Source organism: Streptomyces sp. SID12488, assembly GCF_010548275.1.
In the GTDB taxonomy this organism is placed as follows: Bacteria; Actinomycetota; Actinomycetes; order Streptomycetales; family Streptomycetaceae; genus Streptomyces.
This window is the reverse complement of record NZ_JAAGLT010000006.1, coordinates 287,644-345,314: the sequence shown is the minus strand read 5'-3', so window position 1 is coordinate 345,314 and position 57,671 is coordinate 287,644. Positions and strand designations below refer to the sequence as shown.

Sequence of the window (57,671 nt, the reverse complement as noted above, 5' to 3'; positions counted from 1 at the left end):
ATATCACTGATCGCAAGGGCACGGGCACGCGAGCGCTGGCACGGTTCGGTGGCGTGCTGCTGCTGCCGCTGCTCAACCGGGAGTTCGACCGCAGGGCCAGGGCGGTCGGCAGGGCGAGGAAACGGGCCTGAGGCGAGCGTCCGGACCGGGGTGTCCCGGGGCGCGATACCGGGGGTGCCGTATCGGCCGAGGTCTTACGGAGCTGTGACGACATGGGCGTGGGGCTGCCGTGCGGTGCGTCCCTGCTCCTAGCGTTCCGGTCATGCGAGTACTGGTCACCGGCGGAGCCGGGTTCATCGGGAGTCATGTCGTCGAGGCGCTGACCGCGCGGGGGCACGAGGCGGTCGTGTTCGACCTGCGTGACGGCCCGGACGTGCGCGACGCCGAGGCGGTCACCGCCGTACTGCCGGGTGTGGACGCCGTCTGCCATCAGGCCGCGATGGTGGGACTCGGGAAGGACTTCGGTGACGCGGCCGAGTACGTGTCGCACAACGACCTCGGTACAGCCGTGCTGCTCTCCGCCATGGCCGGCGCGGGGGTGCGGCACCTCGTGCTGGCCGGGTCGATGGTCGTGTACGGCGAGGGCTCGTACACCTGTGAGCGGCACGGAGCCGTACGACCCGGACCCCGGACCGTGACCGATCTGGACGCGGGGCGGTTCGAGCCACGGTGCCCGCGGTGCGAGGAAGGCCTGACACCGGGAACGGTCGGCGAGGACGCTCCGGTCGATCCCCGCAACGTGTACGCGACGACCAAGCTGACCCAGGAGCATCTGGCGGCGGCGTGGGCCCGGTCGACCGGCGGCACCGCGGTTTCGCTGCGCTACCACAACGTGTACGGGCCGGGCATGCCCCGCGACACCCCGTACGCCGGGGTCGCGTCCTTCTTCCGGTCCGCGCTCGCCCGGGGCGAGGCTCCGCGCGTCTTCGAGGACGGCGGGCAGCGGCGGGACTTCGTGCATGTGCGTGACGTGGCCGCGGCCAACGTGGCGGCGCTGGAGGCCGAGGCCCGGGCCGGGGCGCTGGTCGCGTACAACACCGGCAGCGGGGAGCCCCACACGGTGGGGGAGATGGCACAGGCGCTGGCCTCCGCGTACGGCGGGCCCGAGCCCGTGGTGACCGGGGAGTACCGGCTGGGGGACGTGCGCCACATCACGGCTGACTCGTCCCGCCTGCGGGCCGAGCTGGACTGGAAGGCCGAGGTCGCGTTCGCGGAGGGCATGCGGGAATTCGCGAGGGCAAAGCTGCGTGGGGAGTAGTGCCCGTCTCGCCTCGCGCGCCCCGCTCCCGAACCGACGTCCGCGTTTCGTAAGGAGCGCGAGTCCGCTATCTGCCTTTTGTCTTCGTAGGGTGAAAGTCGTGATGACCCCTCCTGAATCAGCATCAGCAGCAGAGCCGGAAGCGGTGACGGCCGCGGCGCCTGTCGACGTTGTCCTCCCCTGCCTGAACGAGGTCGAGGCCCTGCCCTGGGTGCTCGCCCGCATCCCGCCCACCTGGCGCGCGCTGGTGGTGGACAACGGATCCACGGACGGCTCGCCGGAGGTGGCCCGTGCCCTCGGCGCGACCGTCGTGCACGAGCCCCGACGTGGCTTCGGCGCCGCCTGCCACGCCGGGCTGACCGCGGCCACCGCGGACATCGTGTGCTTCTGCGACTGCGACGCCTCACTCGATCCGTCCCTGCTCGAACCCTTCGTGCGCGAGGTGAGCGAGGGTGAGGCCGACCTCGTGCTCGGGCGGCGCAGGCCGCAGGGCCGAGGCGCCTGGCCCGCGCATGCCCGGATGGGCAACCTCGTGCTCGCACGGATGCTGCGTCGTCGCACCGGGCTGCGCCTGCACGACCTCGGCCCGCTCCGCGCCGCCCGCCGCGAACAACTGCTCGACCTCGCGCTCACGGACCGCCGCAGCGGTTACCCGCTGCAGATGGTCGTCCGCGCCGCCGACTCCGGCTGGCGCGTCGTCGAGCACGACGTGCCGTACCTGCCGCGCACCGGTGCCTCCAAGGTCACCGGCACCTGGCGTGGCACCTGGCAGGCGGTACGGGACATGGGCCGGGTCCTGTCCGAACCACCGGCGCCCCGGGACGGTACCGCCGCCGGCTCGCTCTCCGTACTCCCTGGAGGAACCGCTCAGTGACCACACTTCTCGTCATCGCCAAGGAACCGAGGCCAGGCCGGGTCAAGACCCGGCTCACCCCGCCGTTCACGCCCCGGGAAGCGGCGGCGCTCGCCGAGGCGGCGCTCGTGGACACCCTTTGGACGGTGGCGGCCACCCCCGCCCGGCGTCGTGTGCTGGTGCTCGACGGCGCTCCGGGGCCCTGGCTGCCGCCCGGCTTCGACGTCGTCCCGCAGTGCGCGGGAGGTCTGGACGAGCGGCTGGCCGCCGCCTTCGCCGGCTGTGACGGACCCGCGCTGCTCATCGGCATGGACACCCCCCAGGTGACGCCCGCTCTGCTCACCGTGGACTTCGCCGACTGTGACGCGTATTTCGGCCCGGCCGAGGACGGCGGATTCTGGGCGTTGGGTCTCGCCCACCCCGACCCCGAGCTGTTGCGCGGTGTGCCGATGTCGACGCCCACGACGGGTGCCGCGCAGTATGAGCGGCTCGTCGGGGCGGGCCTGCGCGTGCGCGTGCTGCCGTGCCTACGGGACGTGGACACCGCCCACGACGCGACGGCGGTCGCCGCCTCGGCCCCCGGAAGCCGGTTCGCCGCTGAGCTCGGGCGTCTCGGAGCGGTCGCCGGTCGATGAGCACCGCACACGACATCACCTCGCCGAGGACGACCGGCTCGGACCGATCCACGTCCGTCGCGTCCCCCGGCCTTCCGCGTCCCTGGGCTGCCGACCCGTACTCCGAGGCCCTGGCCAACGGTGGCGGGCCGCTCTTCCTGCGTCGCGCCGACGGCTGGCTGCTGCCGCTGGAAGTGGAACGCTGGTGCGACGGGGCCGACGCGGCGGACATGAACGTCCTGGAGCACTGTGAAGGGGCCGTGCTCGATGTGGGATGCGGGCCTGGGCGGCTGGTCGCCGAACTCGCGTCCCGGGGCCTGCCCGCGCTCGGCATCGACGTCAGCGAAGCAGCCGTAGCCCGCACCGTGCGGCTCGGCGGCCAGGCGCTGCAACGCTCCGTCTTCGAACCGCTCCCCGCCGAAGGGCGCTGGGACACCGTCCTTCTCATCGACGGCAACATCGGCATCGGCGGCGACCCGAGCGCCCTCCTGCGGCGGATGTCCCAACTCCTCCGTCAGGGTGGCCTCCTGATCACCGAGACCGTCCCCGACAGTGAGGTCGACGAACGCGTCACCGTCCACGTCGTCCGCCTCCCCGCCGACGCTCACGGGTCCGCCGGCCCGCCCTTCCCCTGGGCCCGCCTCGGCACCCCGGCGCTGCTCCGGCTCGCGACGCACGCCGGCTGGAGCCCGGCGGGTCAGTGGACGACCGGCGGCCGGTCCTTCGTCGTCCTGCGCAACCGCGCCGACCGCAGCACGAGGGCCACCGCCGAGCCGCCGAACAGCACCGCCGTGATCAGCAGCCAGCGGGCCAGGAACCCGTCGCCCGACAGGGTGGTGGCGGATCGGTAGCGGTCCGCCACCTGCCCGCTGATCAGCGGAAACCAGATCAGCAGCAGAAGGCCGGAGAACGCCGCCGGGACCCGCACGAAGGCAGTCCACTCCCGGCGGCCGAGCCCGCCCAGCGCCCGGGTGACGATCCGGTCCGCGCCTGCGTACAGGGGCACCAGCACCAGGTCGTGCACCAGCGCCGCGCCCACGAACCACAGCGCGACCGAGAACCAGTCGTCCGCGAACAGCCGCACACCCGCATACCCGGCCAGCGCGAACGAACAGGCGAGAAGCAGGAGTTGGAAGGGGCTCCCCACGTATGGACTCCCCACGTACCGGCTCCCCAGGTACGGGCGTGCCGGAAGCCGTCGCATCACAGGTCGTCGCATCACAGGTCTCCGAACGTCATCCGTGCCACCCACTTGGTGTTGAGCACCCCGGGCGCCGCGGGGACGATGATCCGCGCCGGGTAGCCGTGGTCCGGGGTCAGGGGCGCGCCGTTGACGAAGAGGGCCAGCAGGGCACGCGGGTCGCGCACCTGGTTGTCGCGCAGGGCGGCCCGGCGGAACGCCCCGTGCCGCTGGAGCGATTCGACCAGTACGTCGGGCGGCGCGTCGCTCTCGTAGCCGACGAGCGCCGCCAGATCCCGTAGGCGTACGCCCCGCCACGACTGGTCGGACGTCGACCAGCCCTCCACGCAGGCGATGGGCAACGCGGCGCTGTGCAAAGGGAGTTGCAACAGTTCTGGTCGGCTCAGCCGGACCGTCCGTCCGGGCCCCTCGATGACCAGGCGCCATGCCTCGTCACTCGTCTCCGTCGTGCTGATCCCACGTGACGCGGCCGTCTTGTTGATCTGGAAGCCGCCGGGGCCCGAACCCGGCTCGGGGCCACCGTGCGGCGCGAGCAGAGCCGTTTCCCGCAGTGGCCCGTCGAAGCTCCGGCCCGCCGTCGTGACCAGCAGGAGCAGGGAACCGCCGCCGACGAATCCGAGGGCGCCGCGACGGGAGAAGGTGGGCGGGGCCGGGGTCGGGGAGACGAGTTCGCTCTCCTCGTCGCGCAGGTGGCGCAGATTGCGCAGCGCCGCCGGCACCCGCAGCACCGCATGCGCCACGAACGCGGCGAAGAACACCCAGGCCCCGTAGAAGTGCAACGGATAGAAGGACCCGGGGAAGAGGTAGTCCAGCTGGACGTTCAGCATGCCTGTGGTGAACTCGAACAGCGCGCCCCCGACCAGCAGGAGCAGCGAGATCCGCTCCAGCGCGTGTGCGAGCGACCGCACGGGCGGGAGGGTGAACAGCCGGGGCAGGACCGACCACAGTTTCGCCAGCAGTACGGGGATCAGCGCGATGCCGAGGGTGACGTGGACGCCTTGGGTGAGCCGGTAGAGCCAGGGCGGGTCGGTCGGCCAGGCGAAGAGGTAGAAGCCCAGCAGGCCCTTGTCCGGGGTCTTGTCGTTCACTGGCGACAGACCCGGGTTGTAGGCGGCGTACGACACCAGGCCCGTCACGAAGAGCACCGTGATCCCGGCGAGCAGCACGATGCCGAGCACGGACGTGAACCAGGGGCCGCGCAGCGGACTGCGCCAGAAACCGGGGGAGGTGGGGAGGAGTTGGTCGGGCATGGTCCGACCGTAGGCCGGGACGGGCGGGGTGCAGGGCCCGCGACTCATGACGAAACGCTGACGTCCTGGCTCGCCGGAGCCCTGTCCGGCCCTCCCCGGCCTAGCGTGCCGGTGTGAACCGCGATCATCTCCGCGACCTGTTCGCGGCCCTGGCCGCAGCGCTGCTCGTCACGACGGCCGCTGTGATCGGCACCGCCATCGAGCACCGTCACGGCACCCTTCATGTCAGCTGGCCGCCCCTGTACGGCCACTGGGAGCCGCACGTCGGTCCCGGCACCCCCGCCGCGATCGTCGTCGCCGTCACCGTCGTGGCGTACGGGCCGCTCCTCGCCGCCCGGCTGCCCTGGCGCGCGCTGCTGGTCACCGCTTGCGGCACCGCCACGGCGTGGACGTTCTCGCTCGCCCTGGTCGACGGATGGCAGCGCGGCATCGCCCGGCGGCTGACAACCAAGTACGAGTACCTCCAGGTCATCGACCCCGTCAACCGATTCCACGACATTCCCGCCGCCCTGCGGGATTTCACCAACCACATCCTGTACCACTCACCCGACGCCTGGCCCGCGCACATCGCCGGACATCCCCCCGCGGCCACCCTCACCTTCGTCCTCCTCGACCGGATCGGACTGGGCGGCGGGGCCTGGGCCGGCGTCTGGTGCATCACCGTCGGGGCGACAGCGGCGGTGGCGGTCCTCGTTACCGTACGAGTCCTGGCTGGTGAGTCGCTCGCCCGCCGTGCCGCGCCCTTCCTGGTCCTGGCCCCGGCCGCAGTGTGGATGGGCACCTCCGCGGACGGGTACTTCGCGGCGGTCGCCGCCTGGGCCGTCGCGTTCCTCGCCCTCGCCGTCACGGGACACCGGCCCCGGTCGACAGGTCTCGCCTCCGGGCTCCTCTTCGGCCTCACCATGTATCTCTCGTACGGGCTGACACTGTTCGCGGTGATCGCCGGCGGCGCCCTGCTGCTGGGCTCCCGACGCCTGCGCCCCCTGCCCTACGTCCTCGCCGGATTCGTCGTCGTCCCGGCCGCGTTCACGTTCGCGGGCTTCAACTGGTGGGAGGCGTACCACCTGCTGGTCACCCGCTACTACCAAGGGGCCGGCGGTATCCGCCCGTACGGCTACTGGGTGTGGGCGAACCTCGCGTGCACGGTCCTGCTGGTGGGTCCGGCGACGGTCGCGGGCCTGCGGCGGGCCGGCGCGGCTCCGGTCCGCCAGGGCCTCCGCGGTCGCCTGCGCACGATCGCCGACGCCCCCGAGCCCCGGCTCGCCCTGCTTGTGTTCGCCGCCCTGCTCGCCCTGCTCACCGCCGACCTCTCGGGCATGAGCAAGGCGGAGACAGAGCGCATCTGGCTGCCGTTCGCCCTGTGGCTGCTCCCGGCCTGCGCGTTCCTGACCCGGCCCCGCGCCTGGCTCACCGCACAGGCCGCTCTCGCCCTGCTCCTCAACCACCTGCTGCTGACGGGGTGGTGACGACGGACGACAGGGCTCCCCTTCGAGCCGCCACGGACGGACAGCGGTGCCAGGTTCTTACGAAACGCGGACGGCCGGGTTGGCCGTGCCGCACCGAAGTGAGGCTGGTGGGAAGCTGGGGTTCATGCAGCAGCCGCATGAATCCGCAGGTTCCGAGCTTGCTCCCCGTGGGCGGGGAGGCGCGATGCGCGTCCTCGTCGTGGACGACGACCCAACGGTCGCCGAGGTCGTCTCCGGCTATCTCGACCGAGCCGGGTACGACGTGGAACGAGCCGGTGACGGGCCCTCCGCACTTGTGCGGGCCGCCGCGAACCGGCCTGACCTGGTGGTGCTCGACCTGATGCTGCCCGGCATGGACGGACTGGAGGTGTGCCGCCGGATCCGGGCCCGTGGACCCGTGCCGGTCATCATGCTCACCGCCCGCGGCGACGAGGGCGACCGGATCCTGGGCCTCGAAGTGGGCGCCGACGACTATGTCACCAAGCCCTTCAGCCCCCGGGAGCTGGTGCTGCGGGTCGAGTCGGTACTGCGCCGGACCCGGCCCGCCGCGGCGACCCACCCGGTGCACGGGGCAGGCATCACCGTCGACCCGGCCGCCCGCCGCGCCACCAAGAACGGCGTCGAACTCAGTCTCACGCTCCGCGAGTTCGACCTCCTCGTCTTCCTCCTGCGCAACCACGGCCGCGCCTACAGCCGCGAAGAACTGATGCGTGAGGTGTGGGGCTGGGACTTCGGCGACCTGTCCACCGTCACCGTCCATGTACGCCGGCTGCGGGGCAAGGTGGAGGACGACCCGGCCAGGCCGCAGCTCATCCAGACGGTATGGGGAGTGGGCTACCGCTTCGATACCACGCCGTTCGAGGAGGCAGTGTGACCATGCGCGATTTCCTGCTGATCGCCCTGTTCGCCTTTCTCGGCGCCGTCGCGGCCGGGCTGCTCGGGGCCTGTGTGCTGTGGCTGATCCGGCGACGCTCGTTGACCACGTCCCTCGCCGTGGTCGCGGCCGTGGCCGTGACGGCCATGCTCGCGGGCACGCTGGCCGTGGCTAGGGCGATGTTCCTGTCCCGGCACGATCTGACCGTCGTCACCATGGTCGTCGCGATGGCGGCGGTCGTCTCCCTGGTCGTCGCGCTGCTGCTCGGCCGTTGGGTCGTCGCCGGCAGCAGGGCGCTCACCGCGGCCGCCCGTTCCTTCGGCGACGGCGGCCACTTCGCGGCTCCCGACGGCTCGATAAACGCCGAACTCGCCGCGCTGAGCCGGGAGTTGGCCAGCACCAGTGCGAAGCTCGCCACGTCCCGGGACCGTGAGCGCGCCCTGGAGACCTCGAGACGCGAGCTGGTCGCGTGGATCTCGCACGACCTGCGCACCCCACTCGCCGGGCTGCGCGCCATGTCCGAGGCCCTGGAGGACGGCGTCGCCGCCGAACCCGAGCGCTACCTCCGCCAGATGCGCACGGAGGTCGAACGCCTCAACGACATGGTGGGAGACCTCTTCGAGCTCTCCCGCATCCACGCCGGAGCACTCGCCCTGACTCCTTCGCGCATCTCCATGTACGACCTTGTCGGCGACGCCCTCGCGGGAGCGGACGCTCTCGCCCGGGAGCACGGTGTGTGGCTGATCGGCGATCGCATCGAACCGGTGCCGGTCGAGGTCGACGGCAAGGAGATGAGCAGGGTGCTGAGCAACCTGCTGGTCAACGCGATCCGCCGGACACCCTCGGACGGTACGGTCGCGGTCGCCGCCGAGCGTTCCCCCGACGGTGTCGTCGTGTCCGTCACCGACGGCTGCGGTGGCATCCCGGACGAAGACCTGCCGCGTGTCTTCGACACCGGCTGGCGCGGCACACATGCCCGCACCCCTCCGGCCGGGGCCGGCCTGGGTCTCGCCATCGTCCGCGGCATCGTCGAGGCACACCGCGGCCAGGCCGCCGTACGCAATGTGCCCGGTGGCTGTCGCTTCGAAGTGACTCTTCCCCTGGCCGAGGCCTGACCGAGGCCTGGCCGAGGACCCGTCACCTGTGGAAAGTACTGCCCGGCTGCTCCGATCAGCCGCAGTCGCTCCCGGAGTTGGCGCGGGAGACTGCCTGGCACATGACACGTTCGGCCACCGGTGCGTGGGGTCAGGTGCGAAGGGACGAACGCGAGGCAGGCGTGCCGACGGGTGCGGTCCTGCCCGTTCCCCCGATGAGCAGAGCGAAGCCCAGCGCGAATCCGAGCATCGTCCACACTCCGCGGGGCCAGAAGATGTGACTGTCCGTGAATGACCAGCCGGCCGCGAGGAGTACCACCGTGCCGGGGACAACCCGTGCGCCGTGCTTCGGGAAGAGCGCGACGGCAGTGGCCAGGACGGCGACGACAAGGGCGTACGCGCCGACCTGCCCGAGTGCCTCACCCATGTCGTAGAGCGGGTGCTTGATCACCCCAAGGTTCTCTGTCCCGGCGGAGTGTTCGACCGCGGTTCCGGCCGCGATGCCGGCCACCGCGTCGAGGCCCGTGTAGAAGGCCGCGTAGACGAAGGCACCCACCCAGGCCAGCACCGTGGCGACGCCCGCCAGGTCGCGGCGTGGTCGATGCCACAAGGGGACGAGGAGGCCGATCGTCAGTAGCGGGAAAATCGGCAACAGGATGACGTGCAGTTGTATCCAGTCCGCTGCTGTCGACCTGGAGAGACCGTGAGGGTGTGCGATACCCGCGGTGGCGAGAGCAAGGGGCGCGGCGGTGGCGAGGGCGATCTTTCGGAGGGTCGGCACGGTGCGATCGTAGGCACGTGACGACCCCCGGATCGGGGGCGAAAGCGGGGGCGTAAGGGGTTCGTAAGATGCTGCGCCGGACCGCCTGGGCACGCTGCCCCGAGGAGTCGGGCGCCGGATCCCCCGAGAGAGCGGGGCGCCGGTCCACCCGTCGCCGCTGTCGCGGCATCGGCCGACGCTCCCGCCCACCCACCCACCGCTACGCCCCCGGGTGCAGTCCGAGCACGCCGGGCGTCGGGTCGCCCTTGACCTCGCCGAAGTACAGGGCGAAGGTCTGCTTCCAGCGCTCGATCGCGGCGCGGTCCTCCATGAAGCGGGGGAAGCCGTCCACATGGGCGTCGGGGTACTCCCACATCGGCTTCAGACCCGCCGGGGGAGTGATGTCGGTGCGGACGGACCAGCCGTTGAAGGAGCCGTTCTGCATCTCCTTCGACAGCTGCCAGTTGATGAACAGCTTGGCGGCCGTGGAGTTCTTCGCCTGCTTGAGGATGGCCACGCGCTGGCCCCAGGCCATGAACGGATGTCCGGCGCCGATGGCGAACGTCACGGGAGATGTGCTGACCGCGGATCCCGCGGTGCCGACACCGATGACCTTCTGCCCGCCGAAGACGGCGTCGCCCGGGGTGTTGCTGCCGCGTGCGAACCGCACGTCCTGGGCGGCGAACTTGGCCACCCAGTCCCAGCCGTACTTCTGGGCGTACAGCGTGAAGAGGTAGAGGACCGCGTCGTCGTCGTGCGGGAAGGATGAGGCGATCTTGCCCTTCCACTTCGGGTCGACCAGATCGAGCGGGGTGAGCGGTGTCTGCGAACCGACCGCCGCCGTGTTGTACATGAAGCTGAAGGCGAGCGCGGTGGTGGCCACCCAGGCGCCCTGCGGGTCCTTGAACCTGTCGTAGACCTTGGAGAATCCGGCGGGCTTGTAGTGCAGCAGGCGGCCCTGTCCCTTCCAGCGGGTGAAGTCCTGGAGGGTCTGGAGCTGGACGAGGTCCGGGACGAGGGTGCCGGTGGCGAACTGGTTGTCGACGCGGACGTCCTGGTACTTGCTGTAGTCGACGATCAGTGTCAGGTCGATGTCCGGGAAGCGGGCCTTGAAGGACGCCTTGGTGAAGTCCTGCTGGGTGGGGGTGTCGCCGCCGGCGTAGACGACGAGCTTGCCGCCCTCCGCCAGAGCGGCCCGGTAGAGCTCGTCGAGGGTCCTGGTCTCCTCGCCCCGGGTGGTGCCACGGGAGGTGGCGGGGGAGGCGACGGCCTGGGTGGCGTTCGCGGCGACCGCGCCGACACCGAGGGCGGCGCCCGCTCCGGTGGCGAGGACATGTCGTCTGCTGAGGAAGCTGGACACGCTGAGGAAGCCTCTCTGACGGGGGGTGGCGTGGTGAAGCAACCCGGTACCTCGGAGATGAGCAGAGGTGTCGGGTGGCCTTCATCCTGCGCCGCCATCCCCCGATGGGCAACGTTTTCCACGGACGGAATCCCACATTCAATCGAACGATTGAATGCCCCGTGCAGCTCGGGCCGGCGCCCTACTCCGGTGGTCGGTCCGTGGTCCGGCGCGGCACCAGGGTGGGGGACAGGCGGACCTCGTCCGTGGGTTTCTGCCGGTCGGCGAGCCGTTCCAGGAGCAGGCGGGCGGCGTTCCCGCCGATCTTGTGGCCTGCCTGGTCGACGCTGGTCAGCGAGATCGGGCCGAGCGCGGCGAAGGTGGTGTTGTCGTAGCCGGCCACCGAGATGTCGCCGGGAACGGCGAGGCGCGCTTCGCTGATCGCCGCCAGCACGCCCATGGCCACGATGTCCGCGCCGGCGAACACGGCCGTGGGAACCCGGGGGCGGGCCAGCAGTTCCTGCGCGCCCCGGTAGCCGCCCTCCTGGGTGTAGCTGGTGGAGACCACGTCGATCCACTCCCCGAGCCCGAGCGACCGCATGGCCTGCCGGTATCCGTCGGCGCGGCGGGCGTTGGGCATTTCCACGAGGCGTGTCGGGTCGGTCTCGTGATGCTCGATGTGGGCGATGCGGCGATGCCCGAGGCCGGCCAGATGTCCGACGACCAGGGACGCGCCCTCGACATCGTCGTCGACCACCGTGTCGTACACCGGAGACGACCCGTGTCGGCCGACGACCACGGTCGGCACGGTGGAGGCGACCTGTTCGAGGTGGGTGCGGGGCGAGACGGGCGCGACCAGGATGAGGCCGTCCATGCCGCGGTCCAGCATCGCCTCGGTGACCCGCGCTTCTTCCTTCTCGCCGTTGCAGCCGGGGCCCAGAAGTACCTGGTACTCCGTGTCCCCCAGCCGGCCGGTGATGCCGTCGAGCACGTCGGGGAAGAAGGGATTCCGGATGTCGGGCAGCATCACGCCGATGGTGTACGTCTGCCCGCGGAGGCCTCTGGCTCCCGCGTGCGGCCGGTAGCCGAGCTCGTCCATCGCGCGGCGCACCTTCGCGCGCATCTCGGGGCTGGCGCCGTACGCGTTGCGCAGCACCTTGGACACCGCGGTGGTGGACACCTGGGCGTGGCGTGCGACATCGACGATGGTGACGCGACGGCGTCGTGCTGGCGGCTCCATTCGAGTCCTTTTCCCTGGGACGGCTGTCGCCGAGTCTACGGACGGGCCTGTGGCCCGGCGGACGCCTCGTGACGGCTACGCGGGGCCGCTGTGGTAACAATCGTGCAGCGTGCGCGGCATCTTGACGTCACGCGAGACGCTCTCTAGGGTCTGGCCACACCCGATGGGCAACGTTACCCATCGGGCTTACGGCGCCATCGACCCGGCGTCGGACCTCGCCGTCCCGCGCCGGGCGGCGACGGCCGCTCTCCATGCGCCCCGCTGGCCACGGCCTCTACCGGGCCACCGTATTGAATCGATTCAAGAAGGATTCGAGAAGGAATTCGAGAAGGGAGGTGTGCCGGTGACCACGGCCCCGCACGAGCAGCTTCCGGATCAGGCCCGGCTTCCGGACGCCGAACCGGTTTCACGCGTCCGGGGGCGGGCGCGAACCACTCCGCCCTGGTGGTTCGCGCTGCCCGCGGTGCTGCTGTTCGCCTTCGTCGTGCTGGTGCCGAGCGTTCGTGGTGTCTACTACGCCTTCACCGACTGGGACGGCCTGGATCCCCACTTCTCCTTCGTTGGCCTCGACAACTTCTCCGAACTGTTCCGCGATCCCGACGCGACGCAGGCCATCCGGCACACCCTGCTGATCGCCGTGTCGATCACGGTCATCCAGAACGCGCTGGGCCTGCTGCTCGCACTCGGGGTCAACTCGGCCCTCAAGTCCCGCAACCTGCTCAGGGTCCTGCTGTTCGCCCCGGCCGTGATCACCCCGATCGTCACCGCCTACCTCTGGCGCAACCTGCTCGGCCCCGACGGCGCGGTCAACAGCCTGCTCGGCGCGGTCGGTCTCGACAGGCTGCGGCAGGACTGGCTGGGCAGTCCGACGGTCGCCCTGTGGTCGGTCGTCGGAGTGATCGTCTGGCAGTTCGCGGGCTACTCGATGGTCATCTTCCTCGCAGGACTCCAGTCCGTGCCCAAGGAGGTCCACGAAGCCGCGTCCATCGACGGCGCGGGTCCTGTCCGGCGGTTCTGGTCGGTCACCCGGCCACTGCTCGCCCCGGCCCTCACCATCAACCTGATGCTGTCGATCATCGGCGGGATCAAACTCTTCGACCAGGTGTACGCGTTGACGGGCGGGGGGCCGGGGCACGCGACCGACACCCTCTCGACGCTGATCTACAAGGACGCCTTCACGCTGGGGGAGTTCGGCTACAGCATCGCGCTCGCGGTCGTCCTCACGATCATCGTGGCCGTGGTCTCGACCGGGCAGTACGCCGTGCTGTCCCGCAACGAGAGGGCCACGTCGTGAACCGCTACCGCGGACGCACGTTCGCGCTGGAACTGACGATGATCGCCATCGCGCTGGTCGTGGGCTTCCCGGTGTACGTCCTGGTCAACCTGGCCGTGCGATCGGCGTCGGACACCTCGTCGCCGATACGCCCGACCACCTCGCCCACGCTGCACAACTTCACCCAGGCCTGGCAACAGGGCGCGCTCGGCGGGGCGTTGCTCAACAGCGTGCTGGTGACGGCGTGCAGCGTCGCGATCGTGCTCGCCGTCTCCTCGCTCGCGGCGTTCCCACTGGCGCGTGCCACGGCCCGCTGGTCCCGGGGCACCTACCTGGGCTTCCTGCTGGGCCTCGTCCTGCCCTTCCAACTCGCCTCGCTTCCCCTCTACCAGACCATGCGCGACCTGGGCCTGCTCGGCACACCCTGGGCTCTGGTCCTCTTCTACTCCGGGCTGCAGGTGCCGTTCACCGTCTTCCTCTACGTCGGCTTCCTGCGCGCCCTGCCCCGCGACTTCGAGGACGCGGCACTGATCGACGGCTGCACACCGCTGCAGGGCTTCCGGTACGTGGTCCTGCCGATGCTCAAACCCATCACGGTCACCGCCCTGGTGCTCAACTCCGTGGCGGTGTGGAACGACTTCTTCACGCCGCTGCTGTACCTCAGCGGCAGCGCCCAGCAGACCATGCCGGTCGCGATCGCCGGCTTCGTCGGCCAGTACGTGACCGACTGGAACCTCATCTTCGCCGCACTGGTGATCAGCATCCTGCCCGTCCTGCTCGTCTACTTCGTGCTGCAGCGCAGCATCATCAACGGCTTCGCGGGAGGGCTGAAGGGATGACCCCCGACGCCCGACCGACCCTCACCCTCATGCCCGGTGGCTCTTCCCCGAGAAGGACATCATGAAGACACGCACACTCCCGCTCCTGATCGCCGCGGCGACCTCCATGGCTGTGCTGGCCGCGTGCAGTGGCGGCACCGAGGCCGGCTCCGGCGGCGACGGTTCGGGTGGCTCAAAAACCCTGACGCTCGCCTCCATCGACCAGGGCTCGGTCGAGGACGTCGTCAAGGCGTTCGAGAAGGCCAACCCGGGCGTCAAGGTCCGCTACACCACCAGCGGCGCCGACCAGTACCAGCAGCAGATCCGCACCCAGCTGTCCTCGGGCACCGCACCCGACGTGATGTCGGTCTGGCCCGGCAACGGCAACCCGGGTGCCACGTACGTCCTGGCCAAACCCGGCTATCTGCGCGACCTTTCGGACCGGCCCTGGGCGGCCAGGATGCCCGAGGCGATCAAGAGCGTCGCCCAGTACGAGGGGAAGACCTACACCGCGGTCTTCGGACAGAACGGTATCGGCGCCGTCTACAACGAGCAGGCCATGGCGAACGCAGGCCTCACCCCGCCGGACACCTGGACGAAGCTGCTCGACTTCTGCCGGGCGGCGAAGGCCAAGGGAACACCCGCCTTCGCGCTGGGCAACCAGGACAACTGGGTGACCCAGCTCGTCCAGTACGCACTGGTCGCCACGACCGTATACGGCGACGACCGTGACTTCGACAAGAAGATGCAGGCGGGACAGGCCACCTTCGCCAAGTCGCCATGGCTCACGGCCCTGGACAAGTACGTGACGATGGAGAAGACGGGCTGCTTCCAGAAGAACCCCCTGGGGACCAACTACGAGGCCAGCCAGGGCCTCGCCGCGACCGGCAGGACGCTCGGCATCATCCAGGGCAACTGGGTGATCGCCCTCCTGGAGGCGAAGAACCCGAAGGGCAAGTTCACGCTCCGGGCGCTGCCGGCCAACGACGACCCGTCGAAGACCCTCATACCGGCTGCGGCGGGCGCCGGTTACGGCGTCAACGCCAAGGCGAAGAACGAGGAACTCGCCCTGAAATTCGTGGACTTCGTGATGTCCCCCGAGGGCATGAACCTGTTCGTGAAGAAGCAGGGCGGCCTGCCCAGCCTGTCCGACACGGGCTTCGTAGCGAACCCGTCGCTGGCCGAGCTGTCCGAGTTCATCGGGGACGGCCGGACTGTGCCGTTCATGGACCAGCTCTGGCCCAATGCCAAGATCCAGCAGACGATGCTCAGCGGTCTCCAGGAGATCTTCAGCGACCAGTCCACCCCCAAGAAGCTTCTCGCCGAGATGGACGCCGACTACAAAGCCGGAAGCTGACATCACGCTGTCGGTCGACCGGAGGGCGGGCGCGACGACGTCCTGCGGGAGGTCCTCCAGGAGGACACCCGGCCGCGCCATGCCTATTTCACGGCACCCATCACTGCCGATCCCGCGAGCCTGATGGCCCTCTCTCCCCACGGGCGGCCGTACCCCCCCACACCGTCGGTTCGGGAAGGCACACGTTCACCGTGCGCGCGCCCTCGACCGACTCCCGTACAACCGAAAGAAGGACGACGACGTGAGCCAGGAAGCACGCAGTACGGACGGCGCCGACCGCGAGGCCGGTGCGGGGTCACCTCCCCGTGCGGACAGGACGGCAGTGCGTCGTCGCACCGTGCTCGCTGTGACAGCCGGCGCCGTGTCGCTGGGAGCCGGTGTCATCGGGGGTGGGACGAGCGCGGCTGCGCAGGCGTCCCGTGGTGAGGAGGCCGGCGCAGTGCTCGGACTGACAGTGGAACACCGCACGGAACCCCTGGGGGTCGACGCTCCCCGGCCGCGCTTCGGCTGGTGTATGCGGTCGGCGGCGCGCGGGCGGAGCCAGGGGGCGTACCGGATCCTCGTCGCGAGTTCCCCGGAGAAACTGAACGTCGCCCGGGCGGACCTCTGGAACAGCGGCCGGGTCCACACCTCCGATTCGGTGGCCGTCCGCTACGCGGGCAAGTCGCTGCGAGCGTCGACCCGCTATCACTGGACCGTCACCGTATGGGACGCCGAAGACCGGCTGGTGGGTACCGCATCTCCCTCGTTCTTCGAGACCGGCCTGATGAGCACCGACGGTGTCGGCGGATGGGAGGGCGCGCGGTGGATCGGGATGAAGGGCAAGACCCCCAACTCGCCCGGCGCGCCGATGCTGCGGAAGGAGGCAGCCCTCACGAGTGCTGGCCCCGGAACGCACCGCCCGCGCGTTCGTGAGGCGCGGCTGTACGTCTCGGCCCTCGGCGTGTACGACGCCTACGTCAACGGGCGACACGTGACCGTGCCGCAGGACGGCGGCACCACGGTCGAACTGCTGCCGCCGGGTTCGACGAACTACGACGCGCGGGTCAACTACATGACGTACGACGTCACCGACCTCGTGACGCGGGAGCCGGGCGTCACCCTCGCGGTCGTCCTGGGCAACGGCTGGTACAACGGCCGTATCTCCCAAGGCAGTACGTACTACTCGGCGGACGGCAACGCCCTCGCCGTCAAGGCGAAGCTGCTGATCCGGTACGCCGACGGGACCTCTCAGACGGTCGTCACCGCTCCGGGAGGCGACTGGAAGGCCACTGACGCGGGCCCCTACCGCGCCGACGACATCTACGACGGCCAGACCTACGACGCCCGCAAGGAGCTGCCGGGCTGGACGGCGCACGGATTCGACGACTCCGCCTGGTCGGACGTGGAACGAGTCGCCTTCGACGACAGGTTCCCGGACTCGCGCCTCCTCGCCTACCCGGGCGAGACGGCACGCTTCATGCACCGTTGGGACCGCCGACCGCAGTCGATCACCGTCGCCACCGGCGTGACCGGACAGGACGGCAGCCGTAACGGCCGGGGTCGGATCGTCGTGGACCCCGCGCGGACGGTGACCGACCCCGCCAAGGCGGACTCAGCCCCGGTCACGATCGGCGCGGGTGAGACCGTCGTCTTCGACCTCGGCCAGAACATGGTCGGTGTGGCCCGCTACAGCCTCCGCGGCCCCGCCGGAGCCAGGGCCGAGTTCAGGTTCGGCGAGATACTCAACGACGACAGCGCCGGAGCTGACGGCCCTGCGGGCTCCCTGTACCGGGCGAACCTCCGCAGCGCCAAGGCCACCAGCACGTATGTCCTGAAGGGTGACCGGCACGGCGAGACCCACCAGGACTCCCTGACCTTCTACGGCTTCCGCTACGTCTCCGTCACCGCGACGGGCACGATCACGATCACCGGCCTGACCGGCAAGGTCGCCACGTCCGCGATCCGTGAGACGGGCACCGTCACCACCAATGATCCCGACATCAACCAGCTGGCGAGCAACATCCGTTGGGGCCAGCGCGGCAACTACCTCTGGGTGCCCACCGACTGCCCCCAGCGCGACGAACGCCTCGGCTGGACCGGCGACACCCAGGTCTTCTCCGCGACCGGTCTGTACAACGTGGACGCCGGTGTCTTCCTCAGCCACTTCCAGGACACCGTCGTCGACTCCGCGCTCATCTACGGCATGGGCAAGGCGCAGTTCACCGGGGTCGCCCCGACGGGACGGTACAATTTCCCTGGTGGCGGCAGCGGTTGGGCGGACGCCGGGGTCATCGTGCCGTGGACCGTGTGGCAGATGACCGGCGACGCGACCGTCGTCGAGAACAACTGGCCCGCGATGACCCGCTACCTGGACTGGATCCAGCAGCAGACCGGCGACACCTACGCCGGGCAGGGGTCCCTCACCGGCGACTGGCTCGGGCCGCAGAAGACCAGCGCCCAGCTGATGAGCGACGTCTACTACGGCTACAGCACCCGGCTGATGGCACAGATGGCCCGCGCGACCAGCAGGACGGCGGAGGCGGCGGCGTACGACCGGCTCTTCGGACGCATAAGGCAGGCGTTCATCACCAAGTACCTGAGTACGGAGGGCGGCACGGTCACCGTCAGGTCCAGCCTCGGCGACGCCTCTCCGATCGAACCGGGCTCCGACCCCAACCAGAAGACGGAGGACAACAGCCAGACAGCGCTGCTCTGGGTCCTCAAGCTCGGCTTCTACGAGACGCAGGCCCAGCGGCGCACGCTCGTCGGCCATCTCGCCGACAACATAGGCAACGACGACGCCTACAAGGCCGCGCACCCCGGCAGCATCCGGGTCCGGTACGCCGAGAACACGCTGTCCGTCGGCTTCCTCGGCGTCAACGTCCTCGCTCCCGTCCTCAGCGACGAGGGCCGCGCCGACCTGGCGTACAAGCTGCTCCACCAGGACGCGCTGCCGTCCTGGCTGTTCTCGGTGAAGAACGGTGCCACCACGGTGTGGGAGCGCTGGAACTCGTACTCGAAGGAGGACGGGTTCGGGCCGGTCGGCATGAACTCCTTCAACCACTACGCCTACGGCGCGATCATGGAGTGGATGTACGCCTACATGGCCGGCATCGCCCGTGACCCGGAGAGCCCCGGGTTCAAGCACTTCCTGCTGCAACCCCACATCGATCCCACGGGCGGGATCAACCGGGTCTCGGGGAGGTACGAGTCGCCGTACGGGGAGATCCGGAGCGAGTGGCAGGTGACGGACGGCGGCAGGCGCCTGGTGTACGACGTGGTGGTGCCCGCGAACAGCGAGGCGACCCTGCGGCTTCCGGCGGTGTCGGCCGACTCGGTCCGCGAAGGACGTGCGCCACTGGCGGGTGCCGAGGGTGTGCGCTTCATCGGTTTCGGCGACGGGGTGTATGTCTGCCGGTTGGCGTCCGGCCGGTACCGGGTGAGCGCCCGGCTGCGCTGATGGGCTTGTGCTGACAGGACGGGGGAGAGACAACGTGTCTGCGGTGCCGGTCGGCGGCGCCGCAGACACGTCCGAGGCAGCAGACCACGAGCCACTGCTCGTTCGTGCCGGTGTTGCAGCTCGCCTGGTTCAGGGTGGCCCCGTTGGCCGTCGACCCTCCGGTGACCTGTATGCACAGGCCGCTGTTGACGGTTTTCCGTCGCGGCCGTTCATCGGGCCCCGGGCGTGGTGTGCTGCGATGTGCCTGTCGGCCGGCCTGTCGCGTCAGGCCTTTCGTGTAACGTGCCACAACGGGAACGTCCCATAGATCGAGGCGCATCGCCCGGAGCCGTCAAGCCATCTGCGAGTAACGTTCCGGAAACGCCGACGTGGGGCGTAAGTGGCGCGTGACGACGGAGGTGGGGACTCTCATGGGATCAACGGGCGGCGCGAAGAGAGCGACCATCGCCGATGTCGCGCGCAGTGCGGGCGTGTCGACCTCCGCGGTGTCGAAAGTGCTGACCAACGCCTACGGGGTGAGCCCCGGGATGCGCGAGCGGGTGCGGGCCGCGATGACCGAGCTGGGCTACCGTCCGCATGCCGCCGCGCGTGGGATGCGGGGTCGTACGTACACGATCGGCGTTCTGCTCGCGAGCATCCGCAACGCCTTCTACGCCGACCTCCTGGAGGGGGTCGACGCACTGCTGCGGGACAGCGAGTACGCGGTGTTCATCGGCTCCAGCGGCTCCGCCGAGATGGACGACCAGATGAAGCTCATCCACGCCATGGTGGACCGGCAGATGGACGGCCTGATCCTGATCGCCCCCGCCGTTCCCCGTGCGGAGGTGGTGCGCATCGCCGCCGACGTGCCGACGGTGGTGCTCGGCCACCACGACCCCTCACCGGCGTACGACTGTGTGGTCAACCAGGACGGCCTGGGCGTCGATCTCGTGGTGGACCACCTGGTCGGGCTGGGGCACCGGGACATCGCCCACCTGTCGCACCCGACGGTGCGCGGCACCCAGTGGCAGCAGCGGCCGGAACACCATGTCCGGGCCGCCTACGGCGAGGCGATGGCCCGGCACGGCCTGTCCGATCTGGCCCGGGTCGTGAACTCGGGGTACTCGGACGAGGGCGGCTACCGCGGCGCCATGGAACTGCTCACCTCCACACGCCCGCCCACCGCGATCTTCGCCGGCGCCGACGTCGCCGCGACCGGTGTCTTCCGGGCCGCCGCCGAACTCGGCCTGCGCATCCCCGAGGATCTCTCGCTCGCTGGTTACAACAACACCTCCGTGGCCGCCCTCGCTCCGGTGAACCTGACCAGCGTGGACCAGGCGGGCGCCATGATGGGCGAGACGGCGGCCAGGCTCCTGGTGGAGCGGATCGAGAACCGCCGTGACCGCGCCGTCGTCATGGCCTCGACACCGCACCTCGTGGTGCGCGGCAGCACCGCGCCCGCGCGCCTCTGAGCAGAGCGAACGCCCGGATCTCTTTGCCGTTCCCTCTTGACGCCCCGCCCTCCCCGGCTCATGGTTGAGTCGTTTCAAACGTGGAACGTTCCACACTTGAGGGAGGGGACGGGCATGATCCTGGAGCATCCGGAGCCCAGCACCACCGTTGTAGCGATCCGCTTCGAACACCGGGACGATCCGTTCGGTGTGGGGACCTCCACACCACGCCTCTCGTGGCAGGTGCGCACGGACGACCTCAGCTGGCGGCAGACGGCGTACGAGGTGGAACTGGACGGCACCACCGTCGTACGGATCGAGTCGGACGAGCAGATCCTCGTGCCCTGGCCCTTCGAGCCGCTGCCTTCCCGCACCCGGGCGACCGTCCGGATACGCGTGGCCTCTGAGGGAGAGTGCACCGAGTGGAGCACGCCCGCCACCGTGGAGACGGGACTGCTGCGTCCGCACGACTGGAGCGCCAGGTTCATCACCCCCCGCGACCACGGCGCCCTGGACGCGCCCGCCCCGGAGCTCGTCCGGACGGTCGTCCTGCGCCCCGGGATGGTGAGCGCGCGGCTGTACGCCACCGCCCACGGCGTCTACACCGCCTCCCTCAACGGCACCCGGATCGGTGACGAGGTGCTCGCGCCCGGCTGGACGAGCTACCGCCACCGGCTGCGCTACCAGACCCACGACGTCACCGCGCTGCTGGCAGAAGGCGAGAACACGCTCTCCGTACTGCTCGGCAACGGCTGGTACCGGGGCCACCTCGGCTGGTGGGGCGCCCGCGCCCTGTACGGTGACCGGCTCGCCCTGCTCGCCCAGCTGGAAGTCCGGTACGCCGACGGCTCGGTGGAGACGCTCGGCACCGACGAGGAGTGGCGGGCCCGGGACACCGGAGTCGTCGCCGACGACCTCTACAAGGGCCAACGCACCGATCTGCGCATCGCGCCCGGCGCGGCGACCGGCCCGGTGGAGGTACTGCCCGACGAGGACGCGGACCTGGCGCGACTCGTCGCCCCACAGGGCCCGCCCGTACGGGTCACCGAGGTGCTGCCCGCGCTGAGGGTCTGGCAGTCGCCGTCCGGCCGTACGCTCGCCGACTTCGGGCAGAACGTCGTCGGCTGGGTCCGGTTGCGGGTACGCGGTGCCACGGACGGCCGGGAGGTCACCGTCCGGCACGCCGAGATCCTGGAGAACGAGGAGCTGTGCACCAGGCCCCTGCGCACGGCCGACGCCACCGACACCTACCTCCTGGCGGAGGCCCAGGAGACCGTCCTCGAACCCTCGCTCACCTTCCACGGGTTCCGCTACGCCGAGATCAGCGGCGTGCCGGACCTGACGGCCGAGGACCTGCACGCCATGGTCGTGGGGACCGACCTGCGCCGCACCGGCTGGTTCTCCTGCTCCGACCCGGATCTCGAACAGTTCCACGAGAACGTCGTCCGGGGCACACGCGGCAACTTCCTCGACGTACCGACCGACTGCCCGCAGCGCGACGAACGCCTCGGCTGGACCGGGGACATCCAGGTCTTCTCACCCACCGCAGCCTTCCTCTTCGACTCCGCGGGCTTCCTCTCCTCGTGGCTCGCCGACCTCGCCGCCGAGCAGCACTCCGACGGCGCGGTGCCCTGGGTGGTCCCCGACGTCCTGGACATCGAGACGCCGACCGCGGCGGCCTGGGGCGACGCCGCCGTCGTGGTGCCCTGGGTGCTGCACGAGCGGTACGGCGACCTCGACGTCCTGCGGCGGCAGTTCGCCAGTGGGCGCGCCTGGGTCGACAAGACGGCCTCGCTGACCACCGACGGGGTGTGGGCGGGCGGCTTCCAGTTCGGTGACTGGCTCGACCCGGCCGCACCGCCGGACGACCCGTTCGCCGCCCGCACACCCCCGGACGTCGTCGCCACCGCGTGCCTGATCCACTGCGCGGACGTCGTCGCCCGCACCGCCGAGGTGCTGGGCCGGCTGGAGGAGGCGGGGGAGTACCGTGCGCTCGCCGCCCGGACCAGGGAGGCGTTCGCCCGCGCGTTCGTCACGCCGGCCGGCCGGATCGTGGGCGACTCACCGACCGCGTACGCCATGGCACTCCAGTGGGAGCTGCTGTCCCTTCCCGTGCAGCGCGAGACCGCCGGACGCAGGCTCGCCGACCTGGTCCGCACGAGCGGCTTCCGGATCGCCACCGGGTTCGTCGGCACCCCGCTGATGACCGACGCCCTCACCACCGCCGGCCGCCCCGACCTCGCCCACCGGCTGCTGCTGGAGAAGGGCTGCCCCTCCTGGCTGTATCCGGTGACGATGGGCGCCACCACCGTCTGGGAACGCTGGGACAGCATGCTGCCCGACGGCACCGTCAACCCCGGCCAGATGACGTCCTTCAACCACTACGCGCTCGGAGCGGTCGCCGACTGGATGCACCGCACGGTCGCCGGACTCGCCCCCGCGGCCCCCGGATACCGGGAGTTCACCGTACGGCCGCTGCCGGACCGGGCACTGACCCATGCCTCCGCCCGGCACATCACGCCGTACGGGGAGGCGTCGGTGAGCTGGCGGCGCGACAACGGGCGCTTCCATCTGGAGGTGACCGTCCCCGTGGGGACACGGGCCACCGTTCACCTGCCCGGCGAGGGCTGGCCGACCCTGACCGCGACCCACGGCAGACACGTCTGGACGACCGAGGATCCCTGCCTGCTGGCCCCGACCGCGGTGGCGACCGTACGGGACCTGATGGACGACCCCGGTCTGTGGGAGCGCACGGTCGGCGTCCTGGTCAGGCACGGCTTCGGCACGGATCCCGCCCGGCTGGCCCGGCGACTGGAACCGTATCTGGACGTGCCGGCGCGTGAGTTGCCCACGCTGGCCAACAAGGCCCTCTTCGAGGACGGCGGCGCCGGCGCCGCCGCCGACCTGGAGGCGCTGCTGGGCGGCGCACCGGGCTGACCTCCGCGACAGCCCTCCCTGCCGTGCCCGTACCGCTTCGAACCCGCACCCGCACTCGCACCCCCTTCATGAAACGGACCCCCCGATGCGACAGATGACCCGCAGGTCTGTCCTCCGCTCCGCCACAGCCGTGGCGCTCGCCCCCGTGCTGAGCTCCCTGGTGCTGCCCGCGCTCGCACCCACGGCAGCCGCCGCGGATCCCTGGACCGCCAAGTGGATCTGGGCGCCGTCCAGCACCACGAACCAATGGGTGGCCTTCCGCAGGTCGTTCACCCTGGGAGTCAAGCCGGGCAGTGCCGTGACGCGCATAGCCGCCGACTCCAAGTACTGGCTGTGGGTGAACGGCACCCTGGTCGTCTTCGAGGGCCAGCTCAAGCGCGGCCCGAACCGCACCGGCACCTACCACGACGTGATCGACCTCGCCCCCTACCTGACCAGCGGCAGCAACACCGTCGCGCTTCTGGTGTGGCACTTCGGCAAGCAGGGGTTCTCGCACAACAGCAGCGGCAAGGGCGGACTGCTCTTCCAGTCGGACGTCACGACCGGCTCGACGACCACCCGGATCGTCAGCGACACCGGCTGGAAGCACACCGTCCATGCCGGCTACTCGAACCAGACCGGCGGTACCCAGGTCAACTTCCGGTTGCCCGAGTCGAACATCTACTACGACGCCCGCAACGCCACCGCCATGGCCGACTGGCAGTCGCCCGGCTTCGACGACAGCGGCTGGACGGCGCCCACAGACTTCGGCGCCGCCGGAGCCGCGCCCTGGAACGACCTCGTGGAGCGGCCTGTGCCGCTGTTCCGCTACTCCGGCCTCAAGGCCTACACCAACGCCGCTTCGCTGCCGTCCACCGGACAGGGCGGCACCGCCATCTCCGCCACCCTGCCGTCCAACCTCCAGGTCACGCCGTATCTCAAGGTGGACGCCCCGGCCGGTGCGCTGATCGGCATCCAGACCGACCACTACGACGACGGCGCCAACCTGACGGGGATCGAACCCGGCACCGCCTACAACGTGCGCGCCACCTACGTCTGCACCGGCGGGGTGCAGGAGTTCGAGTCGCTGGCCTGGAAGAGCGGCACCGCCGTGCGCTACACCGTCCCGGCCGGTGTCACCGTCCTGGAACTGAAGTACCGCGAGTCCGGCTACGACACCGACTTCGCCGGTTCGTTCAGCAGCAGCGACGCCTTCTTCGACACCCTGTGGGGCAAGGCCGCCCGCACGATGTACGTCAACATGCGGGACAACTACATGGACTGCCCCACCCGGGAGCGCGCCCAGTGGTGGGGCGACGTGGTCAACCAGCTCAAGGAGGGCTTCTACACCTTCGATGCCCGCTCGCACGCGCTCGGCGCGAAGGCCATCTCCCAGCTCGCGGCCTGGCAGAAGGACAGCGGCGCGCTCTACTCCCCGGTGCCGTCGACCATCTGGACCGCCGAACTGCCCCTCCAGATGCTCGCCTCGACGTGGTCGTTGTGGACCTACTACCTCTACACCGGCAACGCCGACGCGGTCACCGACGCCTACCCGGCGGTGAAGAAGTACCTGAACCTGTGGGCCCTGGACAGCGACGGCCTGGTCAAGCACCGCGCCGGCGACTGGGACTGGGAGGACTGGGGCAGCAACATCGACGCCCGCGTCCTCGACAACTCCTGGTACTACCTGGCCCTGGACACCGCCGCCAAGCTCGCCGACCTCAGCGGCAACAGCGCCGACACGGCCGGGTGGAACGCCCAACGCGACAGCATCAAGGCCAACTTCGACCGCGTGCTGTGGAACTCGTCGAGGAACGAGTACCGCTCACCCGGCTACAACGGCGACACGGACGACCGTGGCAACGCCCTCGCCGTGGTCGCGGGCCTGGCCCCCGTCTCCCGACACCGGGGGATCGTCGAGGTGCTGCGCACCCACCTCAACGCCAGCCCGTACATGGAGTTCTACGTCCTGGAGGCGCTGTACCTGATGGGCGCGGCCGGGGTCGCCGAGGAGCGGATGCGCAACCGCTTCGCCGCCCAGGTCACCGACCCCGCCTCCTACACGCTGTGGGAGCTGTGGACCAAGGCCGAGGGCACCGACAACCACGCCTGGAACGGCGGCCCGTTGTACGCGTTGTCCGCCTACGCGGCCGGTGTGCGCCCCACCCGGCCAGGCTGGACGACGTACGACGTCGTCCCGCAGACCGGCACCCTCACGAAGATCAACGCCGTGACGCCCACCGCCAAGGGCGACATCCGCTTCGGCATCACCCGTGAGGGCACCCAGGTGACGCTGAACCTCACCTCGCCGAACGGCACCACCGCCCGCGTCGGTGTGCCCACCTATGGCGGCTCCCAGCCCGTCATCAAGGCGGGCGGCACCACGGTGTTCACCGGCGGCTCCGCCACCGCCGGCGTCAACGGCCTCACTTACGCGGGCAAGGACTCCTCGTACGTCTACTTCACCCTCCGGCCGGGCGCCTGGACGTTCACCGTCAGCGGCGCCGGCCGGCTCGACAACCTCGCCCTGGGCAGGCCCGTCTCCAGTAACAACAGTCTGGAGAACGGCAGTTGGGGGAGGAACCGGCTCACCGACGGCAAGCTCACCAGCGTGACCGGTGCCAGGGGCTACACCAGCAACGAGTTCACCTCCGCCGACGTCGGCGCGAACCCCGTGTGGGTGGAGATCGACCTCGGTGCGGACACCGACATCGACGCCGTACGCCTCTTCCCCCGCACCGACACCCCCGCCGCCGGGGGCGGTACGGCGGGCTTCCCGGTGGACTTCACTCTCCAGACCCGCGCGGACGGCGCCAACACCTACATGACCGTCCGTGCCGTCACCGCCGAGCCCAACCCCAACGGCCTTGTGCAGACCTACGGTTTCCGGACCACCACCGCCCGCCATGTCCGCCTGCAGGCCACCAGGCTAGGCACCCCGGCCGCCGACGAGACCTCCAAGTACAGGTTGCAGCTGGCCGAACTCACCGTCCCGACCGCGGCGACCTCGGTGACCAGCAACTGCACGCTGGAGAACGGCGACTGGGGCAAGACCCGGGTGCTCGACGGCACCACGGTCGGTGTCGCCGGTGCCAAGGGGTTCACCAGCATCGACTTCTCCTCCGCCGACGTCGGTGACACACCCGTCTGGATCGAGGTCGATCTGGGCGCCGATCGGGCCATCGGCTCCGTCACCCTCCATCCCCGTACCGACACCGGCGCGGTCGGCGGCGGTACGGCGGGTTTCCCCGTCGACTTCACCCTGCGGACCCGGGCGGAGGGCGCCACGTCCTACACCACGGTCCGCACGGTGACCGGCCAGGCGAACCCCAACGGCACCGCGCAGACCTACGCACTCACCGCCGCCACCGGCCGCTATGTGCGCCTGCAGGCCACCAGGCTGGGCGCACCGGCCTCCGACGAGAGCATGCTCCGCCGCCTCCAGTTGGCGGAGATCAGGATCAAGTAGCGGGGGAAGGAGATGGTAGGCGCATCGCCTGGACAACGTCCGGCCGGACGTTGTCCAGGCGGCGCGGCGGGTTGCCTCAGCCCAGGCGCGGGTCGACATGGAACTTCGGCCCGGGACCCGCGCCCGCCGGGCGTTCACCCGCGAGGACGGCTCCGACCTGGTCAAGGCCCACCGTCGCGGCGACCAGGGGGCGTGGATCCACTGAACCCTCGGCGTACGCCCGGATGGTGGCGTCGAGGCCGGGGGAGGCGGACAGGACTCCGACCGCTGTGACGTCCTTGAGGACGAGCGTGCGGGTGTCGACGCGGCTCGGGACACCGGCCAGGCCGATGTAGACGACATGGCCGGCCGGTTCGACCAACTCGAGCGCCAGTTCCGGGAGATGGGCCGCGTTGGAGGCGTCGACGACAGCGTCGTACGGCAGATCCGGGACGGAGTCCTCCCGCCAGGTGTGCTCGAAGCCCAGCTCGCGGGCGAAGGCGAGAGAGCCGTTGGTGGCGCCCATCAGGTGGACCTCCGCACCGGCGGCACGCGCGAACATCGCCACCAGGAGACCGATCGTCCCCGGGCCCAGCACCAACACCCGGTCCCCGGGCCGCAGTTCGGCCGCCCGGGCGGCGCGCAGGGCGTTGCCGCCGGGCTCGACCAGTGCGCCCAGCACCGCGTCCACGGAGTCGGGCAGGACGTGCAACGACGAGACCGGCACCGCGAGTTGCTCGGCCAGGGCGCCGGCCCGCTCCCCACGGATACCGACCTCCTGGCGCTTCTCGCACACATGCTGATGGCCCCGTCGGCAACGGCGGCAGGAGCCGCAGCCGAGCATGGTGTCACCCATCACCCGGCGGCCGATCCACCCGCGGTCGACACCGTCACCGACCGCCGCCACGCGCCCCGACCATTCGTGGCCCAGACGCATCGGGTAGGAGGAGTGGCCCTGGTGGAGGTAGGCCATCGCGCCGGTGTGGAACTCCATGTCGGTGCCGCACACGCCGACCCGCTCGACGTCGACGACGACCTCGCCGGAGGCCACCACCGGGGCGGGGACCTCCTGGACCTCGTACTTCCCGGGAGCCGTCAGGACGAACGCGCGCATGGGGCGGCGGGCGGTCACCGTGGGCCGAGCACGTGCTGGCGCTGGCTGCCGAGGCGGGTGATGCCCAGCTCCATCACGTCACCGGGCTGGAGCCACACCGGCGGAGTGAAGCCCATGCCGACGCCGGGCGGGGTGCCGGTGTTGATCAGGTCGCCGGGTTCCAGGACGAGGAACTGGCTGAGGTAGTGCACGATGAAGTACGGGTCGAAGACCATGGTCTTCGTGTTGCCGTTCTGGCGGCGGACACTGTTGACGTCGAGCCACATGTCGAGCGCGAGGACGTCGTCGATCTCGTCGGTGGTGGCCAGCCAGGGGCCCGCCGGGTTGAAGGTCTCGGCGGACTTGCCCTTCGACCACTGCCCGCCACGCTCCAGCTGGAAGCCGCGCTCGCTGACGTCGTTGACGACCACGTACCCGGCGATGGCGTCGCGTGCCTCCTCGACCGAGTCGAGGTAGCTGGTGCGACAGCCGATCACGATGCCGAGCTCCACCTCCCAGTCGGTCCTGGCGGACCCGCGCGGGATACGTACGTCGTCGTTCGGGCCGACAAGGGTGTTGGGCGACTTGGTGAACAGGATCGGCTCGTCCGGTACGGCCATCCCGCTCTCGGCCGCGTGGTCACGGTAGTTGAGCCCGATGCACAGGATCTGGTGCGGGCGGGCGATCGGCGCGCCGATCCGCTCCCCGGCGAAGCGGGACACCTGGCCGGCGGCCGTCCGCTCGGCCACGACGGGGCGGACGCGGTCGAGGCCGCCGGAGCCGAAGAACGCCTCGTCGAAGTCCGTGACGGTGTCGGAGAGGTCGACGTACGTCTCGTCGTCGACGCGGGCGACAGGCTTTTCGGCGCCTGCGGCACCGATGCGCATGAGGAACACGGGTCAGTCTCCAGTTCGAGCGGCGGGGTGGCGGGGGAGTGGGCCGGGACTCTGCCGACGGCTCATCGGTGGGTTATCGGTGGGCTATTGACGGCTCCGGCCCAGGGGACCGAGCAACTCCCGGATCTCGCCGACCGCCTCGACCAGGATGTGCAGCGGAGTGCGGTAGGTGAGCGCGCTGATGCTCACGGCGCCCGAGGGAGCTGTCGGCGAGGTCGCGTACACGGGCAGGGAGAGGCAGTTGACGCCGGACTCGTTCTCCTGGTCGTCCACGGCGTACCCCCGGTCGAGGGTGGCCCGCAGTTCGCGGTGCAGGTCTGCGGCCGTGCACAGGGTCCGGGGCGTGCGGCGTTCCAGGGGTGCGTCGCCGATCCACGCCTCGACCGCCGCCACGGTGTCCAACTGATGGGCGAGCAGCGTCTTTCCGACGCCGGTGGCGTGGGCGGGGTTCCGGCCGCCGACGGTCGACGTCAGTCGGACGGCGCCGCTCGGCGGGTCGACCTTGGCGCGGTAGACGACCTCTCGGCCGTCGAGGACCGCGTAGTGCGCCGTCTCGCCGAACCGGTCGGCCAGCGCCTCCAGTACGGGACGTACCCGGACGTGCTCGGGGCGGTCCTCGTGGTGCGCGAAGGCCATCCGCAGGAATTCGTCGCCGAGTACGTAGCGACCGCGTTCGCCCTGGTCGGCCAGCCCGGCCCGGCGCAGAGCCCCCAGGGCCCGGTGCACGGTCGGCTTGGGGCTGCCCATCACCCGGGTCAGCTCCTCCAGACCGACGCCGTCGGGATAGCGGGCGAGCTCCTTGAGTACGGCGAGCACCCGGTCGGATCCCACGAGACGCGTGGCGTCGCCGTCGCCTCCGGCGACTTCCTCGCTCACAGGGGCTGACGTGCCCTCGTACATCTGTCTATGCTCCATGGAGTTCCGAAGGGTAGACCACTGTACCGATTGTTGGAAAGGGTCGACGGTGACGCTTCGCAGTGCACAGTGGTACGAGGGGCAGGGGCGCAACGCCTACATCCATCGGGCCTGGATGCGCCGGGGCGCACCGGACGACGCCTTCGCCGGCCGGCCGCAGATCGCCATCGCCAACACTGCCTCCGACCTGACCCCCTGCAACGCCCATCTGAACGAGGTGGCGGCCTCGGTGCGCAACGGCGTGTACGAGGCCGGGGGCATCCCCCTGGACCTGCCCGTGGTGTCGCTCGGCGAGACACAGGTGCGGCCCACCGCCATGCTGTGGCGGAACATGGCGGCGATGGCCACGGAGGAGATGCTGCGGGCCAATCCGATCGACGGTGTCGTGCTGCTGGGCGGCTGTGACAAGACGATCCCCTCGCTGCTCATGGCCGCCGCCTCGGTGGACCTGCCCGCGGTCGTCGTGCCCGGCGGGCCGATGCTGAACGGGACCTTCCGGGGTACGCCGCTGGGCTGCGGCACCGACGTGTGGCGGCTGTCGGAGGAGGTACGGGCAGGCACGCTCTCCCAGGAGCAGTTCACTCGCTCCGAGTCGTCGATGATCCGCAGCCGCGGGCACTGCAACACGATGGGCACCGCCTCGACGATGGCCCTGGTGGCCGAGGCGCTGGGCACGATCGTGCCGGGGGTGGCCGGTATTCCGGCGCCCGACAGCCGACTGCTGGAGGCGGCCCACGGCACCGGCAGGCTGGCGGTGGACATGGTCGCCGCCGACCGCCGGCCGAGCACTTTCCTGACCAAGGCGTCCTTCCACAACGCGATCGTCGCCCTGGCCGCCATCGGCGGCTCGACCAACGCCGTCGTGCACCTGCTGGCGATCGCCGGACGCCTGGACATCCCCCTGACGCTCGACGACTTCGACCGGATCGGCTCCCGCGTCCCGGTCCTGGTGGACCTGCAGCCGGCCGGCCGCTTCCTCATGGAGGACTTCCACCGTGCCGGAGGCCTGTCCGCCGTACTGCGCGAGGTACTCGACCTGCTCGATCCCGACGCGCTCACGGTCACCGGAGAGCCGCTGGTGAGTCAGCTCGACGACGCGTCCGTCTGGGACCCGGAGGTCATTCGCAGCCGCGAGAAACCGCTGGTCGCCGAGGGCGGAATCGCCGTCCTGCGCGGCAACCTCGCCCCCGACGGAGCCCTCGTGAAGCCGGCGGCGGCCTCCCCGCACCTGCTGCGCCACCGGGGCCGTGCGGTCGTCTTCGACTCGATCGAGGACTTCCACGCCCGAATCGACGACCCGGACCTCGACGTGGACGCCGACTCCGTGCTCGTCCTGCGCGGCTGCGGCCCCAGGGGTTACCCGGGCATGCCCGAGGTGTCCAACATGCCGCTGCCGAAGAAGCTGCTGGAACAGGGCGTACGTGACATGGTCCGGGTCTGCGACGGCCGGATGAGCGGCACCGCCTACGGCACCGTCGTCCTGCACGTGGCCCCCGAGGCAGCGGCCGGAGGCCCCCTCGGGCTCGTCCGCACCGGCGACATCATCGACCTGGACGTGGCGGCCCGGCGCCTCGACGTCGACGTACCCGCCGAGGAACTTGCCCGCAGGACCCCCGACGAGGCCACCGTCAACGGCTTCGCCAACCCCCGGCGCGGCTGGGAACGCCTGTACGTCGACCACGTCCTGCAGGCCGACACGGGCGCCGACCTGGACTTCCTCATCGGCTCCAGCGGCTCCGAGGTGAGCCGTGAGTCGCACTGACGGACGCGTCCCTACGCTCTAGCCGGCATCGCCGGGAAGGACGGCAACGCCCAACTGTCGGTCCGCTCGGCATCCAAGGCCGCGGTGATCGCCCTGACCAAGTCGGCCGGCAAGGAGCCGGCGACCAGCGGCGCCCTGGGCAACGTCGTCGCACCCGGCGTCACCACCACGTCCATGAAAGAGAACACGGCCCCGAGGTGCTGGAGCGCCTTACCGGCCTCATCCCGATGGGCCGGACCGGCCGCCCGGAGGAGGTGGCCGAACCGGTCGCCTTCCTGGCCTCCGGCCGGGACAGCTTCTCCACCGGCGCGGTGTACGACATCAGCGGCGGACGCGCCACCTACTGACGGTCCCGGCAACGGCTTGTGCGGGCGCGGAAAAGTCGTCACACTGGTACCGAACGAATGGTCGGTAGGGAGCTGGTATCGATGACGACGACACACTCCGCCGCCTCGGACACCGGCGGCGCCGGGCAGGCTGCCGAGGGGCTGCTCGAGGAGCACTTCGAGGCGACGATCGCGCGGGACCGGCGGATCGAGCCGCGCGACTGGATGCCCGATGGCTACCGCAGGACGCTGATCCGGCAGATCGCCCAGCACGCGCACTCGGAGATCATCGGCATGCAGCCGGAGGGCGAGTGGATCACGCGCGCGCCCTCGCTGCGCCGCAAGGCCATCCTCTTCGCGAAGGTCCAGGACGAGGCCGGGCACGGGCTGTACCTGTACTCGGCCGCCGAGACACTGGGCGCCGACCGCGCGGACCTCACCGAGCGGCTCATCGAAGGCCGCCAGAAGTACTCGTCGATCTTCAACTATCCGACGCCGAGCTTCGCCGACGTCGGCGTGATCGGCTGGTTCGTGGACGGCGCGGCGATCTGCAACCAGGTCCCCCTGTGCCGGAGTTCGTACGGGCCGTACGCACGCGCGATGGTCCGTATCTGCAAGGAGGAGTCCTTCCACCAGCGGCAGGGGTACGAACTGCTGATGACGATGATGCGCGGTACGAAGGAACAGCGCGCCATGGTCCAGGACGCCGTCGACCGCTGGTGGTGGCCCTCGCTGATGATGTTCGGCCCGCCCGACGACGCCTCGCCCAACTCCGCGCAGTCCATGGCCTGGAAGATCAAGCGGCACACCAACGACGAACTGCGCCAGCGCTTCGTCGACATGACCGTCCCGCAGGCCGACAAGCTCGGCGTGACCCTGCCCGACCCGGAGCTGCGCTGGAACGAGGAGCGCGGCCACCACGACTTCGGCACCCCGGACTGGGACGAGCTGATGCGCGTCATCAAGGGCGGCGGCCCCTGCAACGCCGAACGGGTCGCACGGCGTCGGACAGCGCACGAGGACGGCGCCTGGGTGCGCGAGGCAGCCATGGCGCACGCCGCCAAGCAGCGGGCGCGGGACGCGAAGGAGGCAGCGGCATGAGTAGCAGTGACCTGTCCAACGAGTGGCCGCTGTACGAGGTGTTCGTGCGCGGCAAGCGCGGCCTGAACCACGTACACGTGGGCTCGCTGCACGCGGCCGACGACCGGATGGCGCTCACCCACGCACGCGACCTGTACACGCGGCGCAACGAGGGCGTGAGCATCTGGGTGGTGCGCTCCGAACACATCGCCGCCTCCTCGCGTGACGAGAAGGACCCCTTCTTCGCACCGAGCGCCGACAAGGTCTACCGGCACCCGACCTTCTACGACATCCCCGACGATGTCCCCCACATCTAGCGCGTTCACCCCCGGGAGAGGAGCAGCGGACATGAGCGGCAGCGACAGTGACAGCGGCCACGACGACGAGCACGTCTATCTCTCCCTCGCCGAGGGGCACGACGACGGCAGTGACGCCCGCTGGGCCTTCGGCACCGGATTCGAGGATCCGCTGTACGGCGTCGACACCACCGTGCCCGACGGCGTCGACGCCGGCGAACTGGCCGCGACCTGCGTCGAACTCGCCGACGACGCACTGGTGTCGGCCCAGCGGCTGGCCCAGTGGTGCACCCGCGCCCCCGAGCTGGAGGAGGAGGTCGCGCTCGCCAACATCGGCCTCGACCTGCTCGGCCAGGCCCGTCTGCTGTACGCGCGTGCGGGCCAGGTCGACGGCACCGGTCGCGACGACGACGCGTACGCCTACTTCCGGGACGCCGGCGACTTCCGCAACGTACGTCTGGCCGAACTGCCCATCGGGGACTTCGCGTTCTCGATCGTGCGCCTGCTGGTGCTGTCCAGCTGGCGCCTCGCGCACTTCGAGCGGCTCGCCGCCCACCGCGATCCGGTGCTCGCCGCGATTGCCGCGAAGGGCGTCAAGGAGCTGACGTACCACCGGCAGTACGCGGCCGAATGGGCGGTCCGGCTGGGCGACGGCACCGACGAGTCGCACCGCCGGATGCGCACAGCCCTGGACCAAGTCGCCCCGTATGTCGGTGAGTTGTTCACGACGTACGACGTCGAGGGTGCAGTCGTCGAGGTGTTGCGGCAGGTCACATCAGCCGCAGGGCTGCCCATGCCGGAGTTTCCGCCGGCGCACGACGCCGGCCGCGGCGGTCGGCACACCGAGCATCTCGCCCCGCTGCTGGCCGAGTTGCAGAGCGTGGCCCGAGCCCACCCGGAGGCGACATGGTGACCGGGACCGCGACCGGGATCGAGTACGTCCGGCGCGCTCGGAGCATCGCCGAGCGCGTGCCGGACCCCGAGCTGCCCATGCTGACCCTGGCCGACCTCGGCGTCCTGCGCGGAGTGGAGGTGACCGGGGACGGGACGGTGGTGGCGAGCCTGACCCCGACCTACTCGGGCTGCCCGGCCATGGCCGAGATGCGCGCCGCCGTCGCCGCCCGGCTGCGGGCGGCGGGATACCCGCGCGTGGAGATCCGTACGGTCCTCCATCCGCCCTGGACCAGCGACTGGATCACCCCGGCGGGCCGCCGCAAGCTCACCGAGCACGGTATCGCTCCGCCCGGCGCCGCACCGCGCGGCCCGGTCGCCCTCTCGCTGCTGCCCGTCCGGCGCACGGTGCCCTGCCCCCGCTGCGGCTCGGCGGACACCGAGGAGACCTCCCGCTTCGCCGCCACCTCCTGCAAGGCCCTGTGGCGCTGCCTCGCCTGCCGCGAGCCGTTCGAGTACGTCAAGGAGATCTGATGGCCGCGCCCACCGCCCTGCCCACGGCCCCCGTACGCCGCCGCCCGGTGTTCCACGCCCTGAAGGTCGCCGACGTACGACGACTGTGCTCGGACGCTGTCGCCGTCGGCTTCGAGGTGCCGGCGGACCTGGCTGCCGAGTACGCCTTCACGCCGGGGCAGTCGCTCACCCTGCGCCGGGAGTTCGAGGGGCACGAGGAGCGGAGGTCGTACTCGATCTGCGCCCCGGCGGGCGAACAACCCCGCATCGGTGTACGGGTGGTGCCCGGCGGCCTGTTCTCGTCCTGGCTGGTCGACGAGGTGCGCCCGGGCGACGAGCTCGACGTGATGACCCCGACCGGCGCCTTCACCCCCGACCTGACCGCGTCCGGCAGCCACGTCCTGATCGCCGCGGGCTCCGGCATCACCCCGATGATGTCGATCGCCGAGTCGGTCCTGGCCGCCGACGACCGCTCACAGGTCACCCTCCTGTACGGCAACCGGCGTACGGACACCGTGATGTTCGCCGACGAACTGGCGGACCTGAAGGACCTGTACCGTACGCGCTTCCAGCTCGGGCACGTACTGTCGCGTGAGCCGCGCGAGGCCGAGCTGCTGTCGGGCCGGCTGGACGCCGAACGGCTCGCCGCACTGCTCGCGGGCCTCGTCGACGTGCCGGGCACCGACCACTGGTGGCTGTGCGGACCGCACGGCATGGTCCGTGACGCCCAGCAGTTGCTGGCGGAGTTGGGCGTGCCCGCGGACCGCGTCCACCAGGAACTCTTCTACGCCGACGACCAGCCGGTCCGCCAGGTCCAGCACACGGACGCGGTGGCCGAGGGCCCGGTGAGCCGGGTCACCGTCACCCTCGACGGCCGCTCCACCACCACCGCACTGTCCCGGGAGGCGACCGTCCTGGACGGGGCCGCGCGCACCCGGCCGGACCTGCCGTTCGCCTGCAAGGGCGGCGTCTGTGGCACCTGCCGCGCACTGGTCACCTCGGGCGAGGTGGACATGCGCCGCAACTACGCCCTCGAACCCGCGGAGGTCGCCGCGGGCTACGTCCTGACCTGCCAGTCGTTCCCGGTCTCGGAGACACTGACGGTCGACTACGACAGCTGACGGCAAAGGGTTTGGCGGGCGCCGCTTCGGCAACTCGAACGGCGTGACCCCTACAACTACGCAACAGGAACTCTTCCGGTTCTTGGAGGACCGTTTCGTCTGTGCCCAGGCGTGCACGGAGTGCGCGCGGGCCTGCGCACTGCGCGCGAGTCTCGCGGACCCGGACGGGCCCGCCAAGGAAGCCCTCGCACGCCGCAAGGGCATCCTGTGCGCGGAGGTGTGCGACGCGACATGCCGCCTCCTCTCCGAACAGGCGGACCTGGACGAGGCCGCCCTCCGCGTCCAACTGGAGTGGTGCAGCACGGTCTGCCTGGAAACCGCCCAGGTCTTCGACGAATACCCCGGTGGCGAGGACGCGGCGAAGGCATGCCGCGAGTGCGCACAGGCGTGCACGGACTTCGCGTGGACGCTTCAGGCGCCGGACTCCGGGCGCGACGGCGGGTGAGACACGGCGTTCCGTGATCCGGCGGGTACGCGCCCGCCCCGCTCCCTAGTCGTTGTGCGGCGCCCCGGCCGACTGCTCGTGTGGCGCCCCGAGCTGCCCGCCCACCCGCACGTTCCAGCGTCCCGCCCGGCCGCTCAACTCCGTTGCCGTCAGCGGCGGAACGTCGATCCGCCAGAACGCAGACTCGGGCGCCCCCAGCGTCCGTACCACCACCGCGCGCACGATCTCCGGCTCGACGACCGCGATGGACGGGCCCGTGACCTGCGCCGCCGCTTCGTCCAGCCAACGGGCGACCCGGTCGCAGAGCGCCCGGACCGACTCACCGCCGTGCGGGGCCGACTGAGGGTCCGTCAGCCACTGGGCCAGCGCCTCAGGCTCCTTCTCCGTCACCTCGGCCAGGGTCGTGCCGCGCCAGCGGCCCACGGCCAGGCCGGCCGGGCCCGGCACCGGACCGGCGTCGAGGCCCAGCGCCAGAGCCGTCTCGCGGCAGCGTGCGGTGGGGGAGACCCAGACCCGGGAGACGGGCGGGAGCGCCCCCGCCGCCGCCCGGGCGAGCCGCAGGCCCGACGCGTCCAGCGGACAGCCGTCGTCGAAACGGGCCTCCCGCAGGGCCGCGCTGATCGCCGGTGAGATCAACATCACTCGGCTTGTCATCCGGTCGCTCCCGCGTTCATTCCGCCCCAATGTCGTTGTCATGTACGGCACTTGAGGCAAGTACGGCGCACCGGCGCGCCGTACGCCGTCACATGCGCCCTTGGCCGCACCCCAGCTTCGCGGTACCTTCTCGTCGATATTGACGACGGTTCGACGGAAGCCGGTGGGAATCCGGCACGGTCGCGCCACTGTAAGCCCCGTACGCACCCGCCTGGTGCGGTCCGGGGGCAAGTCAGACCCGTGACTGTCGTCCTCTGCACCACCGATACGGGACGCGAGTTCCCCCAGGAGGTCCTGTCATGGCCCAGTCCGCAGTCCAGCCGACCGCCGTTCCCACCGCCGTACCCGAGAAGCTGCCGATCGGTGCGATCGCCCCCTGGGCGGTCTTCTTCGGCGTGCTGATGCTGGTGCTGCTCTACTTCGTCGGCGCCGAACAGGGTGCCACCTCCGTGGTCTCCGGCGAGGGCGTGCACGAATGGGTGCACGACGCCCGCCACCTGCTCGGCTTCCCCTGCCACTGACGACGACAGGGAAACGCACGAGCTCATGAACTCCACCACCGTCAGGAACCTCTTGGTCCGCGGCATGGTCGCGGGCCTCGTCGCGGGCGTGCTCGTATGGGTCGTCGCGTACCTCTTCGCCGAGCCGCTCGTCGACGACGCGATCGCGTTCGAGGAGATGCACGAGGCCCACGGGCACGCCGCCGAACAGGCTCTCGTCTCCCGCGCGTTGCAGTCCACCGTCGGTCTGGGGACCGGTGTCCTCGTCTACGGCGTCGCGTTCGGCGGTATCGCGGCCCTCGCGTACTGCTTCGCGCTCGGCCGGATCGGCCGCTTCGGGCCGCGCGCGACCGCGCTGCTTCTCGCCGGGGCCGGCCTGCTTGCCGTATACGTCGTGCCGTTCCTCAAGTACCCGGCCAACCCGCCCGCCGTCGGGGACCCCGACACCCTCAACCAGCGCACCGCGCTGTTCTTCCTGATGGTCGCGCTGAGCGTGCTGCTGGCCGTCGGCGCGGTGATCGTGGGTAAGCGCCTCGCCCCGCGCCTGGGCAACTGGAACGCGACCCTCGCCGCGGTCGCCTTCTTCGTCCTGGTCGTCGGACTCGCGTACGCGTTCCTGCCGTCGTTCACCAACGAGGTCCCGCAGGGCTTCTCCGCGAGCCTGCTGTGGAAGTACCGGGTGGCCACGCTCGCCATCCAGGCGACCATGTGGACCGCGTTCGGCCTGGTCTTCGGCCTGCTGGCGGAACGGCTGCTGGTTCCGAGGGCGGCGGCGCCCGTCGGGGCGAGCGGTGCCGAGCCGCAGGCGACTCCTGTGGCGCACTGAGCGGTTCGCCGTACTGCCCTGAGGGGGTCCCGGATGTCCGGGGCCCCCTCAGGCATGTGCGCACCGGTACACGCACCGCCATTCCCAATTTCTGGAACACGTTCTACCGTGTGCGCCGACAGGTCCGGCCCTGGGGAGCCAGCAGGAGGCGCAGTGCATCTCGAATACACGCCCGAGCAGCAGCAGCTTCGCACCGAACTGCGCACCTACTTCGCCGAGTTGGTGCCGGACCGGGCCTACTCGCGGTTCAACGACCATGTCGCCCAGAAGCGCTTCTACCGCCGGACGATCCGCCGCCTCGGCGGCGACGGCTGGCTCGGTGTCGGCTGGCCTCAGGAGTACGGGGGGCGCGGACTGTCCCCGATGGAACAGTTCATCTTCTTCGACGAGGCCGCCCAGGCGGGCGTACCGCTGCCGCTGATGGCGCTCAACACCGTCGGCCCGACGATCATGCGGTACGGCAGCGAGGAGCAGAAGGCGTACTTCCTGCCGAAGATCCTCGCCGGCGAGATCGACTTCGCGATCGGCTACAGCGAGCCGGACGCGGGCACCGACCTGGCCGCCCTGAAGACGCGGGCGGTACGCGACGGCGACGAGTATGTGGTCAACGGGCAGAAGATCTGGACGACGAACGGTGACACGGCGGACTGGGTGTGGCTGGCCGTGCGCACGGACCCGGACGCCCCGCCGCACAAGGGCATCACCATGCTCCTCATGCCGACCACCGACCCCGGCTACTCCTGCACCCTCATCCGCACCCTTGCCTCGCACGACACCACGGCCAGCTACTACGAGAACGTCCGCGTCCCCGTCGCCCACCGGGTCGGCGAGGAGAACCAGGGCTGGCGGCTGATCACCAACCAGCTCAATCACGAGCGCGTCACCCTCGCAGCCCACGGCACGATGGCCATCCGCTCCCTGCACGACGTCCAGCGTTGGGCGATGGAGACAAAACTCGCCGACGGCCGCCGCGTCGTCGACCTCCCATGGGTCCGCCGCCGTCTGGCCCAGATCCACACCAAACTCGACGCGATGAAACTCCTCAACTGGCAGATGGTGAACGCCGTCCAGGAGGGCACCCTCACCCCCCAGGACGCCTCCGCGGTCAAGGTGTACGGCTCCGAGGCCCGCCGCGAGGCCTACGCCTGGCTCCTGGAGATCGTCGCCGCCCCGGGCGCGCTGAAGGAGGGCTCGGCCGGCGAGATACTCCACGGCGAACTCGAACGCGGCTACCGCTCAGCGGTGATCTTCACCTTCGGCGGCGGCAACAACGAGATCCAGCGGGAGATCATCTCGTGGATCGGGCTGGGGATGCCGAGGGTGCGGCGGTAGGACCTTTTGTGACGAGGATTTTTAGTTGGCACAAAAGAGGGATAGTTGGCACCAAGATCACGGGCGTTCTCAGAGGTGACGGCGCATCACCTCGATGCACGTGGCCCGGGCCGCGTTCGATCGGTCCCGGGGGTACGGGATTCCGAGGTTCATGCCGGTGTCGGTGGTGATCGGTGACTGCCGCCAAGCGAGGCTCATCTGTGCGCCGGCTTCCGCGCGGGCCGTGGCCACGAGGGTTGCGTAGGGGCCCGCGACCGTCGTGGCTTCGATCTGGAGCCATGCCTGGTGGAAGGCCATGCGTGCCAGCAGACCGCTGACCTCGTCGGTGAGTTGTTGTCGTACGGCGGGCGAGGACTCCGGCCGGCGCCGTATGCGGTACGGCATCTCCAGGTACTGCTCAACCGCCGTCAGGGCCTCTGCGCAGGTCTTGGCCCGGCGTTCCTGCCTCTTACGTCACCGGGTGAGTGTTCAAGAACGCGAGGGCGCGGATGCTGATGTCCGGGACAGGGCCGGGGCCAGCCAGCGGGTGAGGAAGGTGCGGAGCCGGGTTTCGTCCTGCGGTGGCTCGCTGGGGTGCTGCAGCAGCGATGTCAGGAGTCGCATGATGATCTCGGCGAGGCCGTTGAGGTCGTCCTCGTCGATGCCGACGGCGGCCCAGTCGACGGGGAAGCGCTGCAGCATCTTGGCGCCGTAGGCGACGGTGTCCCTGGTGGTGGCGCCGCGGCCGAAGGCGGTGGTGTCTCCGAGTTGCAGCAGAAGGCTCAGGCGTGGCTCGGTGGGGATGGTCCGTACGCAGAAGACCATGCCTTCGACCACGGCTTCGGCCGGGTCGGTGATCCCTTGCAGGTGCGCGATCATCAGGTCGACGAACGACTCGGCGCCCTGGGCCGCCACCTCGCCGATGATGTCGCTGATGCGGCCGAAGTGGCGGTAGACGGTCTGGCGGGTGACGCCGAGCTCGCCGGCGACGTCGGACAGGGTGGTCTTCGTGACGCCGTGCCTGTCGATGCAGCGGGCGGTCGCGTCGATGATGCGCTGCCGGGCCTCCGCGTCCGATGCGGGAGGCCGGCCTCCCCAGCCGTGATGCCCCATGGGCTTAGGATCGCACAGGCTCTGTGGTCCGTCGGGACATGGTCGCGCGGAGTACGGCCACGATGAGCCCGGTTGCGGCTACGGTGCACAGCACGGTGTACCACAGGCTGCCGATCGGCGTGCCCTGCTCGGTGATGCCATTGGCCGCCGCGAAGTAGGCCGGCAATGCGATCAGCCAGAGGACGATGTGGACGCCGAGGTACAGCGCCGGATAGATCCGCGCGAACAGCGGCGACGCCACCGGAGCCGGATCTGTTCGCCGCGCGCGCCAGGCGTCCGCGAGAAGGTAGAGGCCGACGATCCAGACCAGGGCGAGCTCGGCACCGAGGATGGCCTGCTGGATCCCAAGGTGGTCCCCACCGCGGAAGATGTTGCTGGGGACGCCGGCGACGGTCATCGCGAGCGGTGTCAAGGCGCCGGCGGCCACGGTGCGCAGGCTGGTCTGCCGGCCGGTGAGCGTGCCGCGGCCGTCCTTCGCGCCGACCAGCCGGACGACGAGATAGGTCATCGCGCCGAAGGACACCGAGGCGAACAGGAACATGCTGTTCATCGGGACCGAGGCGAGCGCCGGCTCGTTGATCATCTCGTTGCCGGGGTTCCAGGCCCACCACTTCAGCTGAGGTCCGAGCTGATCGAAGATCTCGTAGAACGCCTGGCAGGTGAACGCGACCGCCAGCGAACCGAGAAGGAGCCCACGTCGCGCGAAGACGCCGAGAGCGCGGACCACCTCGTAGGCGAGCTGCGACAGCGCCGGATAGAAGGCCACGATGTAGAGCGGCAGCCGGTCGTACATGAACTGCACGGTGAACACGTTGTGGGAGAAAATGAACCCGACGTGCTCCTCCAGGCCGAACCAGCCCGGGAAGTAGAGCGGCGGCTCGATCACCGCCAGGTAGACGAGCGAGGCGAACCACAGGGAGATGTTGACCGGGTCGCCGTCGCGCCGCCACCGCCGCCACGCATGGACGAGGGCGAACACCGCACCGCCGATGATGAGCAGCTCAAGGAACGGCATGGTGCCGTTCTCAAGACCGAACGGGTTGCGGAAGTCCACGATGGGATCGGCGTCATGGCAGGAGAAGCCGAGCTGTCCAGCGAGGCGCTCGGCCGCCGAGTCGCATGAATAGCTCATTCCTCGCTCCTCGGGTCAGTCATTGACGAGGTCGGTCTCGGCGTACGGCGAGCTGCCGGCGCGGGTCTGGCCGGTGAAGTCGGTGCCGGGCGGATCCTGCTGGTCGTCGAACCCGCCGGGCACGACCGTGCGTCCGAGCCGCTGACGCACCTTGTAGCGCGCGATGCCGAACCAGAACCGCACATCGGTGGTCATCTCCCTGAGTGACATGTCGAGGTTGAAGACCTGGGCGAACGTCCGCTCGACGTAGGCGTCCTCGCGGCTCGTGGCGTTGATGGCGTTGAAGACCGGCCAGCTGAGGCGCGCGGCCAGCCTGCGGCGCCAGGGAGCGACGACCTCACTCCCGGTCGCGAAGTCATATGCCTGGTCACGGGCCATCGCGAGCATCCAGGGCACGTCGAGTGACTTCTTCTGCCGGGTGAGGAACTCGCGGAAGAAGGCGAGGTCGAGGACGTCGTGGCCGTGCAGCATCTCGGCGAGGATGAGCGCGGAGCGGGCCGCCGAGCTCATCCCCTGGGCGTAGAACGGGTTGAACGCGCAGATCGAGTCACCGACGCAGACCAGCCCGAGCGGGGGCTGGTCGAGCAGGTCGAAGCGGCGCCACTTGTTGCCGGTCGAACGAGTGAGGTGCACCCCGGAGGTCGGAGTGCAGACACGCGTCGCCTGCCCGAAGGACCTGGCCCGCACGCGGTCCACCGCGGCCTCGAAGGTGTCGACCTCGCGCGGCATCCGGATGCCCCACGCGCCCATGCACACGATGGCGCGGTCCCCCTCGATCGGGAAGAAGTTACTGAGGAACTCGTGTTCCTCGGGATGGTCGCCGGTGTCCTGGGTCGGAGTGACGACCAGGTGCTTCCACCACCACGCCGGTGGACGCCGGTCGGCGGGGGGCAGGTCGTACCACCGCGACGTGTAGGTGACCTTGGCGTCGAGAGTCTTCTCCGGCGGCGTCGGCCATCCCGCCGTGCTCAGCCAGTCGGCGACGGAGGAGCCGCGCCCCAGCGCGTCGACGACCAGGTCGGCGGACAGGTGGCCCGAGTCGTCGCCCGCGCGGTACTCGACTCCCTCGACGCGCCCGCGCTCGGTGCCGCCCCCGGTGGAACGAAGTCCGGTGACGGTCACGCCCTCGCGGATCTCGATGGCCGGGAGCTCACGGACCTTGTCGCGCAGGACCCGCTCGATGAGCACGCGGGAGCTGTAGACCATCGTCATCGACCCGGCCTTGCGCGGGGCCCAGCCGGCGTGCTCGCAGTACGCCGCGTCCATCGCCGGCATCAGGCGCATCCCGCCCGCGGCGATCAGCGCCTCCTCGAACCCAGGAAAGATCTCGCCGATCGCGCGACGCCCGGAGTTGAGGAGGAAGTGCGGGTGCTTGCTCTGCGGCACGCCCCGCCGATGCTGCGCGTCCGGCGGGAGCCGGTCCCGCTCCAGGACGATCACCTCGTCGAAATGCCTCGCAAGCACTCCCGCGGCGCACAGCCCCGCCACGCTACCGCCGAGCACCACAGCCGTCTTTCCCCGCATGCCGCCTCTATTCATACATGTCATGGCTGAATGTATGAGCGGAGGGGAAGCTAACAGGTACGGCCTGAACATGCCACCCTTCCCGCGAGACGTCGGGTCCGGCGGAGTGACCTCCCACGGTCCAGCCGGGGCAACGGCCGGCTGGGACGCCCACGTGGCCTTTGGCGTAGGGAGTACCACCGCTCCGCTTCCGGTCGATGCCCATGACCGGTGTCAGTTCTCATCGAGCGTGTTTCAACCTGAAGTTGCACTTACTGATCTCTTCGGAGTGTTGTCGGGTGACGCGTGGTGATCCCTGCGAGCGGATCCGGTATGAGGCGGGTGAGCGGTTCGCTCGCGGCGAGAAGAACGCGGCGAGCGCGAAGGATCTGCGGGTCAGGGAGCGGTCGGCGGAGCGCTGGCGGCGGGCCTGGCGGCAGGGCGGGATGGATGCCCTGGCCTCCGCGGGGCCGCCGAAACTGCCGAAGCTGTCGGATGGCCAGTACGCCGAACTAGAGAAGGAGTTGGCGCTCGGGCCGGCCAAGCACGGCTGGGAAGACCAGCGGTGTACCGTGGCGCGGATCAGAGCGGTGATCGCCTGGAAGTTCCAGGTCGACTTCTCGATGGCGGCGGTGTGGCGGTTGCTGCACCGTCATGAATGGTCCTGGCAGCCTGTGTCGCGGGTGGCCAGCCCCCGCCATTCCTTGAACTTGTTGATGGCGCGCTCGACTGTGTTGCGGTCTTTGTAGAGCGTGGCGTCGTGGCTGACCGGGCGGCCGCCGGAGCGTCCTTTCTTCTTGCGGTTGGCGGCCTGGTCGGCCTTCTCCGGGATCACCGCCTTGATGTTGCGTCTGCGTAGATGGGCGCGGTTGGCGCGGGAGGAGTACGCCTTGTCTCCGGCGACCGCGTCCGGCCGGCTCATGGGGCGACCGACCGGGACACGCACCTTGATCTTGTTAAGGACCGGAATGAAGCGCGGGCTGTCCGCGGCCTGCCCGGGGGTGAGGATGATGGACAGCGGGCGGCAGCGCCGCTCGACGGCGAGGTGGACCTTGCTGGTGAGTCCGCCCTGGGAGCGGCCCAGTTCGGCGGCCTGCAGTCGGGCTCTGCGGCGTCGGCGCTCGGCGCGGCGCTGTTCCCGCTCGCGGTTCTCCCTGTCCGCGGCCCCCTCGCCTACGGGATCGTTTTGCCCCTTTGCTGCAGCCCCTTTTCCTCCGCCACGGCCTTCTCCAGGTCCTCAAGGAGCTCCGGTTCGACCACCATGCCCGCTGCGTGGTGATGCGCGCGGGCAACGGTCGAGTCCACACTGACCAGGCTCAGATCGACATCGTCGCGGGCCCCCGCCTCGGCGATCATCGCTTCCATGAGGGTTTGGAAGACTTCGTCACGCGCCCACATCCGGAACCGGTCGTAGATCGTCGACCAGGAGCCGTAGCTCTCCGGCACATCCCGACAGGGACTGCCGGTACGGAACCGCCACATCACCGCGTTGAAGTAGCTGCCCAGGTCAGTGATCGGTCCGAATGACCCCAGCGGGAGGTGCGGCTCGATCAACTCCCACTCGGCATCAGTCAGATCACCACGAGTCACGCCACCGGTCTACCGCAGCCAGCACCCTCCTGAAGCGGGAATGATCGATTCCGTGATCGCAACTCAGAACAGGCCCTAGTTGGATTGGATGCCCAAGTGCGGCGGCACCCCTTGTGACCTGCGCTGTACCAAAGTGCCAACTATCTCTCTGATTCCTGGCCTCCGGTTGCTGAAGCTGGTTGGCATCAGCGCAGGTTGCGAACGTGGCCTAGTGTCAACTACCGATCCTGGTCACAGACCTTTCTGACCGAGCGTTCCGGGCGCGGCATCAGGTTCAGCGGCCCGAACTCATCGACGCGGCCCCCCGGCCATCCGGAGGCGGATGGTCATACAGGTCGAGGACGCGCTGCGTCTTGGCGATGAAGTCCCGGTCGTTGGACGACTTCCACGGGGTGGTGGTCTGCCAGGACACCCCGGCTCTGGGCAGGATCCGGCGCTGGTGCTCGCGGCTCATCGAGGCGATGACCTTCCGATCGGCCAGGTGGGAGGCAGGGTTCTCCGGCCCCAGGTCGACCTGCCGGTGGTGCCCCCACTCGGCGGGGACCATCCGGGCGATCAGGCGGATCCGCTCACCCGTATCCTGGCTGATCGTCGGCGGACGGCCCCGTTCCATTTCAGGTCCAGCGCCTGGAACCCCCGCTCGTTGAACGAATGGATCACCGCACGCGCGTAGTCGTCCGTGACCTGCGTCGGCGAGGTGATGCTCGGGACCGGCCGGCCCTGGGCGGACATCGTCACCACGATCGCCCGCCGCAACTTCAGCGGATCTCTGGCGGTCCGGATGATCCGCTGCGGCCTGCGGCCTGCGGCCTGCGGCCTGCGGCCTGCGGCCTGCGGCCTGCGGCCTGCGGCCTGCGGCCTGCGGCCTGCGGCCTGCGGCCCTCTCCATCGACAACGACCGGACAACCACCTCGGGTCGACGAGCCACGACCCTCTCCAGGAATCAGCTCCAGGAGACAGGCTGCAGACCCGACCGTGCGAGACCAACTGTCCGCGGGACACGCTGCCGCCCTGGCTTGTCACCGGCCAGGACCGCTCGCCGGCCTCGCAGTGGTAGTAACGCGAGGTGGCGCCGTCGTGGTTGTACCACTCGTGCGCGCCGCAGTCGGCAGTGCCTTTCCCGGCGATCCCGCGACCGACCAGGAACCACGGCAGGCCGCGCCGTAGTCGGGTCCGCCACCGATACCTACCCTTGCGCGTCATGCCGCAAGGCTACGGAGTCATGCAACGTGTTTACGGGGTCAGCGTTGCGCGGCCGGCCACTGGTTGCGCCCGCTCCGTCACCGGCCACAGCAATTCGTGCAGAGCGGCGATCGCAAGCCCCGACTCAAGGCGAGTGCCCCCGCATCGCAAGACGGTGAGGTCCGCAGCCGCGGAGTCGGCCGCGTATTCGAGCGGGGCGGTCTTGCCGATGCCGGGGTGACCCCACGACGCCGGCCTTGCCCCAGCCTTGCCGAGCACGGCGAGGATCCGATCAAGGGCTGCCTGCTCCTGGCGCCAGTCATACAGGTCCACACCGACGACCGGCCGGGGGCCGGGCCGGGGCTGGTCGACCGGACCGTCAAGCCGCTCAGTAAGACCCGTAGGTGTGTACGGACCGTGTTCGCGAAGAGTGGAGGCTCTTGTCAGCGGCCGACGGCCGCCGTATTGTCGTACGAACGTAAGGCGTACGAATGTAATTCAAACGCAAGGGAGTCCGTGATGGCGACAACTCGGCCGGTGGCGCTCGTGACAGGTGCCTCATCGGGGATCGGCAAGGAGGCTGCGCGGGCGTTCGTCGCGGCAGGTTTCGAGGTGATCGGAACCGCTCGCAACGCAGCGCGAGTGACCGCGCCCGCCGGGGTGACCTACCTCGACCTCGACGTGACCAGCGACGAATCGGTCGCCTCCGTGGTCAATCAAGTGATCGACCGGTTCGGGCGAATCGACGTCCTGGTCAACAATGCCGGCGTCGGTGCCAACGGCGCCGCCGAGGAGTTCTCCGTCGTCCGGACGCAGGAGGTCTTCGACGTCAACGTCTACGGCATCATGCGGATGACCAAGGCGGTTCTGCCGCACATGCGCGCTCAGCGGCGCGGACGCGTCATCAACGTCTCCTCCCTCAGCGGGTTCGTCCCCAGCCCGTTCATGGCTATCTACACGTCGACCAAGCACGCCGTCGAGGGCTACTCCGGGTCGCTGGACCACGAGGTCCGCGAGTACGGCGTCCGGATCCTGCTCGTCGAGCCCGGCCCGATCAACACCCCGTTCGGGGACCACAGCGTGCAGGGCGACACCCCATTGCCGCTCTATGCGTCGGGACGGCGCACCTTCGACGAGGTGCTGGCGAAAAACACCAGCGGCGGCGACGATCCCGCCGTCGTGGCCAAGGTGATCGTCGCGGCGGCCACCGACCGGAACCCGAAACTGCGGCGCACCGCCGGCTCGACGGCCGCAAGCATCAACGTGCTCCACCGCGTCCTTCCGGCCCGGATCTTCGACCGCATCGTCCGCAGATTCAACCGCATGCCGAACTGACGCTCACTCTTCGCGTACCCGAGCCTGTCCGAGGTGGACCGGCTCGAAGCTGAAGCTGCGGTACGCCCGTCACCCGGCGCTGTCGCTTCAGCTGGTTCGCGCCTGGTAAAGCGACCTTGGTGTGATTGCCTGCCGCGGCGGGGCATGGATCGCCAGCGGCGGTTGTGAGTGGGGGAGCGGCCCAAGGGGCGCAGGGTGCGGCTGCCTCCTCCGTAGCCCCTCACGCGTCGGAACTCGGTGGACATGAACGGGTCGACGGCGTCCTGGGCGATGGGCGCGGGCTCGCCTGCGGCTTGATCGCTTGGTAGGTGAGCCTCGATGGGGCGGGCGACGCCATGAGGCTTGCGTACAAGCGAGTCCAGATGTTGGGTCCGCGTCTGCCCGCGCTCATGGAATCCCTTCGCTCGCCCGTTGTCCTTGCCGCTGAGGGCGGCTGGCGACGAGGCGTCTGGACACCTCGTCGCTGTGGACTCTTTGGATTACATTCGCAATACCATAGGTTGATGAAATCGGTGAAGGGCAACCGGCCCTTCCGTCCGGCGAAGAAAAGAGCGTGTGCTGTGGTGCGGTACGCCAAAGAGCACAAGTCGGAGACGAGGCGGCGGATCATCGAGACGGCGGGCCGCCGGTTCAAGCAGGACGGTATCGACGGCTCCGGGGTCTCGACGCTCATGAAGGACGCAGGGCTGACCAATGGGGCCTTCTATGCCCATTTCGCATCCAAGGACGACCTCGTCACCACGGCAATCGCCGACCAGTTGAAGGTGCAGGCCGAGAACGTCGTCGCGCGGGCTGCGCCTGGCCGGGCCGGACTCGAGCAGATCGTGCGCGCGTACCTGTCGCCCCTGCACCGCGACAACCTTGGTGACGGCTGCCCCAACGCCGCTCTGCTCGACGAGATCGGACGCTGCACCGACACAACCAGGCAGGCGTACACCGACGGCGTGCTGGTCCTTGTCGACGGCATTGCCGCCCGCATGGCGCCCGAGTCCCCCTCCTCCGCACGTGTGAAGGCGCTGAGCCTTCTCGGCCTGATGGCCGGGACGCTGCAGCTCTCCCGCGCCTTGACCGACAGGCAACTCGCCCACAAACTCCTCGATCAGGGGATAGGCAACGCCCTCGCCCTGGTGGATGCCGACCAGCACCTCTGACGCGCCATGCCGCTTGGACCTGTCCGGGCGATCACGCGTCTGGCCAAGGTGGCTCGGCGGACGGACCTGATGAGCCTGGTGAACGTCGCCGACGCGGGAGCGCCGGTACCCGGGTGGGCCGGGCGCCGGCAGGCTATTGCCGACACATGAGTTCGCCGATGCGCCGACTGTGCCCGCGCCCACTCAGCCGCCACCGACGGGGGCAGCGACGCCGTGGCCGCCGTCCTGCTCGTGGAGGCGCTCCACGCCCTGTGTCAGGATCTTGGGGTGCCCACCCCTCAAGCCCACGGCATCGGCAAGGACGACTGGTTCCGCCTGCCGCCCCTCATGGTCGAGCAGGCGTTCACGTCCGGATCCCCCGCTGACAACCCCGTGGTACCCACCATGGACGAGATCCACGATCTCTACGCGCAGATCTACGCCTGACCGGCGAGTGAGGAACGTGATGGTGACGTCAGCAGGTCCGCACGTATGGCGAGGTGGCGACCGATGACTGACACCGCGGCGGTCGAGATCCTCGCCGACGTCCACCGGGGCGTCGGCCGCATCCTGCTGAACCGGCCCAAGGCGCTCAACGCCCTGACCACAGGCATGGTCGCCGCCATCGACGGTGCTCTCGCCGCGTGGGAGCACACGGGGCTGTCCGCCGTGGTGATCGCCGGCGCCGGTACGAGGGCGTTCTGCGCGGGCGGAGACATCCGTACGATCCGCGAGTACAGCCTCGCGGGGGACGCCGAGGCCAGTGAGCGGTTCTTCGCCACCGAGTACCGGCTCAACGCCCGGATCGCCGAGTATCCCGTCCCGGTTGTGTCGCTCATCGACGGTCTGTGCATGGGCGGCGGCCTCGGTGTGTCCGTCCACGGCGGTTTCCGCGTCGTCACCGAGCGTGCGGTGCTGTCGATGCCCGAGACCGGGATCGGGTTCTTCCCGGATGTCGGAGCCAGCTACTTCCTGCCGAGGCTGCCCGGCGCGATCGGCATGTACCTGGGACTGACCGGTCACCGGCTCGACGCGGCCGACGCCCTGTACACGGGGCTGGCCACGCATTTCGTCCCCGTGGACGGGATCGACGCGGTCGGGGATGCCCTGGCCGACAACCCCGACGTCCCGGTGGACGTCGTCCTGAACCGCCTCGCCGGCCGTTCCCCGGTGGCGGAGAGCGGTCTTGCTGCGGTACGCGGAGACGTGGACCGGGCGTTCGGCGCGCCGACCCTCGGCGAGATCGAGAAACGCCTGCGCCACCTCGACACCCCCTGGGCGGCAGCCGCGCTGGCAGCCCTGGAGGCCGCCTCGCCGCAGAGCCTGGAGATCACTCACGCCCTGCTGGCCCGGGGCAGGCAGCGCACGTTGCGCGAGTGCCTCAACGCCGAGCTCGCCCTCACGCGCACGACCATCCGCACGCCCGACTTCCTGGAGGGCGTCCGTGCGGCCCTGGTCGACAAGGACCGCACCCCCAGCTGGCAACGTGCGTCGCTCGACGGACGGACGCCGCCGGCCTGAGCATGTCCAGCGAACCGGTGACCCCGGGTCCTCGGCCACGGTGTGCTGATCCCGCACGGCGAACGAGCCCGTAAGGCAGGGCAGGCCGAGGGAGCGGCCTCACCATGATCGGCCCGGCTTCGGAGCCGCCCCCTTTCGTCGGTCACGCTGCGCACCGCCCGCAAACCACGGCGCGATCGAGGGTGGACGGGGCGGTGTGCCGCCGGAGCCGGTGAGGTGTCAGGCTCGGGGGAATCCCTCACTGTCGAGGCGGAAGACGACTTCGGCCTCGTCGCGCCGGGTGGTGTGCAGGTCCCAGTACAGGGGGGGGCGATCTGTTCGGGCTGGGCCGCCTCGACGCCCGGGATGACGGAGGCGCCCGCCCGAGAGCCCCTGCCCCCCTCACCCGCACACGACGCCCTCTACAGGGCGATGCTCCGCAACGCCCCCGCCGAGGTCGCCGCACCGGAACCCGAGAAGGGCAGCTGAACCCGGGGCCGGTAGCATCACGGCCCGTTGCGTGAATGACCCGGAGGTGCCGGGGGGAGGATCCGGGGTACGTCGTGGTGGAGGGCGTGCCCCTTCAGGCAGCCCGACAAGGGAGACGTCCAGTGGACGGCACGCGCGTAGGTGAAGGTGACCCGGGACTGTTCGGCCCCCGGTCCGTGACGTGGCAGCTGCATGCCGACCCCATGATGTGGGTCGCCGGAGTCCGCGCGCTGTACTTTCAGGCGCTGCATCCGCGCGCGGTGCGCGGGGTCATGCAGAACTCGGACTTCCGGAAGGAAGCCGTGGGCCGGCTGATGCGCACCGAGAACTTCGTCGGCACGACGACCTACGGCACCACGGACGCGGCCGAGAAGGCGGGCGCCAGGGTCCGGAAGATCCACCGCATGCTGTCCGCCGTCGACCCGGACACCGGGGAGCGGTACGGCGTCGACGAACCCGAACTGCTGCTCTGGGTGCACTGCGCCGAGATCGACTCCTATCTGCACATCATGCGGCGCTCCGGATACCCGATCACCGACGCCCACGCCGACCGGTACATCCGCGAACACCTGGTCAGCGCCCGCCTGGTGGGCCTCGACCCCGACGCCGTACCGGCGAACCGGGCCGAGATGAGCGCCTACTTCGAGAAGGTCCGGCCCGAGCTGGCCGTCGGAGCCGAGGCGCGCGAAGTGGACGACTTCCTCCGCCGTCCACCGACGCATCCGCTGCTCGTCCCGGCGCGTGAGGTGCTGTGGCGGCGCGTGTCGAGGCTGGCGTACGCCTCCCTGCCGCCGTACGCCCACGAGTTGTACGGCAGAGCCGCAGCCGAACCGGCCACTGTCACCCGGCAGTTGCGTGCCTACGGCACCCTGCTGCGCCGCGTTCCCGCACGTCTTCGCTGGCAACTCCCGCCCAAACACGTTCTGCGGGCCATGTCACGGCTCGGCCCCGGCTCGCGCCCCGCGCCGTACAAACTCGGAGGATAGCTCGCCATACTGGACGGGCCAGGGGAGGGTGAACAGGACCGGGGGCGGCAGCACGAGATGGCGGACACCAGACTGATCCAGGGCCGGTACCGGCTGATCGATCAGATCGGGCGCGGCGGCATGGGGGAAGTGTGGCGTGCTCGCGACGAGTCGCTGGGGCGGCAGGTCGCCGTGAAGTGTCTGAAGCCGCTCGGGCCGCACCACGACCACTCCTTCACGCGTGTCCTGCGGGAGCGGTTCCGGCGTGAGGCGCGGGTGGCCGCCGCGTTGCAGCACCGCGGGGTGACCGTCGTGCACGACTTCGGCGAGGCCGACGGGGTGCTCTACCTCGTCATGGAGTTGCTGGACGGGCGCAATCTGAGCCAGCTCCTGGAGGACAACAAGCATCATCCGCTGCCCGTCCCGGACGTCGTCGACATCGCCGACCAGGTCGCCGCCGCCCTCGCCTACACCCACCAACAGGGCATCGTCCACCGTGACCTGAAGCCCGCGAACATCATGCGGCTGACCGACGGTACGGTGAAGATCTGTGACTTCGGCATAGCGCGCCTCGGCCATGACATCGGCTTCACCTCCCGGCTCACCGGCACCGGAATCGCGATGGGCACCCCGCACTACATGTCGCCGGAACAGATCAGCGGCGGCGAGGTCGACCAGCGCAGCGACCTGTACTCCTTCGGCTGCGTTCTCTACGAACTGTCCACCGGGGTACCGCCGTTCGACCTCGACGACGCCTGGGCGGTGCTCATCGGACACCGCGACACCGCGCCCGAGCCGCCGCGCAGCCACCGCTCCGAGATCCCCGAGTTCCTGGAACAGGTCATCCTCGCCCTCCTCGCCAAGCTTCCGGAGGAACGCCCGAACGACGCAAGGGAGTTGGCGCGCCGGATCAGCGCGGGCCGGGCCACCCCGCTGTACGTGCCGACGGTCGTCTCCCCGCAGCCCCAGTTCAGGGACCCCGAGCCCGCCGCCCGTGAAGCCCGGCTGCCGTCCTGGACCCGGGGCATGACCACCGGCCACAAGGCGACCGGCGCCGGCACGGGCACCGTACCCCCGGACCCGTCGGCCGGCCTCACCGGCGACTGGATCGCCCGCCCGGTCGCCGGCCGCCCAGCGGAACCCGTACCGCAACTGCCGCCCGCGCCTTCGCCGCAGGCGCTCAACGCGCTGGCCGGGCGGCACAACGCCGGCCTGAGCCTGGGGCGCCTCGGTCGCTGGGCCGAGGCCGGTGAGGTGCACCGCGCGGTCGCCGCCGAGCGTGAGCACATCCTCGGACCCGCCCACCCAGAGACCCTCGCCAGCCGCTACGAGATCGGCTTCACCCTCAGCCGCACCGGTCGCGCCGCCGACGCCCTGCGCGAGTACACCCACGTGGCCCGGGAACGGGAGCGGGTACTCGGCGCCGACCATTCGGACACACTGGCCGCCCGGCAGGAAATGGCATACGTCCTCGGGCAGTTGGGCCGTCACTTCGACGCGCACCAGGCCTACACGACCGTCCTGGCCGCCCGGGAGCGTACGATGGGCCCCGACCATCCGGACACCCTGCGCTGCCGCCACAACCTCGCCTTCAACCTGAGTCGCCTGGGACGCCTGGAGGACTCGTACCGCATGGCCTGCGAGGTGGCGACGGCACGTGCCCGGGTGCTCGGCGCCACCCATCCCGACACACTGGTCACGCGGTACGAAGTCGCCTACGCGCTCGGCCAGTTGGGGCGCTGGCCCGAGGCCCTTCAGACGTACCAGGAGGTCGCCGCGGCGCGTGCCGAGGCGCTCGGCCCCGATCATCCCGACACGCTCGCCGCCCGCTACGAGGTCGGCATCAGCCTTGGGCGGCTCGGCCGCAGCGCGGAGGCCCTCAGGCTGTACCGCGAGCTGATCGAGGACCGCACCCGTGTCAACGGCCCCGCACACCCCGAGACCCTGCGCGCCCGGCACGGTCTGGGCGTCAACCTGGGCCGCCTCGACCGCTGGGAGGAGGCGCTCGCCGAGTCGCGCGACGTGTGCGCGATCCGCGAACGGATCCTGGGCGCCGACCACCCGGACACGCTGGTCAGCCGCCGCGAGGTGGCCGTCGGCCTCGGCTGGCTCGGCCGCTGGCCCGACGCCCTGGCCGAGTACCGGCGGGTCGCCGCAGCCCGCGAGCAGGTGCTCGGCGCCGACCATCCCGACACCCTCGCCAGTCGCAACGACGAGGCCCACTGTCTGGAACAGCTCGGCCGGGGCGCAGAGGCGGTCGAGCTCTACCGGAGGGTGGCGGTACTGCGGCAGCAAAGGGCCTCCGGCCACTGAGCGATGGGCTGGAGGTGCCGCGCGGTGTTGTCGGTTCGCCGCGGCGCCGTTGTGGCTGGTCGCGCAGTTCCCCGCGCCCCTTTGGGGCCCTGCCGAGCCGTAGTGGACTTTGCCGCCCCTCAGCCCTCCAGCTCTGGCCCGGGTGGATCATCACGTGTTACGAAGAACCATGCCCGCACACGAGCGCCCCGACCGATCCGGCCGACCCGACCGGCACGCCCGATACGACGCGGTGATCGTCGGCGGTGGCCACAACGGCCTCGTCGCCGCCGCCTACCTGGCCCGCGCCGGGAAGTCCGTGCTGGTCCTGGAACGGCTGGCAGCAACCGGCGGCGCTGCCGTGTCGACCCGCCCGTTCGCCGGGGTCGACGCCCGGCTGTCGCGCTACTCCTACCTGGTCAGCCTGCTGCCCCGGAAGATCGTCCGCGATCTCGACCTGGACTTCCGGGTGCGCGGGCGCACCGTCTCCTCGTACACCCCCGTGGAGCGGGACGGCCGGCCCACCGGACTGCTCGTCGGAGGCGGTGAGCGCCGCACCCGCGAGGCCTTCGCGCGCCTCACCGGAGGGGAACGCGAGTACGAGTCCTGGCGGCGTTTCTACGCCATGACCGGCCGCGTCGCGGAAAGGGTGTTCCCCACGCTCACCGGACCTCTGCCCACCCGCGACGAACTCCATCACCGAATCGACGACGAGGACGCCTGGCGCACCCTCTTCGAGGAGCCGATCGGCGCCGCCGTCGAGGCGAACTTCACGGACGACCTCGTACGCGGTGTCGTCCTCACCGACGCGCTGATCGGCACCTTCGCCGATGCCCACGACCCCTCCCTGCGGCAGAACCGCTGCTTCCTCTACCACGTCATCGGCGGCGGCACCGGCGCCTGGGACGTGCCCGTGGGCGGCATGGGTGCCCTCACGGACGCGCTGGCCGGCGCTGCCCGGAACGCGGGCGCCGTGCTCGCCACCGGCCACGAGGTCGTACGGGTGGACACGGACGGCCGCGCCGCCGAGGTGACCTACCGGACAGCCGACGCAGAGGGCACGGTCGGCGCCCGGCACGTCCTGGTGAACGCCTCGCCGCAGGAACTGGCCGCACTGACGGGGGAGGCCACGCCGAGCCCCGCCGAGGGCGCCCAGCTCAAGGTGAACATGCTGCTCACCCGGCTGCCGAGGCTCAAGGACACGTCCGTCGACCCGCGCGAGGCGTTCGCCGGGACCTTCCACATCGCCGAGGGGTACGAGCAGCTGGCCGCCGCTCATGCCCAGGCGACGGCCGGTGAACTGCCCGCCGCGCCACCGTCCGAGATCTACTGCCACTCGCTCACCGACCCGACGATCCTCGGCCCCGACCTCGTCGAGCAGGGCTACCAGACGCTGACCCTGTTCGGCCTGCACACACCCGCACGACTGTTCGCCCGCGACAACGACGCCGTACGGGACGAGCTCCTGAAATCGACCATCGCCCAGCTCGACGCCCACCTCGCCGAACCCCTCGCGGACTGCCTGGCAACCGACGCCGACGGACTCCCCTGCATCGAGGCGAAGACCCCGCTCGACCTGGAACGCGACCTGCGCCTGCCCGGCGGCAACATCTTCCACCGCGACCTGACCTGGCCGTACGCCCAGGAGGACAGCGGGCGCTGGGGCGTGGAGACCGGGCACGCGAACGTCCTGCTGTGCGGGGCGGGCGCGGTGCGCGGGGGCGGGGTGAGCGGGGTGCCGGGGCACAACGCCGCCATGGCCGTGCTGGAGGCGGACGAGGGCTGAGCGCCGGCCCCGCCGGCTCGCCGGGTCAGGTCGCGGACGCCGTCCAGCCCACCGCCTCGATGCGTGCCGCGTCCGCCGGGCGCGACTCGTCGAAGGGGGTGCTGCCATCACCACGTACGGTCAGGCCGTCCACGTACGCTCCACGGCCGACGTACAGCCGGTCGGTCGTGTACCGCCAGCGCAGGACGAGGGCCGGTGCGGCCGGAAGGTCCGCCGAGAGGCGGTGCCAGACGCGCCCCGACCAGCCGGTGACCGAACCCGTCGGATGCTCCTGAGAGGTGCCGGCGGCGGGGGCGGTCGTGAACGGGACCGGCTGCCAGGTCGTCCCGCCGTCGGCCGAGGACTCCAGGAACAGGGCATCCGACTGCGGCTCGGTGTCCCACCACAGGGCGCAGCGCAGGCGGGAGCCGGCGGTGGTGGTGAGGGGCGGGAGGGTGAGCGTCGCCGTCGTCGCGCTCGCCATGCCGGAGAACCAGGCTGTACGTCCGTGGCGTGGGCGGACTCGTACCGCGCGGGCCAGGTTGTTCGCGGCGGCGACCCGGGGTGCGGAGCCTGAGCGCCAGTTGCGCACTGGGTGCACGGAGTTGCCGAGGACGACGAGGAAGGAGTCGGTCGTCGGGTCGAGGACGATCGAGGTTCCGGTGAAACCGGTGTGCCCTGCGGTGCGGGGCGTGGCCATCGCGCCCATGTACCAGTGCTGGTAGAGCTCGAAGCCGAGACCGTGCTCGTCCCCGGGGAAGGCGGTGTTGAAGTCGGTGAACATCAGGTCGACCGAGGCGGGCGACAGGATGCGCGCCCTGCCGTAGGCGCCGCCGTTGAGCAGCGTACGGCCGAGAACGGCGAGGTCCCAGGCCGACGAGAAGACGCCTGCGTGGCCGGCCACTCCGCCGAGACTGAAGGCGTTCTCGTCGTGCACCTCGCCCCACACCAGGCCCCGTTCGAGCCCTGACCAGGGCGCTCGGGCGTCCTCGGTTGCGGCGATCGTCGGTTTCCAGGAGGCGGGAGGGTTGTAGCGCGTGCGGTGCATGCCGAGCGGAGCGGTGATCTCGTCGTGGAGCAGGGTGTCCAGCGGGAGACCGGTGATCCTCTCCAGGACCAGCTGGAGCGAGATCAGATTGAGGTCCGAGTAGAGGTACTTGGTGCCCGGCGGGTTCAGGGGCGCCTGGTTCCAGATGAGTTCGAGCTTCTGTTCATGGGTCGGGGCGTTGTAGAGCGGGATCCAGGCGCGGAATCCTGAAGTGTGGGTCAGGAGTTGACGGATGGTCACGTCCTGCTTGCCGGCCCGCGCGAACTCCGGCAGATACGCGGCGACCTTTCCCTCCAGCTCCAGCGCGCCCCGCTCCAGTTGCTGCACGGCCAGGATCGATGTGAACAGCTTGGAGACCGAGGCAAGGTCGAACACCGTGTCCTCGGCCATCGGGATCTGCTCCGAGGCAGGGAACTCGACGCCGGTGTCCGTCTTCTCGTCGTACGCCGCATAGCGCACCGCCATGCCGATCGGCCGATGCAGTGCCACGGTGGAGCCACGCCCGGCGAGCAGCACCGCGCCCGCGTACCAGGGGTGGTTGGGGGAGGGGCGGAGGAACGCCTCGGCGTCCGTGACCAGTTGGTCCAGGTGCTGGGGGAGGAGCCCGGCTCGTTCGGGTGAGCCGTGGCGCAGGGCCGGGCGGTGGCCCGTTGTCCTGGGGGTGGCCTGGGCCGGGCCCGCGGGGAAGGAGGCGAAGGTCAGGGCGCCTCCCAATGCCAGGGTGCGTCTGACCAGCTGACGTCGCGTCAATTCGTCGCCTGCCGTGTCTTCCGTCATCGAGGAGCCTCCCACCACACTGCCTGAAAGTACTGTCCGGGGACCGCCCTGCGGGGTGAAGCCTTCGTGTCACCTGAGGTGGGTGTCAACCACGTTGTCGGCCACACGGGTTCATGGCGAAGAATCTGACGGTGTATCAGAAAAGGTCTTCCCTCGTCCGGAGGACTGCGGCATCCTGCGGCCATGCAGACGGAGCTGAGCAAGAAACTGGGAATCGAGCACGCCGTCTTCGGCTTCACGCCGTTCCCCGCCGTCGCCGCGGCCATCAGCCGGGCCGGGGGCTTCGGGGTGCTCGGCGCGGTCCGGTACACGGCGCCGGACGACCTCAAACGCGATCTGGACTGGATCGAGGCACATGTCGACGGCCGGCCGTACGGGCTGGACGTCGTCATGCCGGCCCGGAAGGTCGAGGGGGTGACCGAGGCCGAGGTCGAGGCGATGATCCCCGAGGGGCACCGCCAGTTCGTCCGGGACACCCTGGCCAAGTACGGCGTGCCCGAGCTGGCCGAGGGCGAGGCGTCCGGATGGCGCATCACGGGGTGGATGGAGCAGGTCGCCCGTAACCAGCTCGACGTGGCCTTCGACTAT

General features: G+C 70.2%; 52 protein-coding genes, 1 pseudogene and 1 riboswitch (2 of these 54 only partly in view). Of the genes and pseudogenes, 35 read left to right on the top strand and 18 right to left on the bottom strand.

All coding sequences use genetic code 11. From position 1 onward, the window contains the following. The 5 genes from G3I56_RS44700 to G3I56_RS13255 form a co-directional block, all read left to right on the top strand. A protein-coding gene (locus tag G3I56_RS44700; RefSeq protein ID WP_343239934.1) for an SDR family NAD(P)-dependent oxidoreductase crosses the window boundary here: on the top strand, positions 1-252 show its 3' portion. The gene continues 231 nt to the left of window position 1, outside the view; 252 of the gene's 483 nt are visible here — the last part of the coding sequence; its start codon lies off the left edge, out of view; its stop codon occupies positions 250-252. 10 nt (positions 253-262) lie between these two features. After that, positions 263-1,258 carry an NAD-dependent epimerase/dehydratase family protein gene (locus tag G3I56_RS13270; RefSeq protein WP_164409122.1) on the top strand — a complete coding sequence of 332 codons (996 nt, stop codon included), beginning with the start codon at positions 263-265 and terminating at the stop codon, positions 1,256-1,258. A gap of 103 nt (positions 1,259-1,361) precedes the next feature. Beyond that, positions 1,362-2,132, top strand: coding sequence for a glycosyltransferase family 2 protein (locus G3I56_RS13265; protein ID WP_164409175.1), 771 nt, complete (start codon positions 1,362-1,364; stop codon positions 2,130-2,132). After that, positions 2,129-2,746 (top strand): DUF2064 domain-containing protein, encoded by a 618-nt coding sequence (locus G3I56_RS13260; RefSeq protein ID WP_164409121.1) that lies wholly within the window; start codon positions 2,129-2,131, stop codon positions 2,744-2,746. The genes G3I56_RS13265 and G3I56_RS13260 overlap by 4 nt, the downstream gene beginning before the upstream one ends. Then, entirely contained in the window at positions 2,743-3,576 is an 834-nt protein-coding gene (locus tag G3I56_RS13255) for a class I SAM-dependent methyltransferase (protein WP_164409120.1), read from the top strand. Before G3I56_RS13260 ends, G3I56_RS13255 begins: the two co-directional genes overlap by 4 nt. A 367-nt stretch (positions 3,577-3,943) precedes the next feature. On the opposite strand, the gene G3I56_RS13250 is transcribed toward G3I56_RS13255, so the two are convergent. Then, a complete protein-coding gene (locus G3I56_RS13250) occupies positions 3,944-5,176 on the bottom strand; it encodes a molybdopterin-dependent oxidoreductase (protein WP_164409119.1) in 1,233 nt (410 codons plus the stop codon). Between the two features lie 113 nt (positions 5,177-5,289). Between G3I56_RS13250 and G3I56_RS13245 the strand changes: the two genes are divergently transcribed. The 3 genes from G3I56_RS13245 (at position 5,290) to G3I56_RS13235 (ending at position 8,631) form a co-directional block, all read left to right on the top strand. Then, complete coding sequence (locus G3I56_RS13245) at positions 5,290-6,642, top strand: hypothetical protein (protein WP_164409118.1); 1,353 nt, start codon at positions 5,290-5,292, stop codon at positions 6,640-6,642. A gap of 184 nt (positions 6,643-6,826) precedes the next feature. Next, complete coding sequence (locus tag G3I56_RS13240) at positions 6,827-7,516, top strand: response regulator transcription factor (protein ID WP_164409117.1); 690 nt, start codon at positions 6,827-6,829, stop codon at positions 7,514-7,516. 2 nt (positions 7,517-7,518) lie between these two features. Continuing rightward, positions 7,519-8,631, top strand: coding sequence for a HAMP domain-containing sensor histidine kinase (locus G3I56_RS13235; protein WP_164409174.1), 1,113 nt, complete (start codon positions 7,519-7,521; stop codon positions 8,629-8,631). 130 nt (positions 8,632-8,761) lie between these two features. Here G3I56_RS13235 and G3I56_RS13230 read toward each other — a convergent pair whose 3' ends face one another. The 3 genes from G3I56_RS13230 to G3I56_RS13220 all read right to left on the bottom strand — a co-directional run bounded on the left by G3I56_RS13230 (position 8,762) and on the right by G3I56_RS13220 (position 11,949). Further along, positions 8,762-9,391: a hypothetical protein gene (locus tag G3I56_RS13230; protein ID WP_203689749.1), complete on the bottom strand. Its 630-nt coding sequence runs from the start codon at positions 9,389-9,391 to the stop codon at positions 8,762-8,764. A gap of 199 nt (positions 9,392-9,590) precedes the next feature. Next, on the bottom strand, positions 9,591-10,730 hold the full coding sequence (locus G3I56_RS13225; protein WP_164409116.1) for an extracellular solute-binding protein: 1,140 nt from the start codon (positions 10,728-10,730) through the stop codon (positions 9,591-9,593). Positions 10,731-10,911: 181 nt separating this feature from the next. After that, entirely contained in the window at positions 10,912-11,949 is a 1,038-nt protein-coding gene (locus G3I56_RS13220) for a LacI family DNA-binding transcriptional regulator (RefSeq protein ID WP_164409115.1), read from the bottom strand. A gap of 343 nt (positions 11,950-12,292) precedes the next feature. Between G3I56_RS13220 and G3I56_RS13215 the strand changes: the two genes are divergently transcribed. From G3I56_RS13215 to G3I56_RS13200, 4 genes are all read left to right on the top strand, one after another. Continuing rightward, complete coding sequence (locus G3I56_RS13215) at positions 12,293-13,243, top strand: sugar ABC transporter permease (protein ID WP_164409114.1); 951 nt, start codon at positions 12,293-12,295, stop codon at positions 13,241-13,243. Further along, positions 13,240-14,061: a carbohydrate ABC transporter permease gene (locus G3I56_RS13210; RefSeq protein WP_164409113.1), complete on the top strand. Its 822-nt coding sequence runs from the start codon at positions 13,240-13,242 to the stop codon at positions 14,059-14,061. Before G3I56_RS13215 ends, G3I56_RS13210 begins: the two co-directional genes overlap by 4 nt. A gap of 61 nt (positions 14,062-14,122) precedes the next feature. Then, positions 14,123-15,397 carry an extracellular solute-binding protein gene (locus tag G3I56_RS13205; protein ID WP_164409112.1) on the top strand — a complete coding sequence of 425 codons (1,275 nt, stop codon included), beginning with the start codon at positions 14,123-14,125 and terminating at the stop codon, positions 15,395-15,397. Positions 15,398-15,638: 241 nt separating this feature from the next. Next, positions 15,639-18,839, top strand: a complete 3,201-nt coding sequence (locus G3I56_RS13200; RefSeq protein WP_164409111.1) for an alpha-L-rhamnosidase — start codon at positions 15,639-15,641, stop codon at positions 18,837-18,839. Here the strand turns inward: G3I56_RS13200 and G3I56_RS13195 are convergent. Beyond that, positions 18,763-19,158: an RICIN domain-containing protein gene (locus G3I56_RS13195; RefSeq protein ID WP_239134848.1), complete on the bottom strand. Its 396-nt coding sequence runs from the start codon at positions 19,156-19,158 to the stop codon at positions 18,763-18,765. The two genes, G3I56_RS13200 and G3I56_RS13195, sit on opposite strands and share 77 nt — an antisense overlap. A 91-nt stretch (positions 19,159-19,249) precedes the next feature. Here G3I56_RS13195 and G3I56_RS13190 point away from each other — a divergent pair, with 91 nt between their 5' ends. From G3I56_RS13190 to G3I56_RS13180, 3 genes are all read left to right on the top strand, one after another. Continuing rightward, the gene (locus G3I56_RS13190) at positions 19,250-20,290 is read left to right on the top strand and encodes a LacI family DNA-binding transcriptional regulator (protein WP_164409110.1); all 1,041 of its coding nucleotides are present in this window, start codon (positions 19,250-19,252) and stop codon (positions 20,288-20,290) included. 114 nt (positions 20,291-20,404) lie between these two features. Next, positions 20,405-23,206 carry a glycoside hydrolase family 78 protein gene (locus tag G3I56_RS13185; RefSeq protein ID WP_164409109.1) on the top strand — a complete coding sequence of 934 codons (2,802 nt, stop codon included), beginning with the start codon at positions 20,405-20,407 and terminating at the stop codon, positions 23,204-23,206. An 85-nt stretch (positions 23,207-23,291) separates the two neighbouring features. Then, positions 23,292-26,654 carry a discoidin domain-containing protein gene (locus tag G3I56_RS13180; RefSeq protein WP_164409108.1) on the top strand — a complete coding sequence of 1,121 codons (3,363 nt, stop codon included), beginning with the start codon at positions 23,292-23,294 and terminating at the stop codon, positions 26,652-26,654. A 76-nt stretch (positions 26,655-26,730) separates the two neighbouring features. Here the strand turns inward: G3I56_RS13180 and G3I56_RS13175 are convergent, their stop codons facing one another. The 3 genes from G3I56_RS13175 to G3I56_RS13165 form a co-directional block, all read right to left on the bottom strand. Beyond that, the gene (locus tag G3I56_RS13175) at positions 26,731-27,747 is read right to left on the bottom strand and encodes an alcohol dehydrogenase catalytic domain-containing protein (RefSeq protein ID WP_164409107.1); all 1,017 of its coding nucleotides are present in this window, start codon (positions 27,745-27,747) and stop codon (positions 26,731-26,733) included. Between the two features lie 14 nt (positions 27,748-27,761). Continuing rightward, complete coding sequence (locus G3I56_RS13170; RefSeq protein ID WP_164409106.1) at positions 27,762-28,622, bottom strand: fumarylacetoacetate hydrolase family protein; 861 nt, start codon at positions 28,620-28,622, stop codon at positions 27,762-27,764. Between the two features lie 84 nt (positions 28,623-28,706). Then, entirely contained in the window at positions 28,707-29,537 is an 831-nt protein-coding gene (locus G3I56_RS13165; protein ID WP_164409105.1) for an IclR family transcriptional regulator, read from the bottom strand. A gap of 49 nt (positions 29,538-29,586) precedes the next feature. On the opposite strand from G3I56_RS13165, the gene G3I56_RS13160 reads away from it, so the two are divergent. The 8 genes from G3I56_RS13160 (at position 29,587) to G3I56_RS13125 (ending at position 35,971) form a co-directional block, all read left to right on the top strand. Further along, complete coding sequence (locus tag G3I56_RS13160) at positions 29,587-31,299, top strand: IlvD/Edd family dehydratase (protein WP_164409104.1); 1,713 nt, start codon at positions 29,587-29,589, stop codon at positions 31,297-31,299. Beyond that, on the top strand, positions 31,296-31,646 hold the full coding sequence (locus tag G3I56_RS44695; protein WP_275406708.1) for an SDR family oxidoreductase: 351 nt from the start codon (positions 31,296-31,298) through the stop codon (positions 31,644-31,646). The genes G3I56_RS13160 and G3I56_RS44695 overlap by 4 nt, the downstream gene beginning before the upstream one ends. A gap of 81 nt (positions 31,647-31,727) precedes the next feature. Next, positions 31,728-32,726, top strand: a complete 999-nt coding sequence (gene paaA / locus G3I56_RS13150) for a 1,2-phenylacetyl-CoA epoxidase subunit PaaA (protein WP_164409103.1) — start codon at positions 31,728-31,730, stop codon at positions 32,724-32,726. Beyond that, positions 32,723-33,022, top strand: a complete 300-nt coding sequence (gene paaB, locus G3I56_RS13145; protein WP_164409102.1) for a 1,2-phenylacetyl-CoA epoxidase subunit PaaB — start codon at positions 32,723-32,725, stop codon at positions 33,020-33,022. The genes paaA and paaB overlap by 4 nt, the downstream gene beginning before the upstream one ends. Before the next feature lie 31 nt (positions 33,023-33,053). Beyond that, positions 33,054-33,914, top strand: a complete 861-nt coding sequence (gene paaC, locus G3I56_RS13140; protein ID WP_164409101.1) for a 1,2-phenylacetyl-CoA epoxidase subunit PaaC — start codon at positions 33,054-33,056, stop codon at positions 33,912-33,914. Next, positions 33,908-34,426, top strand: a complete 519-nt coding sequence (gene paaD, locus G3I56_RS13135) for a 1,2-phenylacetyl-CoA epoxidase subunit PaaD (protein WP_164409100.1) — start codon at positions 33,908-33,910, stop codon at positions 34,424-34,426. Before paaC ends, paaD begins: the two co-directional genes overlap by 7 nt. Beyond that, a complete protein-coding gene (paaE, locus tag G3I56_RS13130) occupies positions 34,426-35,526 on the top strand; it encodes a 1,2-phenylacetyl-CoA epoxidase subunit PaaE (RefSeq protein WP_164409099.1) in 1,101 nt (366 codons plus the stop codon). The genes paaD and paaE overlap by 1 nt, the downstream gene beginning before the upstream one ends. A gap of 43 nt (positions 35,527-35,569) precedes the next feature. Continuing rightward, positions 35,570-35,971, top strand: coding sequence for a ferredoxin (locus tag G3I56_RS13125; protein WP_164409098.1), 402 nt, complete (start codon positions 35,570-35,572; stop codon positions 35,969-35,971). Positions 35,972-36,016: 45 nt separating this feature from the next. On the opposite strand, the gene G3I56_RS13120 is transcribed toward G3I56_RS13125, so the two are convergent. Further along, positions 36,017-36,625, bottom strand: a complete 609-nt coding sequence (locus tag G3I56_RS13120; protein ID WP_164409097.1) for a histidine phosphatase family protein — start codon at positions 36,623-36,625, stop codon at positions 36,017-36,019. Between the two features lie 155 nt (positions 36,626-36,780). Next, positions 36,781-36,863: riboswitch (cobalamin riboswitch) on the top strand. A gap of 61 nt (positions 36,864-36,924) precedes the next feature. On the opposite strand from G3I56_RS13120, the gene G3I56_RS13115 reads away from it, so the two are divergent. The 3 genes from G3I56_RS13115 (at position 36,925) to G3I56_RS13105 (ending at position 39,283) form a co-directional block, all read left to right on the top strand. Next, complete coding sequence (locus G3I56_RS13115; protein WP_164312959.1) at positions 36,925-37,146, top strand: CbtB-domain containing protein; 222 nt, start codon at positions 36,925-36,927, stop codon at positions 37,144-37,146. Between the two features lie 25 nt (positions 37,147-37,171). Next, positions 37,172-37,951: a CbtA family protein gene (locus tag G3I56_RS13110; protein WP_164409096.1), complete on the top strand. Its 780-nt coding sequence runs from the start codon at positions 37,172-37,174 to the stop codon at positions 37,949-37,951. A gap of 153 nt (positions 37,952-38,104) precedes the next feature. Continuing rightward, positions 38,105-39,283: an acyl-CoA dehydrogenase family protein gene (locus tag G3I56_RS13105; RefSeq protein WP_164409095.1), complete on the top strand. Its 1,179-nt coding sequence runs from the start codon at positions 38,105-38,107 to the stop codon at positions 39,281-39,283. A 69-nt stretch (positions 39,284-39,352) separates the two neighbouring features. Here the strand turns inward: G3I56_RS13105 and G3I56_RS13100 are convergent, their stop codons facing one another. The 8 genes and pseudogenes from G3I56_RS13100 to G3I56_RS13060 all read right to left on the bottom strand — a co-directional run bounded on the left by G3I56_RS13100 (position 39,353) and on the right by G3I56_RS13060 (position 46,115). Continuing rightward, a complete protein-coding gene (locus G3I56_RS13100; protein ID WP_239134847.1) occupies positions 39,353-39,667 on the bottom strand; it encodes a hypothetical protein in 315 nt (104 codons plus the stop codon). Between the two features lie 84 nt (positions 39,668-39,751). Continuing rightward, entirely contained in the window at positions 39,752-40,375 is a 624-nt protein-coding gene (locus G3I56_RS13095) for a TetR/AcrR family transcriptional regulator (RefSeq protein WP_164409094.1), read from the bottom strand. A gap of 4 nt (positions 40,376-40,379) precedes the next feature. Then, positions 40,380-41,507 (bottom strand): hypothetical protein, encoded by a 1,128-nt coding sequence (locus G3I56_RS13090; RefSeq protein ID WP_164409093.1) that lies wholly within the window; start codon positions 41,505-41,507, stop codon positions 40,380-40,382. Between the two features lie 15 nt (positions 41,508-41,522). After that, positions 41,523-43,031, bottom strand: a complete 1,509-nt coding sequence (locus tag G3I56_RS13085) for a hypothetical protein (RefSeq protein WP_164409092.1) — start codon at positions 43,029-43,031, stop codon at positions 41,523-41,525. A gap of 631 nt (positions 43,032-43,662) precedes the next feature. Next, positions 43,663-44,133 (bottom strand): annotated as a pseudogene (locus G3I56_RS13075) (IS5 family transposase); the annotation flags it as partial. 50 nt (positions 44,134-44,183) lie between these two features. Beyond that, positions 44,184-44,600, bottom strand: a complete 417-nt coding sequence (locus G3I56_RS13070; RefSeq protein ID WP_164409090.1) for a transposase — start codon at positions 44,598-44,600, stop codon at positions 44,184-44,186. 274 nt (positions 44,601-44,874) lie between these two features. After that, complete coding sequence (locus tag G3I56_RS13065; RefSeq protein ID WP_164409089.1) at positions 44,875-45,213, bottom strand: hypothetical protein; 339 nt, start codon at positions 45,211-45,213, stop codon at positions 44,875-44,877. Between the two features lie 620 nt (positions 45,214-45,833). Continuing rightward, positions 45,834-46,115, bottom strand: a complete 282-nt coding sequence (locus tag G3I56_RS13060; protein ID WP_164409088.1) for a hypothetical protein — start codon at positions 46,113-46,115, stop codon at positions 45,834-45,836. Between the two features lie 186 nt (positions 46,116-46,301). Here G3I56_RS13060 and G3I56_RS13055 point away from each other — a divergent pair, with 186 nt between their 5' ends. From G3I56_RS13055 to G3I56_RS13020, 8 genes are all read left to right on the top strand, one after another. Next, on the top strand, positions 46,302-47,117 hold the full coding sequence (locus G3I56_RS13055; RefSeq protein ID WP_164409087.1) for an oxidoreductase: 816 nt from the start codon (positions 46,302-46,304) through the stop codon (positions 47,115-47,117). A gap of 560 nt (positions 47,118-47,677) precedes the next feature. Then, the gene (locus tag G3I56_RS13050; RefSeq protein WP_164409172.1) at positions 47,678-48,268 is read left to right on the top strand and encodes a TetR/AcrR family transcriptional regulator; all 591 of its coding nucleotides are present in this window, start codon (positions 47,678-47,680) and stop codon (positions 48,266-48,268) included. Between the two features lie 267 nt (positions 48,269-48,535). After that, positions 48,536-48,694, top strand: coding sequence for a hypothetical protein (locus G3I56_RS45020; RefSeq protein ID WP_343239933.1), 159 nt, complete (start codon positions 48,536-48,538; stop codon positions 48,692-48,694). Positions 48,695-48,757: 63 nt separating this feature from the next. Beyond that, positions 48,758-49,768, top strand: a complete 1,011-nt coding sequence (locus G3I56_RS13040) for an enoyl-CoA hydratase/isomerase family protein (protein ID WP_164409086.1) — start codon at positions 48,758-48,760, stop codon at positions 49,766-49,768. Between the two features lie 216 nt (positions 49,769-49,984). Then, positions 49,985-50,236, top strand: coding sequence for a hypothetical protein (locus G3I56_RS13035; protein ID WP_164409085.1), 252 nt, complete (start codon positions 49,985-49,987; stop codon positions 50,234-50,236). 203 nt (positions 50,237-50,439) lie between these two features. Continuing rightward, entirely contained in the window at positions 50,440-51,222 is a 783-nt protein-coding gene (locus G3I56_RS13030) for an oxygenase MpaB family protein (RefSeq protein WP_239134874.1), read from the top strand. A gap of 57 nt (positions 51,223-51,279) precedes the next feature. Continuing rightward, positions 51,280-53,514 carry a serine/threonine-protein kinase gene (locus tag G3I56_RS13025; RefSeq protein WP_164409083.1) on the top strand — a complete coding sequence of 745 codons (2,235 nt, stop codon included), beginning with the start codon at positions 51,280-51,282 and terminating at the stop codon, positions 53,512-53,514. A gap of 169 nt (positions 53,515-53,683) precedes the next feature. Continuing rightward, positions 53,684-55,279, top strand: coding sequence for an NAD(P)/FAD-dependent oxidoreductase (locus G3I56_RS13020; RefSeq protein WP_203689742.1), 1,596 nt, complete (start codon positions 53,684-53,686; stop codon positions 55,277-55,279). A gap of 25 nt (positions 55,280-55,304) precedes the next feature. On the opposite strand, the gene G3I56_RS13015 is transcribed toward G3I56_RS13020, so the two are convergent. Next, complete coding sequence (locus G3I56_RS13015) at positions 55,305-57,083, bottom strand: serine hydrolase domain-containing protein (RefSeq protein ID WP_164409082.1); 1,779 nt, start codon at positions 57,081-57,083, stop codon at positions 55,305-55,307. 183 nt (positions 57,084-57,266) lie between these two features. Here G3I56_RS13015 and G3I56_RS13010 point away from each other — a divergent pair, with 183 nt between their 5' ends. Further along, positions 57,267-57,671 carry the beginning of a nitronate monooxygenase family protein gene (locus G3I56_RS13010; protein ID WP_164409081.1) on the top strand. The gene runs 738 nt beyond the window's last position, so the window shows 405 of its 1,143 coding nt (coding positions 1-405); its start codon is at positions 57,267-57,269; its stop codon lies off the right edge, out of view.

Excerpts from the sequence above, each read along its gene's own strand:
- paaB (WP_164409102.1), top strand. The coding sequence starts at position 32,723 with ATGAGTAGCAGTGACCTGTCCAACGAGTGGCCGCTGTACGAGGTGTTC.
- G3I56_RS13195 (WP_239134848.1), bottom strand. The coding sequence starts at position 19,158 with ATGCGCCTCGATCTATGGGACGTTCCCGTTGTGGCACGTTACACGAAA.
- G3I56_RS13240 (WP_164409117.1), top strand. The coding sequence starts at position 6,827 with ATGCGCGTCCTCGTCGTGGACGACGACCCAACGGTCGCCGAGGTCGTC.
- G3I56_RS13030 (WP_239134874.1), top strand. The coding sequence starts at position 50,440 with ATGATGTGGGTCGCCGGAGTCCGCGCGCTGTACTTTCAGGCGCTGCAT.
- paaE (WP_164409099.1), top strand. The coding sequence starts at position 34,426 with ATGGCCGCGCCCACCGCCCTGCCCACGGCCCCCGTACGCCGCCGCCCG.
- G3I56_RS13100 (WP_239134847.1), bottom strand. The coding sequence starts at position 39,667 with ATGCCGTACCGCATACGGCGCCGGCCGGAGTCCTCGCCCGCCGTACGA.
- paaD (WP_164409100.1), top strand. The coding sequence starts at position 33,908 with ATGGTGACCGGGACCGCGACCGGGATCGAGTACGTCCGGCGCGCTCGG.
- G3I56_RS13090 (WP_164409093.1), bottom strand. The coding sequence starts at position 41,507 with ATGAGCTATTCATGCGACTCGGCGGCCGAGCGCCTCGCTGGACAGCTC.
- G3I56_RS13025 (WP_164409083.1), top strand. The coding sequence starts at position 51,280 with ATGGCGGACACCAGACTGATCCAGGGCCGGTACCGGCTGATCGATCAG.
- G3I56_RS13250 (WP_164409119.1), bottom strand. The coding sequence starts at position 5,176 with ATGCCCGACCAACTCCTCCCCACCTCCCCCGGTTTCTGGCGCAGTCCG.
- G3I56_RS13055 (WP_164409087.1), top strand. The coding sequence starts at position 46,302 with ATGGCGACAACTCGGCCGGTGGCGCTCGTGACAGGTGCCTCATCGGGG.
- G3I56_RS13065 (WP_164409089.1), bottom strand. The coding sequence starts at position 45,213 with ATGGAACGGGGCCGTCCGCCGACGATCAGCCAGGATACGGGTGAGCGG.
- G3I56_RS13015 (WP_164409082.1), bottom strand. The coding sequence starts at position 57,083 with ATGACGGAAGACACGGCAGGCGACGAATTGACGCGACGTCAGCTGGTC.
- G3I56_RS13205 (WP_164409112.1), top strand. The coding sequence starts at position 14,123 with ATGAAGACACGCACACTCCCGCTCCTGATCGCCGCGGCGACCTCCATG.
- G3I56_RS13165 (WP_164409105.1), bottom strand. The coding sequence starts at position 29,537 with ATGGAGCATAGACAGATGTACGAGGGCACGTCAGCCCCTGTGAGCGAG.
- paaC (WP_164409101.1), top strand. The coding sequence starts at position 33,054 with ATGAGCGGCAGCGACAGTGACAGCGGCCACGACGACGAGCACGTCTAT.
- G3I56_RS13110 (WP_164409096.1), top strand. The coding sequence starts at position 37,172 with ATGAACTCCACCACCGTCAGGAACCTCTTGGTCCGCGGCATGGTCGCG.
- G3I56_RS13095 (WP_164409094.1), bottom strand. The coding sequence starts at position 40,375 with ATGGGGCATCACGGCTGGGGAGGCCGGCCTCCCGCATCGGACGCGGAG.
- G3I56_RS13175 (WP_164409107.1), bottom strand. The coding sequence starts at position 27,747 with ATGCGCGCGTTCGTCCTGACGGCTCCCGGGAAGTACGAGGTCCAGGAG.
- G3I56_RS13120 (WP_164409097.1), bottom strand. The coding sequence starts at position 36,625 with ATGACAAGCCGAGTGATGTTGATCTCACCGGCGATCAGCGCGGCCCTG.
- G3I56_RS13255 (WP_164409120.1), top strand. The coding sequence starts at position 2,743 with ATGAGCACCGCACACGACATCACCTCGCCGAGGACGACCGGCTCGGAC.
- G3I56_RS13180 (WP_164409108.1), top strand. The coding sequence starts at position 23,292 with ATGCGACAGATGACCCGCAGGTCTGTCCTCCGCTCCGCCACAGCCGTG.
- G3I56_RS13220 (WP_164409115.1), bottom strand. The coding sequence starts at position 11,949 with ATGGAGCCGCCAGCACGACGCCGTCGCGTCACCATCGTCGATGTCGCA.
- G3I56_RS13270 (WP_164409122.1), top strand. The coding sequence starts at position 263 with ATGCGAGTACTGGTCACCGGCGGAGCCGGGTTCATCGGGAGTCATGTC.
- paaA (WP_164409103.1), top strand. The coding sequence starts at position 31,728 with ATGACGACGACACACTCCGCCGCCTCGGACACCGGCGGCGCCGGGCAG.
- G3I56_RS13235 (WP_164409174.1), top strand. The coding sequence starts at position 7,519 with ATGCGCGATTTCCTGCTGATCGCCCTGTTCGCCTTTCTCGGCGCCGTC.
- G3I56_RS13190 (WP_164409110.1), top strand. The coding sequence starts at position 19,250 with ATGGGATCAACGGGCGGCGCGAAGAGAGCGACCATCGCCGATGTCGCG.
- G3I56_RS13020 (WP_203689742.1), top strand. The coding sequence starts at position 53,684 with ATGCCCGCACACGAGCGCCCCGACCGATCCGGCCGACCCGACCGGCAC.
- G3I56_RS13115 (WP_164312959.1), top strand. The coding sequence starts at position 36,925 with ATGGCCCAGTCCGCAGTCCAGCCGACCGCCGTTCCCACCGCCGTACCC.
- G3I56_RS13265 (WP_164409175.1), top strand. The coding sequence starts at position 1,362 with ATGACCCCTCCTGAATCAGCATCAGCAGCAGAGCCGGAAGCGGTGACG.
- G3I56_RS13185 (WP_164409109.1), top strand. The coding sequence starts at position 20,405 with ATGATCCTGGAGCATCCGGAGCCCAGCACCACCGTTGTAGCGATCCGC.
- G3I56_RS13085 (WP_164409092.1), bottom strand. The coding sequence starts at position 43,031 with ATGCGGGGAAAGACGGCTGTGGTGCTCGGCGGTAGCGTGGCGGGGCTG.
- G3I56_RS13040 (WP_164409086.1), top strand. The coding sequence starts at position 48,758 with ATGACTGACACCGCGGCGGTCGAGATCCTCGCCGACGTCCACCGGGGC.